The sequence below is a fragment of the Candidatus Babeliales bacterium genome, from assembly GCA_036260945.1.
Classification (GTDB): Bacteria; Babelota; Babeliae; order Babelales; family JACPOV01; genus JACPOV01.
Genome location: DATALT010000002.1, coordinates 806,035 through 863,705, shown reverse-complemented (window position 1 = coordinate 863,705; position 57,671 = coordinate 806,035). Strand labels below are relative to the sequence as shown.

At 39.3% G+C, this 57,671-nt stretch carries 58 protein-coding genes and 1 tRNA gene (2 of these 59 only partly in view); 32 read left to right on the top strand and 27 right to left on the bottom strand.

Annotation, left to right across the window (positions count from 1 at the left end):
- Nucleotides 1-367, top strand: partial view of a hypothetical protein gene (locus VHO47_04955; protein ID HEX2978441.1) — the final stretch only. It extends 479 nt beyond the left edge of the window; the window shows 367 of its 846 coding nt (coding positions 480-846); its start codon lies off the left edge, out of view; its stop codon occupies nt 365-367.
- A 229-nt stretch (nt 368-596) separates the two neighbouring features.
- Here VHO47_04955 and VHO47_04950 read toward each other — a convergent pair whose 3' ends face one another.
- Genes VHO47_04950 through atpD form a run of 3 tightly spaced genes read right to left on the bottom strand, consistent with a single transcriptional unit; the run spans nt 597 to nt 3,938 of the window.
- Nucleotides 597-2,204, bottom strand: coding sequence for an ATP-binding protein (locus VHO47_04950; protein ID HEX2978440.1), 1,608 nt, complete (start codon nt 2,202-2,204; stop codon nt 597-599).
- A gap of 48 nt (nt 2,205-2,252) precedes the next feature.
- Complete coding sequence (locus VHO47_04945) at nt 2,253-2,492, bottom strand: hypothetical protein (protein ID HEX2978439.1); 240 nt, start codon at nt 2,490-2,492, stop codon at nt 2,253-2,255.
- On the bottom strand, nt 2,493-3,938 hold the full coding sequence (gene atpD / locus VHO47_04940) for a F0F1 ATP synthase subunit beta (protein ID HEX2978438.1): 1,446 nt from the start codon (nt 3,936-3,938) through the stop codon (nt 2,493-2,495).
- Nucleotides 3,939-4,139: 201 nt separating this feature from the next.
- Between atpD and VHO47_04935 the strand changes: the two genes are divergently transcribed.
- From VHO47_04935 to VHO47_04925, 3 genes are all read left to right on the top strand, one after another.
- A complete protein-coding gene (locus VHO47_04935) occupies nt 4,140-6,239 on the top strand; it encodes a WD40 repeat domain-containing protein (GenBank protein HEX2978437.1) in 2,100 nt (699 codons plus the stop codon).
- A gap of 32 nt (nt 6,240-6,271) precedes the next feature.
- Nucleotides 6,272-8,320, top strand: a complete 2,049-nt coding sequence (locus VHO47_04930; GenBank protein ID HEX2978436.1) for a hypothetical protein — start codon at nt 6,272-6,274, stop codon at nt 8,318-8,320.
- Nucleotides 8,321-8,420: 100 nt separating this feature from the next.
- Nucleotides 8,421-9,017, top strand: a complete 597-nt coding sequence (locus tag VHO47_04925) for a non-canonical purine NTP pyrophosphatase (protein HEX2978435.1) — start codon at nt 8,421-8,423, stop codon at nt 9,015-9,017.
- On the opposite strand, the gene VHO47_04920 is transcribed toward VHO47_04925, so the two are convergent.
- Nucleotides 9,004-10,068 (bottom strand): carbohydrate kinase family protein, encoded by a 1,065-nt coding sequence (locus VHO47_04920; protein HEX2978434.1) that lies wholly within the window; start codon nt 10,066-10,068, stop codon nt 9,004-9,006. The genes VHO47_04925 and VHO47_04920 overlap by 14 nt on opposite strands.
- Before the next feature lie 6 nt (nt 10,069-10,074).
- On the bottom strand, nt 10,075-12,432 hold the full coding sequence (lon, locus tag VHO47_04915) for an endopeptidase La (protein ID HEX2978433.1): 2,358 nt from the start codon (nt 12,430-12,432) through the stop codon (nt 10,075-10,077).
- A gap of 201 nt (nt 12,433-12,633) precedes the next feature.
- On the opposite strand from lon, the gene VHO47_04910 reads away from it, so the two are divergent.
- From VHO47_04910 to VHO47_04900, 3 genes are read left to right on the top strand one after another with little or no spacing between them, the layout of a single operon-like run.
- The gene (locus VHO47_04910) at nt 12,634-13,332 is read left to right on the top strand and encodes an ATP-binding cassette domain-containing protein (GenBank protein HEX2978432.1); all 699 of its coding nucleotides are present in this window, start codon (nt 12,634-12,636) and stop codon (nt 13,330-13,332) included.
- Nucleotides 13,329-14,981: a lipid II flippase MurJ gene (locus VHO47_04905; GenBank protein ID HEX2978431.1), complete on the top strand. Its 1,653-nt coding sequence runs from the start codon at nt 13,329-13,331 to the stop codon at nt 14,979-14,981. Before VHO47_04910 ends, VHO47_04905 begins: the two co-directional genes overlap by 4 nt.
- A gap of 6 nt (nt 14,982-14,987) precedes the next feature.
- Nucleotides 14,988-15,419: a bis(5'-nucleosyl)-tetraphosphatase gene (locus VHO47_04900; protein ID HEX2978430.1), complete on the top strand. Its 432-nt coding sequence runs from the start codon at nt 14,988-14,990 to the stop codon at nt 15,417-15,419.
- Nucleotides 15,420-15,460: 41 nt separating this feature from the next.
- Here VHO47_04900 and VHO47_04895 read toward each other — a convergent pair whose 3' ends face one another.
- From VHO47_04895 to VHO47_04860, 8 genes are all read right to left on the bottom strand, one after another.
- Nucleotides 15,461-16,276 (bottom strand): hypothetical protein, encoded by an 816-nt coding sequence (locus VHO47_04895; GenBank protein HEX2978429.1) that lies wholly within the window; start codon nt 16,274-16,276, stop codon nt 15,461-15,463.
- A gap of 28 nt (nt 16,277-16,304) precedes the next feature.
- On the bottom strand, nt 16,305-17,120 hold the full coding sequence (locus VHO47_04890; GenBank protein HEX2978428.1) for a hypothetical protein: 816 nt from the start codon (nt 17,118-17,120) through the stop codon (nt 16,305-16,307).
- A 643-nt stretch (nt 17,121-17,763) separates the two neighbouring features.
- Nucleotides 17,764-17,840 (bottom strand) — tRNA-Met (locus VHO47_04885).
- Nucleotides 17,841-17,869: 29 nt separating this feature from the next.
- Nucleotides 17,870-18,352 (bottom strand): 4'-phosphopantetheinyl transferase superfamily protein, encoded by a 483-nt coding sequence (locus tag VHO47_04880; protein ID HEX2978427.1) that lies wholly within the window; start codon nt 18,350-18,352, stop codon nt 17,870-17,872.
- Nucleotides 18,349-19,884 carry a YifB family Mg chelatase-like AAA ATPase gene (locus VHO47_04875; protein ID HEX2978426.1) on the bottom strand — a complete coding sequence of 512 codons (1,536 nt, stop codon included), beginning with the start codon at nt 19,882-19,884 and terminating at the stop codon, nt 18,349-18,351. Before VHO47_04875 ends, VHO47_04880 begins: the two co-directional genes overlap by 4 nt.
- Nucleotides 19,885-20,012: 128 nt before the next feature.
- Nucleotides 20,013-20,471: a hypothetical protein gene (locus VHO47_04870; GenBank protein HEX2978425.1), complete on the bottom strand. Its 459-nt coding sequence runs from the start codon at nt 20,469-20,471 to the stop codon at nt 20,013-20,015.
- A 22-nt stretch (nt 20,472-20,493) separates the two neighbouring features.
- Entirely contained in the window at nt 20,494-21,429 is a 936-nt protein-coding gene (locus VHO47_04865; GenBank protein HEX2978424.1) for a hypothetical protein, read from the bottom strand.
- 131 nt (nt 21,430-21,560) lie between these two features.
- Nucleotides 21,561-22,430: a hypothetical protein gene (locus tag VHO47_04860; GenBank protein ID HEX2978423.1), complete on the bottom strand. Its 870-nt coding sequence runs from the start codon at nt 22,428-22,430 to the stop codon at nt 21,561-21,563.
- A 196-nt stretch (nt 22,431-22,626) separates the two neighbouring features.
- Between VHO47_04860 and VHO47_04855 the strand changes: the two genes are divergently transcribed.
- From VHO47_04855 to VHO47_04845, 3 genes are read left to right on the top strand one after another with little or no spacing between them, the layout of a single operon-like run.
- On the top strand, nt 22,627-25,305 hold the full coding sequence (locus VHO47_04855; protein ID HEX2978422.1) for a hypothetical protein: 2,679 nt from the start codon (nt 22,627-22,629) through the stop codon (nt 25,303-25,305).
- A gap of 27 nt (nt 25,306-25,332) precedes the next feature.
- Nucleotides 25,333-26,604, top strand: a complete 1,272-nt coding sequence (locus VHO47_04850; protein ID HEX2978421.1) for a hypothetical protein — start codon at nt 25,333-25,335, stop codon at nt 26,602-26,604.
- Between the two features lie 12 nt (nt 26,605-26,616).
- Nucleotides 26,617-27,048, top strand: a complete 432-nt coding sequence (locus tag VHO47_04845; GenBank protein HEX2978420.1) for a hypothetical protein — start codon at nt 26,617-26,619, stop codon at nt 27,046-27,048.
- Nucleotide 27,049: 1 nt separating this feature from the next.
- On the opposite strand, the gene VHO47_04840 is transcribed toward VHO47_04845, so the two are convergent.
- Nucleotides 27,050-28,072: a hypothetical protein gene (locus VHO47_04840; protein HEX2978419.1), complete on the bottom strand. Its 1,023-nt coding sequence runs from the start codon at nt 28,070-28,072 to the stop codon at nt 27,050-27,052.
- A gap of 142 nt (nt 28,073-28,214) precedes the next feature.
- On the opposite strand from VHO47_04840, the gene VHO47_04835 reads away from it, so the two are divergent.
- From VHO47_04835 to VHO47_04805, 7 genes are read left to right on the top strand one after another with little or no spacing between them, the layout of a single operon-like run.
- Nucleotides 28,215-29,435, top strand: coding sequence for a type II secretion system F family protein (locus tag VHO47_04835; GenBank protein ID HEX2978418.1), 1,221 nt, complete (start codon nt 28,215-28,217; stop codon nt 29,433-29,435).
- Between the two features lie 17 nt (nt 29,436-29,452).
- Entirely contained in the window at nt 29,453-29,872 is a 420-nt protein-coding gene (locus VHO47_04830) for a type II secretion system protein GspG (GenBank protein ID HEX2978417.1), read from the top strand.
- Nucleotides 29,859-30,419, top strand: a complete 561-nt coding sequence (locus tag VHO47_04825; protein ID HEX2978416.1) for a type II secretion system protein — start codon at nt 29,859-29,861, stop codon at nt 30,417-30,419. Before VHO47_04830 ends, VHO47_04825 begins: the two co-directional genes overlap by 14 nt.
- Nucleotides 30,397-30,834, top strand: coding sequence for a prepilin-type N-terminal cleavage/methylation domain-containing protein (locus tag VHO47_04820; GenBank protein HEX2978415.1), 438 nt, complete (start codon nt 30,397-30,399; stop codon nt 30,832-30,834). Before VHO47_04825 ends, VHO47_04820 begins: the two co-directional genes overlap by 23 nt.
- Nucleotides 30,831-31,625, top strand: coding sequence for a hypothetical protein (locus VHO47_04815; GenBank protein HEX2978414.1), 795 nt, complete (start codon nt 30,831-30,833; stop codon nt 31,623-31,625). Before VHO47_04820 ends, VHO47_04815 begins: the two co-directional genes overlap by 4 nt.
- Nucleotides 31,622-32,701, top strand: coding sequence for a hypothetical protein (locus VHO47_04810; GenBank protein ID HEX2978413.1), 1,080 nt, complete (start codon nt 31,622-31,624; stop codon nt 32,699-32,701). Before VHO47_04815 ends, VHO47_04810 begins: the two co-directional genes overlap by 4 nt.
- A gap of 15 nt (nt 32,702-32,716) precedes the next feature.
- The gene (locus tag VHO47_04805; protein HEX2978412.1) at nt 32,717-34,306 is read left to right on the top strand and encodes an MlaD family protein; all 1,590 of its coding nucleotides are present in this window, start codon (nt 32,717-32,719) and stop codon (nt 34,304-34,306) included.
- On the opposite strand, the gene VHO47_04800 is transcribed toward VHO47_04805, so the two are convergent.
- Nucleotides 34,268-35,179, bottom strand: coding sequence for a hypothetical protein (locus VHO47_04800; GenBank protein HEX2978411.1), 912 nt, complete (start codon nt 35,177-35,179; stop codon nt 34,268-34,270). The genes VHO47_04805 and VHO47_04800 overlap by 39 nt on opposite strands.
- A gap of 8 nt (nt 35,180-35,187) precedes the next feature.
- Nucleotides 35,188-35,583 carry a hypothetical protein gene (locus tag VHO47_04795; protein ID HEX2978410.1) on the bottom strand — a complete coding sequence of 132 codons (396 nt, stop codon included), beginning with the start codon at nt 35,581-35,583 and terminating at the stop codon, nt 35,188-35,190.
- A 126-nt stretch (nt 35,584-35,709) separates the two neighbouring features.
- Here VHO47_04795 and VHO47_04790 point away from each other — a divergent pair, with 126 nt between their 5' ends.
- The 3 genes from VHO47_04790 to VHO47_04780 all read left to right on the top strand — a co-directional run bounded on the left by VHO47_04790 (nt 35,710) and on the right by VHO47_04780 (nt 37,476).
- Nucleotides 35,710-36,285 carry a nitroreductase family protein gene (locus tag VHO47_04790; protein ID HEX2978409.1) on the top strand — a complete coding sequence of 192 codons (576 nt, stop codon included), beginning with the start codon at nt 35,710-35,712 and terminating at the stop codon, nt 36,283-36,285.
- The gene (locus tag VHO47_04785; GenBank protein ID HEX2978408.1) at nt 36,285-36,656 is read left to right on the top strand and encodes a hypothetical protein; all 372 of its coding nucleotides are present in this window, start codon (nt 36,285-36,287) and stop codon (nt 36,654-36,656) included. The genes VHO47_04790 and VHO47_04785 overlap by 1 nt, the downstream gene beginning before the upstream one ends.
- A gap of 115 nt (nt 36,657-36,771) precedes the next feature.
- A complete protein-coding gene (locus tag VHO47_04780; protein HEX2978407.1) occupies nt 36,772-37,476 on the top strand; it encodes a nitroreductase family protein in 705 nt (234 codons plus the stop codon).
- A gap of 5 nt (nt 37,477-37,481) precedes the next feature.
- On the opposite strand, the gene VHO47_04775 is transcribed toward VHO47_04780, so the two are convergent.
- Entirely contained in the window at nt 37,482-39,026 is a 1,545-nt protein-coding gene (locus VHO47_04775; GenBank protein ID HEX2978406.1) for a hypothetical protein, read from the bottom strand.
- An 86-nt stretch (nt 39,027-39,112) separates the two neighbouring features.
- Between VHO47_04775 and VHO47_04770 the strand changes: the two genes are divergently transcribed.
- Nucleotides 39,113-39,607 (top strand): prolyl-tRNA synthetase associated domain-containing protein, encoded by a 495-nt coding sequence (locus VHO47_04770; protein ID HEX2978405.1) that lies wholly within the window; start codon nt 39,113-39,115, stop codon nt 39,605-39,607.
- Here VHO47_04770 and ybeY read toward each other — a convergent pair.
- The 9 genes from ybeY to VHO47_04725 form a co-directional block, all read right to left on the bottom strand.
- Entirely contained in the window at nt 39,600-40,055 is a 456-nt protein-coding gene (gene ybeY, locus VHO47_04765; protein HEX2978404.1) for an rRNA maturation RNase YbeY, read from the bottom strand. The two genes, VHO47_04770 and ybeY, sit on opposite strands and share 8 nt — an antisense overlap.
- Nucleotides 40,056-40,061: 6 nt before the next feature.
- The gene (locus VHO47_04760; protein HEX2978403.1) at nt 40,062-40,448 is read right to left on the bottom strand and encodes a hypothetical protein; all 387 of its coding nucleotides are present in this window, start codon (nt 40,446-40,448) and stop codon (nt 40,062-40,064) included.
- Nucleotides 40,449-40,466: 18 nt separating this feature from the next.
- The gene (locus tag VHO47_04755; protein ID HEX2978402.1) at nt 40,467-42,959 is read right to left on the bottom strand and encodes a valine--tRNA ligase; all 2,493 of its coding nucleotides are present in this window, start codon (nt 42,957-42,959) and stop codon (nt 40,467-40,469) included.
- 179 nt (nt 42,960-43,138) lie between these two features.
- Nucleotides 43,139-43,432 carry a hypothetical protein gene (locus tag VHO47_04750; GenBank protein ID HEX2978401.1) on the bottom strand — a complete coding sequence of 98 codons (294 nt, stop codon included), beginning with the start codon at nt 43,430-43,432 and terminating at the stop codon, nt 43,139-43,141.
- Between the two features lie 68 nt (nt 43,433-43,500).
- Nucleotides 43,501-43,815, bottom strand: coding sequence for a hypothetical protein (locus VHO47_04745; GenBank protein ID HEX2978400.1), 315 nt, complete (start codon nt 43,813-43,815; stop codon nt 43,501-43,503).
- Between the two features lie 152 nt (nt 43,816-43,967).
- A complete protein-coding gene (locus tag VHO47_04740; protein HEX2978399.1) occupies nt 43,968-44,405 on the bottom strand; it encodes a hypothetical protein in 438 nt (145 codons plus the stop codon).
- A 92-nt stretch (nt 44,406-44,497) separates the two neighbouring features.
- Nucleotides 44,498-44,848, bottom strand: coding sequence for a hypothetical protein (locus tag VHO47_04735; protein HEX2978398.1), 351 nt, complete (start codon nt 44,846-44,848; stop codon nt 44,498-44,500).
- Nucleotides 44,849-44,930: 82 nt separating this feature from the next.
- Nucleotides 44,931-45,254, bottom strand: coding sequence for a hypothetical protein (locus VHO47_04730; GenBank protein HEX2978397.1), 324 nt, complete (start codon nt 45,252-45,254; stop codon nt 44,931-44,933).
- Nucleotides 45,255-45,831: 577 nt separating this feature from the next.
- The gene (locus tag VHO47_04725; GenBank protein HEX2978396.1) at nt 45,832-48,141 is read right to left on the bottom strand and encodes a tetratricopeptide repeat protein; all 2,310 of its coding nucleotides are present in this window, start codon (nt 48,139-48,141) and stop codon (nt 45,832-45,834) included.
- A 147-nt stretch (nt 48,142-48,288) separates the two neighbouring features.
- Between VHO47_04725 and VHO47_04720 the strand changes: the two genes are divergently transcribed.
- The 11 genes from VHO47_04720 to uvrB all read left to right on the top strand — a co-directional run bounded on the left by VHO47_04720 (nt 48,289) and on the right by uvrB (nt 57,460).
- Nucleotides 48,289-48,990 carry a hypothetical protein gene (locus VHO47_04720; GenBank protein HEX2978395.1) on the top strand — a complete coding sequence of 234 codons (702 nt, stop codon included), beginning with the start codon at nt 48,289-48,291 and terminating at the stop codon, nt 48,988-48,990.
- Nucleotides 48,991-48,994: 4 nt separating this feature from the next.
- Entirely contained in the window at nt 48,995-50,197 is a 1,203-nt protein-coding gene (tyrS, locus tag VHO47_04715) for a tyrosine--tRNA ligase (GenBank protein ID HEX2978394.1), read from the top strand.
- Between the two features lie 26 nt (nt 50,198-50,223).
- Complete coding sequence (locus VHO47_04710; protein ID HEX2978393.1) at nt 50,224-50,502, top strand: hypothetical protein; 279 nt, start codon at nt 50,224-50,226, stop codon at nt 50,500-50,502.
- Nucleotides 50,503-50,535: 33 nt separating this feature from the next.
- A complete protein-coding gene (locus VHO47_04705; protein ID HEX2978392.1) occupies nt 50,536-51,177 on the top strand; it encodes a hypothetical protein in 642 nt (213 codons plus the stop codon).
- Between the two features lie 125 nt (nt 51,178-51,302).
- On the top strand, nt 51,303-51,929 hold the full coding sequence (locus tag VHO47_04700) for an ankyrin repeat domain-containing protein (GenBank protein HEX2978391.1): 627 nt from the start codon (nt 51,303-51,305) through the stop codon (nt 51,927-51,929).
- Between the two features lie 28 nt (nt 51,930-51,957).
- Nucleotides 51,958-52,254, top strand: coding sequence for a hypothetical protein (locus VHO47_04695; protein ID HEX2978390.1), 297 nt, complete (start codon nt 51,958-51,960; stop codon nt 52,252-52,254).
- A gap of 123 nt (nt 52,255-52,377) precedes the next feature.
- A complete protein-coding gene (locus tag VHO47_04690) occupies nt 52,378-53,085 on the top strand; it encodes a hypothetical protein (GenBank protein HEX2978389.1) in 708 nt (235 codons plus the stop codon).
- A gap of 44 nt (nt 53,086-53,129) precedes the next feature.
- Complete coding sequence (locus VHO47_04685) at nt 53,130-53,804, top strand: hypothetical protein (protein HEX2978388.1); 675 nt, start codon at nt 53,130-53,132, stop codon at nt 53,802-53,804.
- A 157-nt stretch (nt 53,805-53,961) separates the two neighbouring features.
- Entirely contained in the window at nt 53,962-54,513 is a 552-nt protein-coding gene (locus VHO47_04680) for a hypothetical protein (protein ID HEX2978387.1), read from the top strand.
- 172 nt (nt 54,514-54,685) lie between these two features.
- Nucleotides 54,686-55,384, top strand: coding sequence for a hypothetical protein (locus VHO47_04675; protein ID HEX2978386.1), 699 nt, complete (start codon nt 54,686-54,688; stop codon nt 55,382-55,384).
- Between the two features lie 78 nt (nt 55,385-55,462).
- Nucleotides 55,463-57,460, top strand: coding sequence for an excinuclease ABC subunit UvrB (uvrB, locus tag VHO47_04670; protein HEX2978385.1), 1,998 nt, complete (start codon nt 55,463-55,465; stop codon nt 57,458-57,460).
- A gap of 16 nt (nt 57,461-57,476) precedes the next feature.
- Here uvrB and VHO47_04665 read toward each other — a convergent pair whose 3' ends face one another.
- Nucleotides 57,477-57,671, bottom strand: partial view of a hypothetical protein gene (locus VHO47_04665; GenBank protein ID HEX2978384.1) — the 3' portion only. The gene runs 51 nt beyond the window's last position; 195 of the gene's 246 nt are visible here — the last part of the coding sequence; its start codon lies off the right edge, out of view; its stop codon occupies nt 57,477-57,479.

Here is a 57,671-nt window from a genome sequence, read left to right as displayed (position 1 = left end):
GTATCGTGAATTGATGGCAGAACAAGGAACTGATATTGCAAAATCATTCGATGGCATTGTTTCGACACCTCTTTATAGCACTCTTCCAGCGCAAACAACAACTACTTCATATCATCAATTTAATAATAGTTGGTATTTGGCTCTGGGCAGAAATCCATCGGCTGAATTCACTGCAACGGTACGTGCAATGGCGAATACGGCCCAGCAAGGAGCGCCAGTTTATCTTTTTTCAAGTAGACCAGAAATAATTGATGGTTTGAAAAATAATCAGCAGGAAATAACGCCGATATTATTTGTCGATGCAAAAGCAATGGGCGATTTGATCGCAGACAAATTGCAGAATTTCAATCAAGATATGCTGGACTAAATTTTAAAAAAACCTTCCCGGACAAAAAAAGCTCACGAAAATTCCGTGGGCTTTTTTTATTTGAACGCTCTAATTCTGACCGCCACCCTTCGATACAATTTTTAACAAAAGTTAAAAATCACTCAGGGCGAGGGGGGTGAAATCTATACATAAACTGTAATCTCTGTGCGCTCGTGGTGAGTGTTTTGCAAACGTCAGTGAGCAAAATGTATCGAACCATGCGCATTATCTAAAACAATTCTTGAATCATCGTATCAATTTGTTTAGCACTTACTTGCGGCGCCATTGCGCGGTAAAACACTTCATCATATTCGCGAGTTTGCACAACGACCGGCATCGCGACCGCATGGCCAACAATCATAGCCTGCTTTTTGGTGTCGAGCGACGCTAAGATACCACGCAAATGATGCGCATTTGAAATGCCAGTAAGCACTGCTTGAATATCTTTATCGTCGTTAAGCTGCGCAATAATTTTGGTGCCAATTTGAGAAATAATTTCTGGATCGATGCCGGATGGCCGTTGATCAACAACTAAAAGCGAAACATAATATTTGCGCATTTCTCGCGCGATGGTTCCAAAAATAGTTTGGCGCGCTGCATGCGGATTTAAAAATTTGTGCGCTTCTTCAATCGTTATCATTAATTTTTTCGGTTCATCTTCAGCTCGCTGACTTGCTAAAAATTTTTCTGTTTTTTCAATATATTCACTATGAATGCGGCGCGTGATCATGTTTGCAAGCAACAGATAACAAAGGCTCGAAGTGAAATTACCAAATTCGATGATAACCGAAATCCCTTTGGTTAAATATTCAATAAGTTGATCAATTGATGAGCCTTCACGAAAATTGCCGCCTGCAGCATGCCTAAAAAACGGAAACCGTTCGATGCGTTTTAATTTTCTATAAAGAGCAGCGATTGATTCAGGATGTCCCCCAATTTCTGCAGCAAATTCTTTTAACCGATCACCTTGTGCTAAAAGAACACCGAGCCATTCATGTTTGTGTCGTGCGGCAATCAGGTGCGCCGCTTCAACGGCGGTGCTATGCAAATTGAGTTCTTCTTGGAGCGCTAAAATATCTTCAACATGCACTGCGCTATACGGTAAGCTAATTTCTACATCAGGTGTTGCGCCGCGTCTGCGCGTCGATTGTGGATCGAGAGAAAAAAGTGCGACTTTCGAAGGAAAAAGTGTTTTTAAACCCTTAACAAATGAATGTGATCCTTCTTTTCGTGCTTGTAAGCCATATTCACTGTGCATATCAAAAATTAAATTGACCGCTTGATCTTGTTTAACTAATCCAGCAAGCACGAGCCGCGTTAAAAATGTTTTTCCCGTTCCTGTTTTTCCAAAAATCCCATTACTGCGCTCTGTAAGCCGTTCGAGATTGATGCAAACGGGCGTTTCCATATCAAGAGGGCAGCCAATATTAAAATAGGGAGTTTTGGTATCGTTTTCATCGCCAAATATTAAAGCAATATCTTTTTTGTCTGCTTCAAAAATTGGCGCAAAATGTGGGGGGATTGTTTTTACCGGAATTACGCGCTGTTCTTTGGTCATCATGAGCATCGGTTTAACGGAAGCGGTCGCATAAATATCTTTTTTGGCAAGAATCTTTGCAAGCAATTTTTCTTTTTCGCTTGGGGGAAAAAGTAAAATATCAGGATGTGTGACGGCGAGTGAAAGATCGGTAATTAACGAAAAAAAAGTGTGATGATCGCCTGCGATGCACACAAATTTTCCAGCTTTAATCTCTTCAAGATGCGCTGCGTTCGTGATGCGCATCACGAATCCCTCAGTTAACGATCCCGAGATAATATAGCCCAATTTGTTTTTCATTCGCTCTTCCTGAGTGATTTTTAATTTACGAAAGATTGTATCGAAGGATTATTCATTTAATAATAAGAATGCGGCTGTTCTGGTGATTTCTAGAATGCCACCCGGTGTGCAAAAAGTTTCCTGCTTACCATTTTTTAAACATACGGTGAGTGGTTGATTTGGCGAGACTAGAACGATCATCGGTGCATGGCCTCGCTGAATGATAAAATTTCCGTTAGGAGTATTTACTTCAAGCCAAGAGATCGCAAGCTCTTTTTTTTCGCGTGGACTGATAATCGTGAAATCCATTTACGCCTCAAGCGCTAGTTGTTTTGCTTTTTTTTGCGCATCTTCCAGCGTGCCAACCATATAAAACGCTTGCTCAGGCAAATGATCGTAATGCCCATTGATGATGTGCTCAAAGTCATCGAGCGTTTTGCTCAGTGGAACGTACGCCCCTTGCATGCCAGTAAAAGATTCGGCGACAAAAAACGGCTGAGTTAAAAATTTCTGAATTTTTTTTGCGCGTTGAACGAGCAATTTATCGTCATCGGCAAGTTCATCCATGCCTAAAATTGCAATAATATCTTGCAAATCTTTATAGCGCTGCAAAATGGTTTGCACATTTCGCGCTATCGTATAATGCCGCGGGCCCACAATATGAGGATCCAGCGCTTTTGAGTTTGATTGAAGCGGATCGATAGCAGGATACAATCCGAGCTCAACTAATTTTCGTGAAAGTACGGTGCTAGCATCAAGATGCATAAAGGTAGTAGCCGGAGCCGGATCGGTAATATCGTCCGCCGGAACATAAACCGCTTGGATTGAAGTGATTGAACCGTTTACAGTGTTTGCAATTCGTTCTTGAAATGCGCCCATTTCAGAAGCGAGTGTTGGCTGATAACCAACTGCTGATGGTAATCTACCTAAAAGAGAAGAAACTTCAGATCCTGCTTGGACAAGTCGGAAAATATTATCAACAAAAAAGAGAACATCTTTATGCTCATTGTCGCGGAAATATTCGGCCATCGTAAGGCCCGATAATCCGACGCGAAAGCGTGCACCTGGCAGTTCGCCCATCTGGCCAAAAACAAGAGTGGTTTTATCAAGAACCCCGGACTGTTTCATCTCGAGCCAGAGTTCGTTTCCTTCTCGGGTTCGTTCCCCGATACCGGTGAAAACTGAAACCCCGCCATGCTCAACTGCTATATTGCGAATGAGTTCCATAACAATAATTGTTTTTCCAACACCCGCACCACCAAAAAGGCCAATTTTTGAACCTTTAAGATAAGGGCAAAGAAGATCGATTATTTTGATGCCAGTTTCTTGGATTTCGTTTGTAATTTTTTGTTCAGTTAATGGCGGTGGATCACGGTGAATGGCCCATTTTTCTGAAGGGGGCACAGGGCCTTTCCCATCAATCGGCTCACCCAGAACATTAAATACGCGGCCTAGATTGCTGGGCCCTACCGGTACTTCAATTGGGTTTCCCGTATCGATAACGGTGAGCCCGCGTTGAATATTTGCGATATTTTCAAGTGCTATACACCGAACAATACCATCCCCTAAGTGTTGAACGACTTCAACCGACGCAGTAGTTTGACCGCGGTTATTATCGGATGGCAGCTTAATCTTAAGTTCGTTTAAAATATGCGGGGTGTGCTCTTGGGGGAATTGAGCATCAATGATCGTATTAGTAACGCGTAAAACGGTACCCCGTTGTTGGGCTTTTGTTTCTAGTTTTTCGGTAGCCATGAAGCTCCTTGCTGCAACGCATGAAAACACTGTTTTTTATAATTATCAGGCTAGTTGAATGCAGATCAGTTGTAAAGATACAGGCAGGAAAACATTTATGACAAAATGGGGAGCTCTGTCTGCATAAAATAATGAATGTATTGAACGCGGAAACGCAAAAAATTTAAACTAGTTTTGAATTCAAAAAAAATGAGGGGGTTTATGAAAAGAATAGTAAGAATAAGTCTATTGGCGCACCTGTTTATTAATGGGGCATACGTAGACATTTACGCTGATGTTAAAATTAAATTAAAAAATGCTCGGAGCATTTATATTCCAAATGAAGTCTTTACCAAGCTAAGAATATATTCTCCTACTATTAATAACATTGCTCAAGAAATTGAGGAAACTGATATTAATCATCAAATTAACGAATTACCCTTGCCTGACGTCGATGAAAGCTTATTTAGGTTTGTACTTGATGCACTTAATGTCATAATATCTGAAGAAAAATTAGGCCCAAAGTTACTAAAATATCTAGAACTGAATGGTGAGCTTCAATTTAAAAAACTCATAGCAGTAATACAATATTTGGACATTCATGAAATAGCGGCTGAACTAAAGAATTTAATAAAGAGAGAAGAAATCTGTTTTCCCGCAATTAAAAGAAAAGAATCTATAGAAAGCGAGCCTTTAGAAAAAAAATTAAAAGCAGATGAATCGTTCAGCCTTATAATGCCAGCTTCTTATAATGATAGAAAACCAATTATTAATATTCTTAAAAATTCTGATGTACTTAAGAATAGCATTCTTGTGATGAACCCAAAGCTTAAAACTATTGAAGCGATCGATGCTGGAACAGAAATAAAAGTCGCGATTACGAAATCGCAATGGGACTCTCTTTTGGATCTAGCAAAAAAAAGTGACTTGTCAGATGAAAAAAATCTTTCGCAGGTAATCGTGGCTGAAAAAATTAGCGGCAAAGAGTTACTGGAGCTTATACATATATCAAATTATTTAGATATTCCTGCGTTAATGAGCTCGGTGCAAAACGTGTATCTTAACTCAATGTTTCCCTCTGTCGTTACGCAGCAAGATTTAAATCAGGCGCTCCAATCGATGGCAGTTTTTGACGATATTCCATTAGATATTTTGGAAATTTTTAAGAATAGGATAATCAGAGAGGATTTATTTAAAGAATTTCATTGGTCGGGTCCTATCGCAATTAAGACAAATGAAGCAGTACACGCTTTGGCTTTCTCTTCTAACGGCAACACACTTGCAATCAGTTTGCAACAAACAGCCACGAACACGTCGAGCGTAATGTTATTTGATTTTTCGACAAAGACTTCAAGACGAGAGGTGTGGGCTAGTCCGGCCCCAACCAATTTACTCTTTAGTGAGGATGGCGCGTTCCTGGTGGGGACTTCAAATGTGTCTAGTAGGGCTATTATGGTCAATTTAAAAAATAAAGAATTTCCGCTCAGATTTATTAAAAAATATTCAGGATGCGGAGCTTTTAGCAATACAGGAAGCTTGTTCGCGTATGTAAATACGGGAAATAAAATCACCATCTATAATCCAATAACGGATCAACTTCAGGTATTGGATAGGGTTATTCATGAAGTGGCTTCAAGCATAGCTTTTTCACCTGATGATCAGTTTCTGGCAGTTGGCCTTATAACTGGAGAGATATTAATAATTGATCCTAGAGTAAAAAGTGACATGAAAAAAATGGCAATCGCTGATAAAACTATTATTCGTGCCATTTCTTTTTTGAAAGAAAATCAAATTCTAGTGAAGTCTTTTCAGGAGGGTGTTTATATATTTGATTATCAAGAAGGAAAACAACTTAAAAAGGCTTCGCTAGGTTATCGAGAAAAGGAAGTCTTGTTTTGGCAAACGGGGGTTGTTTGGAATGATGCGGTCACAAAAATAGTTGGGGATTTTTATTCTGAGCTGCGAATTTGGGGACTGCCAGGGTTTAATGATCAACAAATTATCAAATTAGGCACGTGGGAATGGCCGTCATGGCGGGGGCAATCTTCTGCTACTTGGCTAGCATTCAGCAAAGACGGGAACCGCCTTGGCATGATTTATAAAACTGGCGTTCTTCTTTGGCAAAACATCGATGAGCAATTAAAAAATTTGTCATTTGAGCAGGCCTATTTGATCGCACTTTTGAAAAAGTATCAGATTGATGCTAAGAAAGAATTTATAGGAACGACTCAGTTACCAGAAAATGTAAAATCAATAATCGATTCGTTACCAAAAGATGTAAAAGAGACGGTTATTCTGAAAAGTTCTCATGTTAATAATTGATGAAAACGAAAACTACGAACTCTGGAGTTGAAATGTTAAAACGAATTATTGCAGCATCGTGTGTATTATTTTTGATTGGTAGCTGCCCGCCAGATCAAATTCTGGTGAGGCTTAAAGGGGATGTTCAGACAACGATCAACAAGAATACACTTCTTTTTCTAGCAACCAAATCTCAAACATTGCGTGAATTGATTGAAGAAATTCGTCAGCAAGGCGAGTTACAAGAAATTATTTTACCAGATATTCAAGAGCATGCGTTTCGCTATTTAGTAAGTATTGCGAATGAAAAAAATTTATTAGATGCAAATTTTAAAGATATCCTTGAGCATGCCCAGCATCAAATGGGAGCACAATTTGAAAGTGTGCTTGATATGCTCAATTATCTGGATATTCCACTACCTACACAATTTAAAGAACTCTATAAAAAAATACTTGCAAAACGTAAAGAAAACGAGCAAGAGGAAAGAAGCGTAAAGCGAGTAAGAAAAGAGGAAGTTAAACAAGAATTGCTCAGTGTAAAAATTCCCCAAGATACTCAAGCAATATTTTCGATCATTAATGCGTCCCCATTTTTAAAGGACCATGTCCTGATGATCCATAGCGTTTTGCCTGAAGAGTTACAGGTAGGGACAGAAATAATTGTCGGCAATATTACAAAGGTTGACTGGGAAATGCTCGTTTCGTTGGCTAATGAAATGAAAGCAGAAGGAAATGACATTGGCAATCAAGAAAAACTCAATGAGTTATTCAAAAAAAAGAGTCTTAGCTTTCATCAATTAGCAAAATATCTTCAGTTGGCCGATTATTTGAATATTGAATCATTAAGTAGTGCTGCAGAAAAAAATATAGGGGCTAAACTTCAGCAATTTTTAGAAGCAAATAAAGATAATCCAGTTGAGACACTAAAAGAAATTGATAGTGCTATTCCCACGACTATTCAGCCATCAATAGTGCGGAGAATGATAAGTGAAAATAAATTCCTTAGTTCTTTTGGATGGCGTTCTAAACAATATGAACTCAAAAAGATACTCCCCAATGAAAGCATAAGAAATTATTGTTTTGCCTTTTCAAATGGAAATGGCCTTCCAATAGCTTTCATTGCAGGATACGGTAATAGTGCGATTATTTATTTTGAAAGAGATAAACCGAAAATTACCAAGTTCGAGTTGGAGGTTAAAGCGTGCTCTTTTAACCCTGAAGGCACTAAGCTATTCATACTCTCCTCAAAGGGGTTAGATATCGTGGATGTTCTCGGGCGGAAAAATGAAGCGAATATAGCATTGGATACATTAGGTATTAATATAGACGTTCTTGAAAATCCAGGCACTTCATTTGCGTTTACCGAAGATGAACATGTAGTAATAATGCGCACTCCTGCGGGCTTTATACAAAAAATAAATTTTCAAAATGCAAAGAACCCTGAAATCAAAGAGTTGGCTTCAAATGCTGGGTATTATGCAAACATAGCATATGATATGACAACCAAATTAATTGCTTATTATTCACCCTACAAAATTATATTTACAGATCTCGAAGGCAACGTGCAGAAAAAATTGGATGCAGGATCTACAGGTATCGATCGACTTTGGTTCAATCGCGCAGGTAATCTTATCATAAAGATTGGCGATGAATTGCGTATATTCGATGGCGGGATTAAGGATATAACTGAAAAAAAATATAAAGTATTTCCGCTTCGTAAACAATCTCTTATTGGTTTCGATCCAGAGACGCAAAATATAATTCTCTTCAATAAGGATTCAGGTATTGGAATAATAAATATTGAGACTCGAGAATCTATTACTACTATTCATACCAAATCTATTTTTTTGGCGGCGGTCGCGCGCAACGATAGCAACGCTTTGATTGCACGGTTCAAGGAGGAAATCTCTGTAGGGGAAAATCCATATCGTTCGATAATCAATAGCTTATCGCTTACGCAACTTAGCACATTCCTTCTCGTGGCTCGACTTGCTACGGAACATAAAAAATTATTTGATACGTTTCCAGATTTGAATAGGTACTTTCAAGATTTACCTGAAGAGTTGAAAAAAGAAATGACTAACAAATTAAAAATTAAGTGATTAGCGCATAGATAGAATTTATGTGGATTGCTGTGTGCATTTCTAGAAGGTATATTTAGATTGAAAAACTTTTTAGAAAAAATTTCGCGGGTAAATCGTCATGGCTATTACACTCCTTATTGCAACGCGCAATCCGGGCAAATTTCATAAGATTTCACGCAGATTGAGTGATCATGTGCGCGTAGTTTCGCTAAATGAACTGGGCATCGAAGACGATGTTGAAGAAACTGGTGCTACGTATGAAGAAAACGCGGCATTAAAAGCATACCATTACGCAGAGCGCTTCAATATGCTGACTCTCGCAGACGATGGTGGATTACGCATCGATGCGTTGCAGGGTGCGCCAGGATTATATTCTGCCCGTTTTGCTGGCAAAGGTGCAACTGATGAACAAAAAATCGAAAAGATTTTGACTTTGATGGAGCACGTGCCAGATAATCAGCGTTCTGCAGCATTCAACGTAGTGTTAGCGTTGGCAAAACCAAATGGTGAAATCTCATATTATCACGGCGAACTCAACGGCGTTATTACGCGTAAACCGCGCGGAAAATTATTAAGGGGAATGCCATATCGCACTATTTTTTTTGTGCCTGAATATGGAAAAACGCTTGCTGAGATTGATGCGCTCAATATTAAAATTACTGATCATCGAGATAAAGCAATAGGAAAATTACGTGCCGAGTTTAATTTAGGCTGAATTTTTGAATAATTTGAGTAGCTGCATGTACTTTACGCTCTAATGCGTGCTGCGTCAGCAACCCCTCTTTTGCATCATGATGCAAAAGAACGCTTCCACTATTGATCATGCCGTTCATAAGCGCTAGCTCAACAGATTTACCTTGCATAATTGATGCGACAAAGCACGAACCAAATGAATCACCAGCGCCAACCGTGTTGATGACATCTATTTTCAGTGCAGGATGAAAAAGAATTTCATTTTGAGTCGCGACGTACACTCCGTCCGCGCCATTGGTCACAACAACAATTTTGGGGCCTTGGGCGATGACCGTGGCGCAATAATCCAGAAGGCTAAAGCAAGAAGTACCATGCAACAGCGGGGGTAAATTATTTGTTTTTTGACCAATCGGTGAGCCAGATTTTAAATATTCTTTTGAAATCGTTCCCATAAAAAGTTCAGCTTCTTGTGCATTTAAAATCAAAATATCTATAGCATTAAGTGATTCAAAAAGAACCTTTGCACCGGTTCCTGCTTTCAGTTGGCTGCCGCCTGGATTTGTCGCTATTTTTACGCCAAGTTCACGCGCCTTGAGCGCTATTGGCAACAAAAGATGGGCTGCCGCATCGCTTAATGAAGTTATATACACGAGGTCAAATTGTTTCAGTATTGAAAGTGGCAGATGCTCCCGCCGCAAATTGGTGTTTGCGCCGCGAAACGATAAAATAGTTCGTTTTCCTCCTGCCGAAGGAATGATAAACGATCTGCCCGTTTGCGATTCATCGGTGGTATGAACATAGCTTGTGTTTACATTTTCTTGTTCAAGTTTTTGAATAATTGCATGCGCTGCAAGATCGTTGCCAATCAGGCAATTAATAAATGTTTGAAACCCGAGGCGAGAAAAAGAAACGGCGGAGTTGGTAGCTCCTCCGCCGGTAGAGTAGAGTATTGTGTCAAGTTCTATTTTAGTATCAACTTCCAGAGCAAGATAGGAAGTCCCTTTTAAGTTGAGTGTTTCAAGCTGTTTGGGCACAATGTAGATATCTTGCGTGGCGCCACCAATAGTTAACACTTTCAATTAATGTTTTTCCTTCGTTTCTGGCATGAGTACATGGCTCAATACTTCATTTGCATGCGTTACCCAAATGACATTAATATCTTTTACAATATCTTCTTGGCCAACTAAATCGCACTTATTTTTCTGCGGTAAAATCACATGAGGAACGCGATTACGTTTTGCCGTCAGGATCTTTTCCTTAACGCCGCCAATAGGCATCACATCGCCATGAAGATTTAACTCTCCGGTCATAGCAAATTGTGCGTTAATTGGACGCAAGGTCAGCGCTGAGAGAATCGAAGTAAGCATCGCGATTCCTGCAGACGGGCCGTCTTTAGGTATTGCACCAGCCGGAACGTGGATATGCAGATCGTAATGCGTGAACATTTTGCTATTAATATTGAACTCTTTTGAGTGCGCGCGCGCATAACTCATTGCCGCTTGAGCAGATTCTTTCATCACGTTGCCAAGTTGCCCCGTTAAAATCAAGCGGCCTTTTCCTGGCATTGCAACCGCTTCGATGCGAATCATTTCTCCACCATAAGAAGTCCATGCAAGGCCGTTCGTTACCCCAACATGATTTTCTTTATTGACATCATCTTCAAGGAACCGGCGCGGCCCTAAATAGTTTTCAATATTTTCAGGAGCAAAACTAATGGTGCGATTTTCTTCTACATAGCATCGTGCCGCTTTTGAACACAGTTTTCTAATTAAACGCTCAAGTTGACGAACCCCAGATTCGCGCGTGTAGTTAAGCACGAGATCTTTAAGCACATCATCATGGAAATTCAAATTATGATCTTCCATGCCGGCATCTTTAATCGCTTTTCTAATAAGATGCAAGTTACTAATATGCAGTTTTTCATCGAGCGTGTAGCCAGAGAGTTGAATAATTTCCATCCTATCGCGCAACGGTTCTGAAATAGTATCGAGTGAGTTGGCTGTAGCAATAAAAATAACTTTAGATAAATCGAACGGGACGCCCAAATAGTTATCATAGAAGGTTTTGTTTTGTTGCGGATCGAGCACTTCAAGCAATGCAGCTGAAGGATCTCCACGGAAATCAGCACCAATTTTATCAAGTTCATCGATAACAATGACTGGGTTGAGAGATTTTACTTTGCGGAACCCTTGAATGATGCGGCCAGGCATTGCGCCAACATAGGTGCGGCGGTGGCCACGGATCTCTGCTTCATCTTTCACGCCGCCAAGAGAAACGCGGAAACATTCTCTGCCTAAACATTTAGCGATCGATTGCCCAAGTGATGTTTTACCAGTTCCTGGGGGACCAAAAAAGCAAAGGATCGGCGTGTGCGAATCTTGCTTAAGTTTGCGGATTGAAATGAAATCCAAAATTCGTTCTTTAATCTCTTTTAGGCCATGATGATCCTGATCAAGAATTTCTCGCGCGTGTTTTATATCAAGATTATCGGAAGTTTCAGAACCCCATGGCATTGAAAGCATCCAATCAAGATAGGTGCGCGTAACCGATGCTTCCATAGAATCTGCAGCAGTACGTTCAAGGCGGTTCAATTGACGATTAACTTCAACGCGTGCTTCGTCAGAAAGTGCTAGTGTTTCAATTTTTGCGCGCATTTCTTCCACATCTTCTACATCATCTTCGCCAAGCTCTTTTTTTATCGCCTTTAATTGCTCCCGCAAATAGAACTCTTTTTGGGATTTGTTCATCGATTCTCGTGCACGATTTTTAACCCGTTCTTGCACTTCTGCAACCTCAAGCTCGCGGCTCAAAAGCAGATAGATTACCTCAAGGAATTCTCGTAAGGTCGGTTTTTCAAGAAGGCCTTGAGCGTCGACGACCGATAAACTTAAATGAGAAAGAATAAAATCGGCAATTTTTTGCGGATCTTGCATTTTCGAAAGAATGGTATGAAAATCTGGGCTAAACGTTTGGCCTGCAGCGTCCATACGCTCGGTTAACTCTTTGATATTTTTAATTTGCGCGACAACCTCTGCGCTTTCAGGCATATCTTCATGATTTAAAACTTGAACGCGTGCCGATAAAATCGAATTATCGGTTATTATTTCGCTCGCGGTTGCTTTGTGTAAACCTTGAACTAAAACTTTTATACCGCCTTCAGGGATTTTGACCAATCGCATAATAGAAGCGACGGTACCAATCGAGAAAAGATCTTGCGTCCCTATCGCAGTTTCATGGTTATCAATTTGTTTTTTTGAAGCTAAAAGCATAACAAGCTTTGAACCTTCAACAGCTTCTTGTACACCTTTAATAATCCGTTCATCAAGCACCAACAATGGAACGATCATGTGCGGAAAAACGACGACGTCCATTGTGGGGATGACTGGGAGTATATCAGGAATGGTTTCTTTAATATTTTTAGATGACAATGTTTTCATTACACTCACTCCCCCTTATTTGTATTTTACCTAAAACACCGTATACTCATCAGCGCAAATACCGCTTGTAATATTGGTGTTGTCCGTATCCCTTTTATCTTCATTGTAGAGTATGAACACAATTGAAAACAATAATTGCGTGAGAGTTGCCCAAGGGCATTTAAACAAGCGGGTGTTTCTCAATAGAATGATTGTAGCAACATGCGTCTAAAAACCCTTATTTTTCAAGCCGTTAGTAAATCGTTTTCGGGACTGAACCCGTTCACGCTCAATCCGATAACTGCTCGTTTTGAAAAAAATAGGCGTTATGGTGTTGTCGGCCAATCGGGCGCCGGCAAATCTACGTTTATGCATCTTGCAGCAGGCCTTGAACAAGCAACAGCCGGTTATATTAGCTACGAATTTGATAATGGATCGCAGATGCCCGCTTCGTTTGGTGACGTTGGACGACAAAAAAATATTGGGATTGTTTTTCAATCTCCCCATTTGATTTATGAACTGTCAGCCTTAGAAAATATTGCCATTAAATCTATGATTGCAGGCTATTCTCAAACCGAGGCTACAAAAAAAGCTGCACATTTGCTGGAGCTGATGGGTTTGCAAGAATATGCGCATTCATTTCCTCAGGTACTTTCAGGAGGGCAGCAGCAAAGAGTTGCGCTGGCACGCGCCTTAATTACGGAACCTGATTTCCTTCTTGCAGACGAGCCAACAAGCGCACTTGATGCAAAAACGGGCGGGGAAATTATTAATTTATTGTTCGCCTATCAAAAAGATTTTCAATTGGGACTCATCTTAAGTACACACGATCACGCTATTTTATCAAAAATGGATACGATCATCGAAATTACAAGCTCGCGATTAGAAAATTTTCAGGAAGGAAAGGGTTTACCATCGTGAATAGACAAGCAATTCGTCAAAAAACGGTTCAAGTTGCAAGCTCAACCATGATTAGTCGCCTTTTAGGCATGATGCGCGAAGTACTCATGGCAAATCTCTTGGGTGTTGGTGTGATTGCAGACGCTTTTATCACCGCATTCAAAATTCCTAACTCTATGAGAAAAGTTTTTGCTGAAGGCGCGCTCAGTGCGGCGCTGGTGCCCACGTTTGTTTCGTTGGGTAAAAAAGATGATAAAAAAGCGGTCAGCAGTTTAATGACTTTGTCATTACTTATTTTTGAAGGAATCTTATTCGCGATATGCGTTCTGATTTTCTGGAAAGCGGAGGCGGTAATTCGTTTTATTGCACCGGGTTGGTATTGCATTCCACAACAAAGAGAATTTGCGATTTTTGGCATTCCAGTGCTTGATAAAACTATCGGCGCATGCGTCGCTTTTTTAGCACAAGGGCAAGCGGGTGCGCAAGTGGCCTATGCCGTTTCATTTTTGCGACTTTTAATAGGATTTATTCTTTTTTTATCAACAAGCGCGCTGCTTGCAAGTGCTTTGCAGTCGGTGAACGATTTTTTTGTGCCCGCATTTGCGCAGGTGCTCATTAACGTTATTTTTATTGCCGGCATTTTATTGTGCATGTATTTCAATTGGCCAGTAAAAATTCTTTGCGCATTCATTTTATTCAGTGGTTTAGTGCATATGCTTTGGCATCTGATCGCTTATTTTAGAGTAGGTTTTACCCTCGCACCCATCACGAAAAATACATGGGTCTCAATGAGGCAAATTCTCAATAAATTTTTCCCCTGTTTGCTTTCAATGAGCGTTATGGAATTATTACTCGTTGTTTCAACCAGCATTGCTTCCTTTTTGCCTGCAGGCTCGATTGCTCTCGTTTATTATGCAAATCGCTTTATGGGAATTCCGCTCGGTGTTTTTTCTCGAGCATTTTCGACTGTTTTATTTCCCTATTTTGCTCGCGTGGGCACCTACGCTCGTTCGCGCTTGAGCTTTTTTCTTTTTGAAGCGGCAAAGCTTATCTTTTGGGTGATGGTTCCGGTATCGCTTTTGTTTGCCTTCATTTCTGAAAAGCTTTTTTTAACCCTCTTTCTTTCAAAAAAATTCACGATGATTCATGTGCAGGAAGCGAGCACTATTTTAATCATTTTCGTGATAGGACTTTTTTTCTTTTCACTGAATCATATCTTGCTCAATTTATATTACGCATTGCACGAAACGCGCATTCCGCTTTATATTTCGGTAGCGGTTTTAGTGATCGATGTTTTATTAAGTTATTTTATTTTGATGCCTCTTTTTGGCGCAGCCGGCATTGCCCTAACCACGGTGCTTGTAAGCATGATGCAAACCGCGCTTTTTGCTCTGGGATTGAATTATTTTTTCGGTATCGCTCTCTATACGACTCGCTTTGGAGCGTTTGCTATTAAGAGTTTGATGCAATGCACTCTTTTTAGTTTGCTCTTTTTTATCTGCTATTCATTCTGCACGTTATTTATTGCACGTTTTATTCCTGAATGGTCTCATGTTCTTTTGGAGACGATGATTTTTTGGGCGTGGCTCTGTCCTTTGGCGGTTCTCTTTTTTGTACTATTATCCAAAACCCGTCGTTCGTTTGGCATTCACCTCTATTTTTTGGAGTAATCAACTATGAATCGCGAATTTTCTGCGGGCGTCGTCGTTTATTATGAACGTGTAGGTAAACGCACCTATTTATTACTTCATTATGCATCTGGCCACTGGGATTTTCCTAAAGGGCATATTGAAAATGGTGAAAATAAAGTTGAAGCAGCAATCCGAGAGCTCCAGGAAGAGACCGGCTTGTCAGCAAAGCTGGTTGATGGATTTGAAGAATCGTTTGAGTATTTCTTTAAAAATTCAAAAACTCACGAGTTAATTCTAAAAACTGTTTATTTTTTTATCGGAAAAGTGAGCACTAAAAAAGTAATGCTGTCGCACGAGCATGTTGGCTACGAATGGCTGCCGTATAAGGAAGCTATAGAAAAACTCACGTATCCAAATGCAAAAGAATTGCTTAAAAATATGGAACGGTTTTTAAATGATCGAGATGAAAAAAAATAGGGATATCGAGCGTGATATCCCTATTAATATAATTAGTACGATTATTTCTTTTCTTGTTTTTGCTCAGTAAAGAATATCATAGGTTTTTGTGAACTTGATTTTGCTCCACGGAATTTTATGTGAGCATCAGGGCCAACAATAATCTTGTTAATGCCTTTGCTCTCAAGAGCTGAGATTTCATAACTTTCAGAAACCGCGTCTAATCGGCTGTTGTTTGTCGGCAACAGAGAATAAAAAGTGAGTTTACCCTCTTGCTTATTAATGGTGGTAACTAATCGAGCTTCCGTATCTGGCTTAATAATCACTTTCATATTGTTGCCAACGGTATGGATTCCTTTTTGCCCGACGTGGTTAATTAATACTTGCTCATTTGCACCATGCAGCCAAAGGTTGGTTTTTCCAGATTTAGGTTCTTTAACGATAAAACATCCGTCCTGCATTTGGAGTTTTCCGTCTTGATCTCTCTCAAACTGCAATCCCTGAGGTGCAATAGTTACTTTTTTCGAGATTTTGAAAGTATTTTTAGGTTTCAATAAATGTGCCGCAATACTTATTTCGTCATCAAAGTGAACCCATTTATTATCTTCTTTTGGTTCAGGAACAGCTTTACTATTATTTTCCTCAGCAATAACTTTCGCTAATCCAAATGTTACCTGTTTTGGAACTTTTGTTTTTTTTGGAACAACGTTGGTTGCTGCTTGCGTATTAATAGGTTGCAGTTGAGTCGCGCTCTTATTTACGTCCGCTGTATTAAGACGTGCGCGCCCTTGGTACGTTTTAACGATTTTCTTAGAATCATTTTCCATACATAAGGTAGAAAATGAGAATGCGATGAAAGCTAAAAATAATATGTTCATAATAATCCCGTAGTTTCAAAACAAAGATTTAATTTTTCTTATGCTTTTTTGCAGATTCAATATTCTTCAATTTATTCACCGGAGTTGATTCAAAAATAGTCGGCGTGAAATATATAACCGATGATCGATTTATTTTTTTGGGCAATACAGCTATTTGTTCAGTGAGGTGATCAAACACGCGATCGCTGCCAACGTAAACAAATCTGCCATTTGCGAATGTCTTGAGAGCAACATCTTTTGGTTTTCCAGTAGAAAAAAGACTGCGCGCGGTTTGCTGTGTAGTTACAGGAGTAACACGAGCAAAAAGACTTGCTAACGGGTTATTGTTATTAATAGTGATTGATGTTTTTGGCGAATAAAGTGTTTCTTTTTTATCATCAAGTGTTTTTGTTACTCTTACTTGGGGAGATGTTTTGCTTGATTGTTTAGTTTCAAACTTGATAGCAGATTTTTCTTGCTGTAAAGCGCTTACTTTTTTGGGAGTACCATCTTTTTTCACGCGTAATCCAGGGATACTGTTATTGGGAATAACAAAAATCTGCTTATCTCCCTTTGTTTGTATGCCGCCAAAAACAAGAACAGGATCTATCGCTATAGGATTTTCATCTTCATCGCAAAATTGAACATTTTTGTCGTCAGGCATTAATGCCTTAAAACCATTAAGTTCTCTGACGCGCGCCGCTTGCACGTATTGAAATATCTTATCAACGATGCCAGGGTGACCATCTAGTTTTTTGACTATTGCCAATCCATCATTTGTAGATTTATTGTTGGTGTTCGGATTTTCCATAGAAAAAATAGATAAATGCATCATGAATGCACATATCAGTAATAAATAGTTCATAAAAATAACCCCATATAAATAATTAATATTAATCAAGAGAAGGACACTGCAATAATTGCGAATCTGGCATCAAAGGTTGTTCATTATTTGACCGATTAGAACCTATCTTCTTGTCTGCGCTCTTTAAATGATCTTGAGGGTTACCGATAGGAAGAGCAGAAAACTCAAATAATAATGATAATGAAAAAAACATAACCAACATTTGAAACTTAAGTTAAAAGGCTCGGGCCAACGTAAAATACCAATGTACGCATGCTTTATTCATAATAATTGAATTAAAAAACAATGTCAAACTGGCTACATTTTTACATAAATGACAAATATGAAATTAGTTTATTTCTATAAAGTCGGGCTATTAGAAAACTTTTTACACGCTAAAAAAGCGGCGCAAAGCTAAATAGATAACTATAGTTATAAAGAAAGAAGATTCCTTCAAAAAGAATAATAAGAAAAGACGGCACTTTTTTAGTCAAAAAGGTGCTGAAAAATCAGGTGAATAGCGATAGTAATAAAGAAAGTCGTAATCCTGGGATGAAATAAAAAAATATGAACACAAAAAATTGAGGAAGAGAAGACGATTCGTTAAGAAGAGGCCATGCCAATCGAAGTTTTTGAGCGCAAAATGCTCAGACAGACGTAAAATTGGTGGCGGGGGCTGGATTCGAACCAGCGACCTTTGGGTTATGAGCCCAACGAGCTACCAGGCTGCTCTACCCCGCGTCAAACTTGTTTTTCAATTTTCAAAACGCTTATTTGCAATATCTTATTGAAATGCGCTTTTGTACTGGTAATAGTACGCTTTTTTTGTTCTTTGTCAACAGGTAATCGGATTTACTCTCTAAGATTATACAAACTGTAGCGATTGCGCGCGTGTGCGTGATGCTTAAATGGGCAATTGGAGCTGTTTTAAGGTGTGGAAAAAATGTTGATATAAAGAAAGTCCAGTCGATTCGCATAGAAGGAGCGGTATCGGTTTCTTGGTAAATTTCACATTTTTTAGCAACGGTTAAGAGCAAAAATGGCTTTTGTGGTCTCAGGTTTGAAAGCGCTTTATAAAGTGCTTCTTTTGCTGCAAACCGGGCGGCAAATCGTTCAGCGCTTTTTGCAGGGATCGATGTGCAATAATCGATTTCGCGCTGACTGAAAAATTTGAGTAATTGCCGGTGTGTAAATTTGTCCCAATCTAAAAAACGTTCGATCTCTGCTGAATCGATACCAATGCCAAGGATCATGAACGCATTTTCTCCAGCGTTGCATCAAGCGATCTATAGAATATAGCTTCACGAATGTGAGGCATTTCAATTACGGCTGAGCTCTCAATATCTGCAATTGTTCGGGCAACTTTTAATATTTTATGATAGCCGCGCATACTTAGATGCAATTTTCCAAAAGCTTGCTTTATCAGATGTTCCGCTTCGGCGGTTAAGACGCAAAATTCATCAATCTGTTGCGAGGTCATGTTGCTATTAAATTCATGCTGATTTCCAAATCGTTTTACTTGAGCATCGAGTGCTTTTTGAACACCAGCAAAAAGTTCGGCAGAAGTAAGTGCAGGGGCATCGGTTTTCTTGAGCGTATCGTAATCGAGTGATGGCACATTGATTTGCAAGTCGATACGATCTAAAAGAGGGCCCGATAATTTCGCTAAATAATGTTCTATTGCGGTGCGCGAGCAGTGGCAATTTCGTTTTGCATCGCCAAGAAATCCACAAGGGCAGGGATTGAGCGCTGCAATGAGTAAAAATGACGCAGGAAATGTAACGCTTTGATTTGCGCGTGAAATGCAGACCGATTTATTTTCGAGTGGTTGGCGGAGCACTTCAAGCGTGGTGCGCTTAAATTCTGTAAGTTCATCCAAAAAGAGAATGCCGTTATGTGTTAAGCTTATTTCTCCCGGCTGCGGGAATGAGCCTCCACCTACAAGCCCCGCTTGCGAAATGGTGTGATGCGGATTGCGAAATGGACGAGCGGTAATTAACTGTTTTTGCAATTTACCGCTCACCGAATACACTTTGGTGGTTTCTAAAATTTCTTGAAACGATAATGGCGGCATAATTGAAGGGAGCCGTTTTGCAAGCATCGTTTTGCCAGATCCTGGCGGCCCGATAAATAAAATATTATGCCTGCCTGCAGCGCAAATCTGCAAAGCACGTTTTGCTTGATGTTGCCCTTTTACTTGGCCAAAATCTAAATCGCCCCAAATGGTATTTTTAGGAACATACGAACTTTGGGTTGGGGCAATTGATATTTCCGCGCGCAGAAATGAAATTATTTCGACAAGATTTGAAACACCAATCACTTCAATACCATTAATAAGTGCTGCTTCGTGCGCATTTTCTTTGGGAACAATTAATCTTTTTTTTCCTAATGTTTGAGCATCGAATGCAATAGGCAATGCTCCTTTTATGGAACGAATGGTTCCATCGAGCGAAAGTTCTCCAATAATAAGTGTTTCATGCAAAAATGCCGATTCAATTTTTATTAATTGTGCCGCTGCCAGAATTCCAATTGCGATCGGCAAATCAAAAAGCGTTCCCTCTTTTTTTAAATCGGCGGGCGCTAAATTTACGGTAATTTTTCGTTCGGGCAATCGAATGCCGCTATTTTTGATTGCAGTTGCAATGCGTTGCCGGCTTTCTTTAATAGCAGTATCGGGCAATCCTACAATAAAGAATTGGAGCATGCCATAGGAAAGATCGACTTCTACCTCAACCAGATGTGCTTCAATACCAATCGTTGTAGCTGAAAATATTTTTGCATGCATAATTTTTTGTATTCCCTAAGCAGCAGATGCAATAGAATTAGAATCCATAATAAACATGATTTATAATTTTAGCAAAAATAAAAAATCTATATCGGTTCAGCCTGAATTACTTTCCGGGTTTTTGCGATTTATAACAAGGCAGAAAGTTTTATTGTAAAATAAGAAAAAAGGACGATTGAACAGAATGCTGGAAATGAAAAAGTAATATTCGCTTTTGAACTAGAAACTTTTTTTGATGACGGGTCAAGAATCATTTCTAAATGTGCACCGACAAACGATGGGCAGCAATAATGCGAAAAATAATGGATGTTACTACTTTTCGGCCCTGCGTAACTGCTTGAAAAAAAGAACGGGAAACTAAAATAGGTTTTTTGCACGAACGCCTTTTCAAGAAGTTCGATAGAATCAATCGCAGGGATTTCTAAATTAAAAGCGGCGACTCTTTTTCGTATCGCAAGATAATGAAGAGAAAAGAGCAGTAATGCAATTGTGAGCCCGCTCGCATCACGTGAAGTTAATAAGCCATTTTGGAAGTAAAGAAATTGAAATGAGACGACGAGTGCAGTGAGAAAAAGATAATTTTTCATTGCGCTCTCATTTTATAGATTTTTATATTCCTGCGCTTGAAGACATAGGAACTGCAATCGGATTTTCAAACGCTGAATCAAATTCAAATTCATTGAACTCTTTTATCATCGTATAATTTTGTACCGCTTTTTCTACGCGATGTTGATAGTACCAATGGTGATACAGCGAATTATAGATGCTCCAGATTATTCCTGCTGCGCTTAATGCAGCGCACGGGATTGCAATAACGATTCTTCTTGTATCATACGAGCTATTACCGCAATTCTCAGTTTTTGATCCGTGGTAGCAGCCAGCGAGCCCCAAAAATGCGCTTAAAAGGCCAATGGTACGATAGCGAAACTGCCACTTATCAATACCTTCTTGGCTCGTTTCACTTTTTTGCTCATCGGTTATTTCATTTAATTTGATTCGCGCAGTATGCACCGCATTATTAAAGAAATATTCTTCTTGAAGCTTTTTACGAGCAATATCAAGCGCCTGATTTAGTTTGTGGATAACGTTTAAATTCCTCAAAGTAAGTGAAGAAATATTTGATTGAATTGCATCGATCAATTTAAGCAATTTATTATAGGCAGCCAATTCTGTTTGGTAGCGCTGAAACGCTTGCTGATATGCTGCAGTATCAATTTTTTGTGTAGAGCTTTCTTTATGGCTCATTTTGATATCTTTTGCATCGCGCCATAACAACGTGATCATATTATCCGATTTTTGGGTACTGGTAGTTTCTACAAACTTAAAATCGTCTTTGCTTGGCGCTACTGGAAGCTCAGGTAAATTAACGAGTATTGCAGAAATTCCCTTAGAAATTAACGAAGGGTGGAGCTGATTGATACCATCAACAACGTGTTCATGATTTTTGGTGGGCAAAGAGTTGTAGACATCCCGCAAATCAATTTCCTGTACATGCGCTGAAACTATCGAATGCATCACAATTGAAAAAAAGAGCTTTATTTTCATTTTTTCCTCATTAAAAGAAGAGATAAAGCTATTTTAGCAGGTTTTTAGAGAACAGGCGAATGGAGGGTTATGACACAAAAAAACAAAGGGCAGCGGTGAGCTGCCCTAGGGTCTTTATCCGTGAGACTTCGCTAAAACTGGAGATTTTCAAATTTCTTAATAAGTTCAATATTTTGATTCGCGTTTTCTGTTCGCCGTTCATAATGATGGATGTGGTTATTCGACGTCAAAATAGTGCCAATTGTTCCCAGCGTGCCAACCGCTACGCCTGCTCCGCTTAAAACTTTGACTTCTTGTCCGCCATAAACCACTCCAAGTACCCCAACGGCAGCAAGTGCTCCCCATGCTAATGCGCATTTGGTGTAGTAATGATACCAGCTTTCCAATCGTGGGGAGGTCGTTTCAAATTTTTGCTCAGCTCGTGCTTCACCTTCGCGAACTTGCGCGGTATAGGCAGCGTCTTTTAGAAATTGGACGAGTGATGATTTTTTTTGCGCTAGATTTAAATCGGGGCGAGTTTCATTTATCTTTTTAAGCAACTCAAGATCTTGTGTTTTTACATTTTTCAAAATATCCATAGCAAGATAATATCTTTCATGGTAAACGGCTGCTTTTTCTTGGAAAGCATCCATATCTTTTTTGTATCTTGCATAATCGTATTCTGTCGAAACCGATCCTTCAGTGGTACGTAAATTATCTTTGTGTGAACCGCCTGCGCCGTTAGAATTGAGCATTATTTCAGCGTTTTTCATGCGAGCTGTTGTTTTAACTTTTTTATAATTTTCCAGTTGAGGGCGCACCGGTGCTTCTGGAACAGTAACAAGTAATTTTACCAAACTATGAGCTAAGTTATTGTGATCGATTACTTCGATGTTTTCAACTACCGCTTTCTGATCGTGCGTTAGGCTGTTTTTTATGTATCTCAAATCTGCAACTTTCGCATTTAGAGAAAAAGTTGCGATCAATGCATAAGCATAAGATCGTGTTGCGTGAAAATTCATAATGATCCTCATAATAGAAATGCTGACGTGCTATTAACAGCGAAAGTATAATTTAACCTGGAAAACTTTTCAATTTTGCGGTGGGTTTGAAATCTAGAAAATATAAAAGGTTGAAAGCAGCCACAGTGGTACTTTTTTAAATTTTGCGTAAACTGGTGCGTAACCAAAAAAATGCATGCATAGAGGAGACGGGTGAATGATGCTTCTGTTTATTCTTATGATTTTAAACCAGGCCTTGAGTTTGCATGGTGCCGCTGATCCAATTGTTGATTTTTCCTACCGCAATCTTGCTTTCGTCATGGAAGATGGCAAGACATCTTCATTGAAAATCATTGGAGATACGCAAGTTCCGTTCGGTTATTCATCAACCGTGTATGTAAACGGGCAACAAGTTAAAGATAACCCGCTCCACGATAAAGAGGTAAGTTTCTTTGATTTATTGCTCGATCAGCCACTTATCGTTACTAAAGATGAACCCAGCACGCTTTATCATATTGTTTCAGCTCCATCGGGCCCAGTATTATCGATTAATAGCATCGAAGGAATATGCGATGCGGGAACGAACGAAAATGGCCCATTGCCAATCGATGGCATAATCGGGCTCAGCATTGGAGCTTCAGGAACGCAGGAAAATATAGATCACGATTATTTTTTTGCTGCTGTAAAAGGGCATGGCGGTCAGTTTGGAGAAATTGGCGGTGGTATTGCAGTGCTGCGGCTTGATCGCGAAATCGGTGTGACGATGGTTCGGAATGAAAAAACAAATAAAGAAGAACCACAGCCATACATAAAACGTTTTTATTTTAATCCATTGGATGCGCACAATGGCAAAAGTAATGGAAACTGTGCCTATCCGATCGACAATCGTGAAATTGGTGCAACTGGCCTTTCGATTAAGGGTGGCTTGGATCGCTTAATGCCAAATGCGATAGATTTGCACTGGGATCACCATCTGAGGCGCCTCTTTATTGCAGTTCAATCAACAACGAAGAGCAATGCCGCTTGTGATCAGGGCAGTTGTGCGTTGCTGGTGGGCAGATTAGTTGGCGATCGTTTATACATTGAGCCTTTTGTATCGCATGAATCTCTTGCGCAACTGGGCGATACGCCATTCAGCGCAATGGGTTCATCAAAAAAAATAAGTTTACACAAAGTTCGAACGCTCAGAACATCAACCGGATCACTTTATTTAGTTATGGTTGGCGGTAATGGTGGCCCAGAAGAAACCAATAAGAAGATGTTTGCATTTCCTATTGTGGATCGATTGTGGAACGCAGCTTTTTCAGAATGGAGCGAAAATCCAGAGCTTGGAACGTTGGCAAATAACCAAACGGTTATGAGTCCGGATCGGGGATTTGTATTTGTAAATAAATTTGCACAAACGATGCTCGATACCGAATCAATTACCATCGGCGCAGGAGCGCAACTTCCTGGCGCAATCGTGGATATGAAAACTGTGGGTGATTCGGTGTGGGTTGCCGTACGAGGAACGGACGAGAATGCGCATGGGCTTTTTGCGTCAGATCCCATTTTCGATCAGCAGGGCCGCATAGTTTCATGGACACCATGGAAGCGCTCTTTCCCAACAAAACAGCAACCAATTAAATTTACGTATAACGATGAGCATCGCGTTCTACAAATAATTGGGATTGATGATACAAAGGCGCTGCATCCTTACAAATCTTCATGGTTGCCTGCGGTAGATAATAGTCAATCCAGAGAACAACAAACAACGTTTACCTTAGCGCGTGAGTTTATGAATTCATTCTCTCCTGCCTTGGGTGGTGTACAAGCGGTCGCGTTCTTTGATAAAAACAGTCCCGGAATGGTTGTTAACGATAATCACGCCGGTTTAATTGCAGCAACCGGATACCAGAAAGTTTTTCTTGGGCTTACGGGCCGCAAGTGTGCGCCACTGCATCATGTTTTTGAAAATGATGTGCTGAATGATCTTGGGCCAATAACGTGCATAACATCGGTTGCAGTAGATGAAACAACATTGTTAGTTGTCGGCGGCATTAAAGGGCTTGCTGTTCTTTGCGATAAAGATGGCAAAGGAATTTCTGCGCAAGCAACGTTTGAAGATTTCTTACTTGAAAGTACTCACGAACGATATTCATGGAAAAAAATTGGCACAAATCGTGGTATAGAAAAGTTAATTTCAGGAGATGATTGCCTTTTTGTGATGACGCGTGCCGCACTTGAACGGCTTGAGCTTTATCCGGAAGCGATTATTAAAAATGAACTTTTATCGACGCGAATATTTTCAGCAAAAGAATATACAAAGGGCACTATTACCGATGCGATAATCGGGAAATGTGGCGCTATTGTGGCAACAACGCGTGGTTTATTTAATACGATTCCTGGTGTTTCTTTGCGCGTTGTTCAGAATGCACAAGATTGCAAATGGCAGTCGGTGGCATTACTCGAGGATAAAACGATAACAAGCCTTTGCGCGGTATGCGCTGCCGATTACACGCGTTCTGACGAAAAAAAACAAATTTATGTTCTTACCGGTTCGGTGCTTGAAGCTAATTCGTTTGTCTATCGTTTTTATTATATAAACGGTGAATTGAAAATTATTCCATATAAAGAGGGGCAGGATGTCCTTCTCAATTGCAAAGCGCATCGCCGTACTATTTTAGTTGAAGGATCGCATCTTTTGATGACGCAAGCTGCCGGCCGAGGAGTGGCGCCATTTTTTCAGGTTCATCAATTAATGATTCCTGGGATGCGCTTAGGATTACACAAGACGAATAATACTTTTGTACCAGCTTCAGGGCCGTATTGGACAGAGATCGATCATACTGTTTTTGATACGAGTACAGGGCGATTAATGCTGTGCGGAAACGGCGGTATCTATGTACGCGAATAGAGATTTTAGCGGGCGAGGAATGCATCGATGACGATAAAAAAACATAGTATAAAAATTATTCTTATTGGGTTTGCTGCGATGATGAGCGCCCAATCTTATGGAATGTTTCCGATAAATTTATTTAGACCATGGGATATTAACTTACGGCCGCCAAAATGGTGCAATACGCATGTGCAAATTACGGGATGGGGCGAATTTGGTTTGCGTGCGTATGGCTATAATGCAGAAGGCCAAAAGGTTCCTGTAACACAAATTTGGACACCAAATCAAGATGCGATTGCGATGCTTAAAGGGTTTGGCCCAGATTCTCCTGAAACCGATTTTTTTGTGGATGTTTTGGGCTCGCCGGTGGACGATGGAATTCGAGGAAATTTTAAGGTAACAGGAAATTATGAAGCGAGTACTTTTGGATGGTCGGCTCGTTATCATGCACCGCACAATTTTACGATAGGTTTTCATATTCCTTTTTACGCAACACATTTAAAAAATGTTGTTTTCACTGATCAGACAAATTTTGTTACCGCATCAGATATTACGGTGCGTGAAAACTTGACCAATCAGTTCGCATTCGTTCTAAGTCAGTTCGATCCAACGCTCAATATTGGAGGTTGGAAGCAAATTGGCATTGGGGATGCTGCAGTTGTTGTTGAATGGCTGCGCGAATTTTATCAAGGCAAACCCGTATTGAAAAGTGTGCAACTCAATGCACGCGCGGGGCTCACTATTCCGTTCGGTGCGCCAACAAATATCAATGATATTCTTTCAATGCCGTATGGATTTGATCGTTCTGTTGGCATTATTTTGGGAGGGGCCATCAACGTTGATTGGTGGAACTATATTCGTGCCGGCATCGATGCAGAGTTTATTCATCTTTTTGGAAATATTCGTGAACGTCGAATAAAAGTGAATTTTGACCAAACCGATTTTCTTTTGCTCGCAAAAACGCGCGCATTTAAAGAATACGGTTTTACACAGCGATTTGATGTGCATGCTGACGTGTATAATCTTTTGGGCGGCGGCTTTTGGTTTGGAGCAGCATATCAATATTGGCGCCACGATGATGATAGTTTGAGTTTGTGCACAAATGAGTTTAATCAAGATATTGCAAATAGTGCTCAAAGCTTGCAAGGGTGGACAATTAATGAGCTTATTTTCAAAGTTGGTTATGACTTTCAAGCGATTATTCCAGAGTGCAGAGGATTTAGGCCACAGGTTTCTGGTTTTTTTAAATTGCCACTTCCAGGAACACGCTCAATTGAGGAAGTAACTATAGGCGGAACATTTTCTTTGAGTTTCTAGAGGAGTTATTTTATGACGAGTCGCGCAGTTGTCTATCTCATAGCATTTTTAATAACGACTCAGAACAATTGCATGGAGACTGATTCCCAGAAAATTACGGTTTTAGATAATAGAGATGCTTCCAGAGAACCTGGATTTGAAAATTTATGTTTCAATTTTGACACAACTCTTCTATTGCGAGTAATTACCCGTGAGCAATTTCATTCTCCTGAGAATCTGAACACGTCTCCGTTTGATAAAAAAGGCAACGAACTAGATGAAAAAGAAGTATACATTGAGAAATTCAATAAGCTATCAGCCAAAGAGCGTTCTTTACGAATTAATAGAGGCGCAATTTTCAATGATACGCCAACTGGTTTAATGCATCCTGCTTTTTCACGATTATCACCTAAAGAACTCGACACGTATTTCAGGAAAATTGATTTTCCTGATTCGCACACCTAATTTATTTTTGCAGCGCAATTACTTCAGTAATAATTCCTTGAGAGCGTGCTGCAATTTTTGCGCGAGTTGTGCTCAGCGCATCAAGGAGCCGCTGCTTTTTGGTAATCAAATCATCTTCTTGTTCGCATACGTGGCAGACAATGCAATCGTCAAGCGCTACATCTTTTTCTATTGTAATCACCGTATCCATTAGAAGATCAGAGCCAGCTAATTCAAGGAAATGAATAAAGCGTTCAACGAGCGTATTAAGCAGATCGTCAAGATCATCTTCTATGATAATTTCATGTTCTTTTAATGAATTTAGATGCTCTGAAATTTTTCTAAATGAATCCCATGCATCGGTTTGATCCAATGGGCTCCAGATAATTTTTGAAAGTCCCGTATCAAGAAAATGTACAACCGTTGTACGCAGTTGTTCTTTATCAAGCTCCGCTTGCATAAATTCACTTTCTTTAACTTCCTTAACAATATCGGTTGCGAGTGTATCCAAGAAATTATTTGGTTCAGCTTTAAAATAGTCGAAATGGGCATTGAATGCAGTGAATAAAAGTCGCTTCACGAGTTTTTTAAGTTTGGCAAACATGGTAGTTGGTTGCTCGATCATCGAATCTTTTAGATATCCTGGCATTTCCGCAGTTATTGCAAGAATAGGGCCAGCGGTCATATAAGGGGCAGCTTTGAGCTTGTTGGTGAAAAGACGAAGAGAGGCGCTCGTTGAAGCAGCGCTTTGATGCGATTGTTTCGACCACATTAAAAATTGATTTACTGGTTTATCGAGATTGTGCGGCAAAAATTCTTTTGAATAAATAGGATTATTAAACGCATTTTGCAAAAAGTCACGAAAACCTGTTTTAGTAAAATTGATCGGTTGATAAAATGATTCTAAAAGTTTATCGTTATCGGTAGAGTATGCGTTATAATTGCTTTCGCTATAGGTAAAACCTTGATTATCCATAGCGGTTAAAGTATGAATGAAAATGGCGCTGAGCACTATCATTAAAAATCGTCGATTTTTTAATAGCATCGCGCTTCTCCTAGAAATAAAGTGTTAATAACTATAGAAAAAGATCGTATCATGAAAAAGAGCATACATGCAACAACCTCTGTGTCAATTAATCATGAACCCGATTGACTGTTTTGAAAACATGCTCTCAAGGAAGAGATAAATGGCATTATTTGCATATCAAGCGCTCGCAAAAAATGGTAAACGGGTGACAGGGACCGTTGATGCACCCACGGTGGATGCGGCTCGAGATTGGATTATTAAAAACGGTTTATATCCCATTGATATAAAATCGACAACCAATGAAACTGCTGGGCAATCGCTCTGGCAGCGCGTGCGTGGTCTTTTCTCTCGCGTTTCGTTTAAAGATAAAATTCTTTTTACCAAACAATTAGCAGTGCTTTTAAAATCTGGCGTACCGCTTTTGCAGGCATTTGAGCTCCTAGTGGACCAGTTTCAGGGAAGAATGCGCACGATCTTAGTTTCTGTGCGGGATGATTTAAAAGAAGGTAAATCACTGGCTGAAGGATTGGGCAAATATCCAAAAGTGTTTGATAATATTTATGTTCAGCTTGTGCGCGCGGGCGAAGCGAGCGGTAAGCTTGAAACTATTCTGGATCGATTAGTTGAATATATGGAGCGCCGTCAGGCTATTGTTAAAAAGGTTAAAGGCGCACTGACTTATCCGCTTATCCAGTTAGTGATGATGATCGCCATTGTTGGTGCATTGGTGACGTTTGTTTTACCAAATTTAGTTTCTGCCTTTGGCCAAGATCAAGCTCTTCCTGCAACAACTCGTTTTCTTCTTGCGATATCGACCGCCATTCGCTCTTATTATTTAGTTATTATTGGCGTAGTTATTGTACTGATTTTTGCGTATCGTTGGTTTAGATCAACAGCTTCTGGTGGGCGTATCATTGACGGGATAAAACTCAAATTGCCGATCATTGGTTATTTCACGCAAATGGGTGCAGTGGTGCAATTTAGCAGAACACTGGGAATGCTTTTAGAAAGCGGCGTTAATCTCTCCGATTCGCTTGATATTGTTGTTAAAGTAATCGATAATCGAGTGCTCAAGGATGCGTTAAGTGAAGCGCGCGATAAAATTATCAAACAAGGTAAGATTTCAGAATACTTAAAACAAACAAATATTTTTCCTCCTATTGCTACTTATTTGATTAATACAGGGGAACAAAGCGGTCAGCTTGATTTCATGCTGCTGACGATTGCTAAAAATTATGAAGATGATTTGGCAGAATATGCAAATACACTTTCAACACTTCTTGAACCGATTATGCTCGTAATTATGGCGATCTCTGTCGGATTTGTTGTTATGTCGGTTATCCAGCCAATTCTTGGCGTCACTCAAAAATTTAATATTTAATGGGAAAGGGCATTTTTATGACAATTGAAAATAGGCAAGCAGCTCCGGGATTTTCTCTTATAGAAATCATGGTTGCTTTTTTAATTCTTGGTTTAGTTATGGCGATTGCGGTGCCATCATATTTTGCCATCGTTAATTCTGCCCGTTCGCGCAGTACCGGTGCAAGTCTTCAAGTGGTAAAAAATGAAGTAAATTTATATCAAATGGAGCACGGTAAATTTCCCGCGCGCCTTCTCGATTTAGTTGAACGACCTAAGGGTGAAGAAGGAAAAGGCTGGAGAGCACGCATGGATAAATTGCCTAAAGATGCATGGGGCAATGAATTTTATTACAAAGTACTGCCATCTGGTAGCAAACATCCTTATGAGCTCTATTCATACGGCGTTTCAAATCCAGAGGATAGCACTCCTGAGGATCGCATAAGTGCCTGGGAATAAGAGCGGATTTTCGCTTATAGAACTCTTGGTAGTTTTATTTATTCTAGGGCTTATTGGATTGGTTGCGATTCCAACTTTACGATTTCGCAATGCTGAGTATGAACGTAAAGATTTTATCGCACAATTTGAAAGCCTGATTCGTTCTGCTTGGTTGCAAACATTGCAAACGCAGCAACTGCATCGTGTTAATTTTGATCTTAAAGCGCGCACTATACTTGTTGAACGTGTGGTGCGCGCTCCGGAAAAAAGTACGAAAGAAAATTATGAGCCGGTAACTATCCCGTATGTTTCTGCCCCTTTTAAAATTCCAGCCACCATCGAATTGCGGCAATTTTTTATTCAAGGAAGCGATATGCTTAATCAGCCGGGAATAAAAATCGAAACGATATGGTTTTATATTGTTCCTGAAGGGCTAGTGCAGGAAGTAATTATAAATGCGATCGATTTAAAAGATGTTGATGCGCAAGGTAAAGCTAAGCAGTTTAGTTTAAGTATTAATCCGTTCACGGCACAATTAAGTGAGTATGATGCATTTAGCAAATCATAATACACAAAGCAAGCGCACAGGATTTTCACTCATTGAAGTAATGCTTGCTCTTTTTATTGTAGGCTCGGTGCTCACCTCGATTTTTTTACTCCAACAAAGAATTACCGATAGTGTAACGAGCTACGCAACAAGCTGGCAAAGTATCATTTTGATGAAAAAAAGAATGGAGCAAGCGGTTTTCGATCGAGCCAAGGAAGGGCTTTATGGCCCAGCGAGTAAAAAATCTAAAGAGACGGTTGGAACTCCACCTGTCACTATTACGTACGAATTAAAAAAACCGCAAAAAAGCTCTCCTTTAGAAAAATTTCCCTCAATTATGATCGAATCGCTACGCGCGCAATGGGATGAATGGTACGGCAAGCGAGAAGAAAAAATGATTTCATTTCTCTATAAGCCGGAGCAAAAAAAATCATGAAAAACCCAGGCTTAACGCTTATTGAACTCGTAATAGGAATGCTTTTTTCTGGCATTCTAGTTACGGTGCTTTTCAGTAGTTTTTCACTTATTAATCGTGTTAATAATTTCGTTGATCGTATTATTAGCCGCGATGTACGCGTTGCCATCATTGACAATCAACTCCAAAAAGATTTGAACGGAGCATTTATTCCGGTGCAAGCAGTTCCAGTTCCAGAGAAAAAAAGTACTCCTGTGCCTGGCCAAAAAGATGCAACTGCTCAAAAAGAGCCGCTTAAAAAGGAAGAAAAAAAGAAACTTCTTGAAAATGTTTTTATAGGAAAAAATAAAGACAATAATCTTTCTGTATTGAGTTTCATTACCAACAATCCGTTGTCTATTTACGAAAAAGAAAAAGGAGTTGTTCCAAAGCCTCGCCTTGTGCGCGTAGTCTATCGATTGGCGGCAGATAAGGAGCATTCTGGAAGTTATATTTTAACGCGGCAGGAAGGATCTGATCTTTCGTTCGATGCGTATGAGGACAAAGCTGCCAAACAAATCAAAGGTTATCAAATTGGCTCATTTATCAAAAGCATGAAAGTTGAATACAGTGCGCCAAAAAAGCAGGATAATAAAGATCAGAAAAAAGAATATAGTACATTTCAAGAATGGCCAGAAAAAGAAAAAAAAACTGACGCCAAACCGGATCTGCCTCAATTTATTAAAATAGAGTTGGTACTTTGGGATGAAGCAATGGAAGAAGAAAAAAAATATTCGTTTATGTATGAAATTTTTGCACGAGAGCAATTGTGAAATCAAGTACGAATCAACAATCAGGATACATATTAGTTCTTACGGTCATGATTATCGCGATAGCATTAATGCTTGTTTCGCGCCTTTCATATCGCGGATCGGTGCAAGTGGCTTTTGATCATACGATGATCCAAAGGGAGCAAGCTAAAGCGTTAGCGCTTGGTGCAGCACAACTAGCAATAAGTCAACTTTCGCTGCTGGATACTCAAAGTGGTACTGCTGCGCAAAGAGAAGCGGCGGGCCAGGAAAAAAAAGATCCATTGCTTGAAGCGGTAAAAACAATTATTCCTCCGCTCAATCAATGGCAAATTCTTAATCTCACCAAAGATAAAGAAGGTATTGATGCAACGGTACAATTTTGCATCATGTGCGAAAATGGCAAATTTGATTTGCATGAATGGTTCGATTTTGAAGCGAAAAAATTTAAAAATGAAAACGCACCCCCTGGCCAACAAGATGGTAAAAAAAATGCGCAAGCATTATTTGCAGCTATAAAAAAGTTTACAAAAGACAAAGATCTGTTTGAGCCGTTTGAAAAATATATGAAGCAGCGGCAAAGCAAATTTAATGATGTGACGGAACTGCTTGAAATACCTGAATTTGCATCGGTGTTTAAGGATGCGATTTTTTATGAACCACCAAATCCGGAAGTTAAAGATCAAAAGAGGCCACTCTATTTAAGGGATCTTTTTACTATAGATAGTGGCCAGCCGCAATTATTGGCTTGGTTTCTTTCCGATGCTGCGCTTGCCGCGTTTAACGCTCCTCGTGTACAAGCAAATGAAAAAAAACGGGAAGAATTGCTTAAAGAATCGCTTACCAATTTCAAGCAAATTATGCCTCTTGAACAATTATGGGACAAATTTTTACAACCACTTTATGGTAAAGAATTTAAAAATCTGTCCAAAGAACTTGTTCCCCTTTTAAATCCTAAATTCGAGCCAAATGCGTTTTCTGTGCTGTGTTATGCCAAAATTGGGGCGATAACACAAAAAATTTATGCTATTATAGGAAAACGCAAAAAGGCCGAAGACAATCCTGTGCCTTTTGCAATCAACAAGCTCTACTGGATTTGACATAAAGGGTTAGCATTGCAGATTAAGGCAGAAACCATCGTTGGGATCTTTATCCTGACAGCCCTAGGTATTTTTTTTTATTTGAGTTTTTTTCTTGGCGTTTTTCGTTTTGATCGTCTTAAGTACCATCATTACATCGTCTATTTTAACGATGTATCAGGGATGGAAAAAAAAGCTGATGTAAAAATCGCTGGCGTTAAAGTCGGGTGGATTGAAAAAATAGAATTAGCCACGCATCCACATTTTCAAGCATGCGCCACAATTATGGTGCAAAAAGATTTTATTTTATATCGCGATGCGTACGCAGTTGTTCGCCAAGATGGGATTTTGGGTACTAAATATTTAGATATTTTTCCGGGAGATGCTGATCAAGCACGATTATTTCCCGGTGACGTACTCGGTGCTTCGGGCAGATCACCCGCTTCTGTCGATGATATTTTAGTGCGGATGCGCGATATTGCGACCGACGTTCAGCAAGTAACGCGTTCTTTAAGAGAAACTTTTGGAGGTGCGCACGGCTCAGATGAACTGCGCGGGATGTTTAAAAATTTCCAAGAGGCAGCAGAGCGTATTGCCTCTATTTCTCAGGTACTTGATAGAACGCTTATTGGCAACGAACAAAATCTTAATGGCATTTTAAGTGATCTTCGTGAATTTACTCACGGCTTGCGGGATAAATTTCCCGATTTGCAAAGCAGTATCGCCAATACATCGCAAACAATTGATCGAGATGTATCTCGTTTAGCAGATAGATTTGAAGCTGCCGCGCAAGCATTAGAAGATGCAGCGTTTCAAGCGCGCGATGGTTTTAAAAATGTAAGTTCCGTTGCCGGAAAGCTTGATGAAGGCAAGGGGCTTCTAGGCAAACTCATTAATGAAGATGAAACGTATCGCGATTTGAAAGTGACGATTCAGGGAATAAAAGGCTATTTTAATAAAATGGATGCGGTTAATGTGGTACTCGATTCGCACAGCGAGTTTATGTTCCGGCCAGCAGAACATGTTTATTTTGAGGATGCAAAAGGATATTTTGACGCACGTTTTCATGTAACTGAAGATAAATTTTATGTTTTTCAAATTGTTGGTTCACAAAAAGGAAAATTGAATCGGCAAATTGTTACCAAGCAATGGTTTGATGAAAATGGAAAGCTGTTATTGCCAAGTGAACTTTTGGCAGAAAAAGTGGCAATTCCGGAGCTTATTGGTGTTATTGAAACAACGAAACGCTCACTCGATATTTATAAATTCGGATTTCAGTTTGGTAAAATTTTTAAAGACATCGCATTTCGCTTAGGAATATTTGAAAACACGATTGGTATCGGCTTGGATATTGATATTCCGTTTGGTTGCCCTGATACATTCCGCTGGGTAACAACCTTTGAAGCGTTCGATTTTAGAGGACGTGATCGCCTTAATGATTCTCGCCCGCATCTTAAATGGCTCAATCGAGTTTTCTTTATGCGCAATATTTATTTAACATTTGGAGCTGATGATTTTGTAAGTCGTCAAAATGCAAATGCATTTTTTGGCGGCGGTGTCCGTTTCTGCGACGATGATATTAAATTTTTACTTGGCACTGTTGGATTTGGTGGACTGAATAGATAGCGATAACTGATGCAATGTAGAAGTCGGCCTTTCAAAAAATGATCTGCGCGTGGGCGTTTTTTTCTCGTTTTCTGTTTTTGGTTTATTTCTGCCGGCCGGTTGCTGTTGGATAAGTGTGCTGTTGTGTAATTTATATTCCGCCATCCATGCACCAAAAACATTTTTTAAATACATTACACGTTTTAATTTTTCGCGTGCATGTACGATTGATTTTTGATAGCCAGGAAAAAGCCCAATGAGGCGCAGTCGCTTAAGCGTATCTAAAAGCCAAATATAAGAATTCAAATCTTTGATTTCTTTATTTGTGTCATTAACAAAAGCGACAAAAGGAGAAATAAAATCGGCTATTTTTTCTGCAGATTGATATTTTTCTTGAATAGCGAGCACCAATTTTTCAGAAAGTTGCGCTTGCGTCATTGTTTCGATCTCATCAATGTTTTCATTTTTTTTCCAATGCGCCCATGAATCTTGATGCGATGTGCTTCTGTGTAAATAAAGCAGTCGAAGAGTAAGATAAGCATAGATCGCTGCAATCGATCCTAAAAATAGCTTGCCATAATTTTGCTGTATATAAAGTTTGGTAAATTCTCCAAGATCGACAAGCTGTCCTTTAGCATAATGATGCGTATTTTTTCCGTACTCGGCCCATTCTCTGAACTGTTGCTGAATTGAGATCTGATTAAGATTTGTGTTTGTATTTTCTATATGCACGGTGGGCTGCGGTGTCGTTACGTGTAAATTAAATGTTTGTGGTGGCGTCGGAAATTTTACTGAGGTGGTTGGCTTTTGCGATTCAGTAAGTTGTGAATTATCGGCTGCAAGATAATGCGCATTGATCAGAACACAACATGCAAAAAATAAAAAATGCATCATAGTTTTCCTTAAGGACGATAGGATAATAATTTTGGAGCATTATCTACTATAAATTTTGCTCCACTAAAAGTTCCGGCGGCAAGAAGGCCAATCATGGTAAAAAGAATTGATCTGTCTAAAAAATCTGGCGCTCTAGCAGCGGGGACTGTTGGGGCAGTAGAAAACTTGGGATCTTCTTGCGTCACAATTTCGGTATTAATGTTGTTGTTGACGACTTGAATTTTATGCGCGGGCGATGCGGGAAAAGCAATTTCCATAGTTATAGTTTGCGCACCTACGTTTTCAGCGATTCTTGGTGTGGGAGATTCCTGCGGCAGTGTAACGGTAATGCGTGGCTCGCCAATTACGTTATGAAAGAACGCGAGCTGCACGAGTAAAGAAATAATAATTTTTTTTTGCATCATTAATAACCTCTTTTTTTCACCACAATCATTATTAACCGTAACAAATTGTTTTTGAAGAAAAACAGAATCTAGCGATTCGGCAAAAACTGTGCCTATGATTGAAAAAAAAGAAAAAGAGGTGTTCAAATGGCGCGAAAATCAAGTTATTTAATTAATCCTATTATTCTTAACCGTTGGTCGCCACGTGCGATGTCTGGCCAACCAATGACCGATAAAGAGCTTATGCAGCTTTTTGAGGCTGCTCGATGGGCGCCCTCCTCTTATAATAATCAGCCATGGCGCTTTATTTATGCAAAAAAAAATACTGATTCGTGGGAAAAGTTTTTTAATCTTTTGGTGCCCGCAAACCAATCGTGGGCGAAAAATGCAGCCGCATTAGTAGTTATAGTTTCACGGGATAATTTCAGTTATAACAATAAGCCTTCCCGAACCCATACGTTTGATACGGGATCGGCATGGGAAAATCTTTCGCTGCAGGGATATCAAGATGGATTGGTAGTCCATGGAATGGAAGGCTTTGATTACGATCGTGCAAAAAAAGAACTTCTCATTCCTGAAGGTTATACTGTTGAAGCGATGTGCGCGATCGGTAAGCCTGGAAAAAAAGAGGACCTACCTAAGGAAATGCAGGCGCACGAAATTCCGTCAGACCGCAATCCCCTCGAGTCGATTGTATTTGAAGGAAGTTTCAAGGAAAAATAATGGAGTCGGCATCGCAGCAGTTAATTCGATTTGTTATTGTTTATCAACTCACTGTTAACTGCTTTGCCATAATCGCGCTTGAGGAATTTCGCTCTTATCGATCACTTTATTGGTTAGTGTTGGCAGAATTTCTTTCGATGGGTGTTGGGATTTTTGCAATCACTTTAGGGGCTCTGGTTATTGATTATTATCCAATGTTTTTTTTTGAAAAAATTAGACTCTGGTTTTTTTCTGGGATCGTTTGCGTTCTGACGCAATTATTTTTATGGTCACTAATATTAAAAAAAGAAAAAAATAGTTTATTACTTTTGTTTTTTTGCATTGCGGTTGTTTCTTGGATCTTGGTGGCAGCACTTTTTGGGATTTCTTGATCGGATCTTGTGCTCTAAAATCTTCTGTGGTAACCTACTTTCCGCGGGAAGTAATTAATCATACTAATCATAAAAACTCGGGTGAGTTTTTGATCAAAAAATTGAGAGATATTTTATGCATATGTTCAAAGTTATTGTTTCATATACGGTAGTAGTAGTGTGCGGCGCGATGGTTGTAGCAGCCCTCGCAGAAAAAAAAGATATGGAAAATCGGCGTGAATCGCTCCATGCACAAGCCATAAATTGCCGCAAAACAGATTTTCCGGTAGAACAAATTTTTATTGAGCGGTGGTCGCCTCGTGCACTTTCGGGAAAAGGGATCAGTGATGAAGAACTTATGACGCTTTTTGAAGCTGCACGATGGGCCGCATCTTCTTTTAATGCACAACCATGGCGCTTTGTGTATGCAAAACGCGGCACACCAGAATGGAATACGTTCTTTGACTGGTTGGTCGATTTCAATAAATCATGGGCAACCAATGCTTCCGCTCTGATTCTCGTGATGTCCTATAAGTATTTCCCTCATAATCACGAATTCAATCCGACGCACGGATTTGATACCGGAGCTGCTTGGCAAAACATTGCTCTTCAAGCATCAAAAATGGGTTTAGTAGCACACGGAATGGGCGGATTTGATTATGCGCGCGCGAGAAAAGATCTTTCGATTACCGATGATTTTGAAATTCATATGATGATTGCAATTGGAAAACCGGGTGATCTGTCGGTACTCCCTCCTGAGCTTCGATCGCGCGAAGAACCATCAATTAGGAATCCAATCAAATCGTTTGCATTTGAAGGGTGTTTGAAGATCGGTGAGTAAAATTTTCAAAGAGCTGTTTTAGCTTCGTGTGCTAGCAAGCTAAAAATATTTTTTAAAGGTGCCGCAGTCGATTCAAAATGCTGCGGCATTTGTTTTGGATCTATTTTTTTAGACATTATCGCAGCTAAAAGTAACGTTTGTGATAAATTCGTGCCGATCTTCATCTTATAAAGTTCATTAACTTGACTCAGATCTGTTATTACGAATGTGTCTGCCTTATGGTCAATTGATGCTAAGAGATTGCCATTTGGGTGATATACCATTTTTTTTACTAAATCCTTGTGAGCATCATGGACGAGTGGTGGAACGATTTGTTGTTTATCCACAATGACAAGTTCATTTTTTTCTGCGTACGTTTCTTGCTTCATTTCCATATGAGGGTGGTGGGCATGAAGTTTTTCGGTGCATTCACTTTTAAATGAGATCTGATTATTTGGTGGGATATGCATGAGCAATTTTTTTGCTGCATAACAAAGGTCTGGAATGTTTGAAATATCCGTACCAATCTTTGATAGAAGACTTGGTTTACCATCAACGAATTTTAAAATTTTAAATCCATCAAGATTTCCGTAGATAATTTTTTTGGCTGTGGGATCATACGCGGCGGCGCGAATATTAAAATCTTGGTCTGTAAAGGTTATGTCGGGCGAATCCTTGGAAGGGGCCCATACAAACAACGTTCCCTTTTGGTCTCCAGATATTAGTTGATCGGTTTCACTGGTGTATGAAACCGTGTTTACCGGTGCTTTGTGTCGGTTAAATTCAAAACGAGTCTGGCCCCCATTGAGGGTATCCCATAATCGAATAGTGCTATCGCATGAACTCGTCGCTAATTCAAATTCGCTTGAGGGATTAAATGCTAACATTGTAATGGTATCTTTGTGGCAGCACAGTGGTTTATAAAATGGTTCAAGCGTATCTGGGTTTAAGATATGAATTTCTTTATCTGCGGCGATGGCTAATCGTAAGCCCCTTTGACTAAAAGCGATGTCGCTTATCTTGCTAAAGGCAATACTTTTTTTGTCTACCGTTACCGAGGGTACTATTTTTGGCATTAAAATTTTTAATATGCTGTGTGCGATTTGCTTTTCTTGCGTAGCCGAAAAATTTTTAGCCGGAATGTCCCCAGTTTGGGAGAATTGCTCAAGTACTTTATCTGAAATAAAACGATTTGCAAAAATTTCTAAAATAATGTTTCCTAAATATTCTGCCCGAAGGTTGGTGCAGATATGCAATTGCTTACCAAGTTCCTCAGCTGATTGATTTGCCAAAAGCATTCGCATGAATTTTTCATCAGCACCAATATTGAGCAGAAATCTGGTAAATGGTTGAAAACTGATGCTTTTTAAATCTACGATTTGTTCTTTGCTTTTTTCAAAAAGCTTACAATGGGTGAGCAATCTTTTAAGTTGATCACCTTCAAATGTATGAGTTGTATCCGCAAAGTTAAGCGTTAGTTTTTCGAAATTCTCTTCTTTTTTTTCATGAAGCGCAGCATAGGCACATTGCGTTAAGCAACACCACCCAATCAAAAACATTATTGAACGCATTTTTTTCCTCCATACCACCCATTTTTTTTAATTATAGTAAACTATGCTTTGCCCGTTCAATAATCTTTATTACGATTGACCAAGCTATGCATGAAAAAGAACTCTTTGATATACTGCACCGAATGCAGATTAAAACAAATACCTATGAGCATGAACCGGCATTTGCCGTTCAAGACGCTGTGGAACTAAAAAGTTTAATTCCTGGATCGTTTGTCAAAAACCTTTTTCTTAAGGATAGGAATAAAAAGTACTGGTTAGTCGTCGCTCTTTTTGAGACAAAAATTCAGCTTAAAAAACTAGCGAAAAGATTAAATGCGCCCGAACTGAGATTTGCATCACCGGAAGAGTTAGAAAAAATACTCAAGGTTCAACCCGGATCGGTAACGCCGTTTGCATTAATGCATGATACGAATCATGAAGTGAATGTACTATTAGATAAACAGATTGAATTAGCGGAAAAGATTGGCATTCATCCGTTGCGCAATACGGCCACCACGCTTATCGGCCCAGAAGATTTAAAAAAATTTATTGCGTATTGCGGTAACCAAATGGCGACAATAAATTTTTCAGAGCTTATTTAGAGGATAAATACTTTAAAATGCGCGTTTCTTCTTTGTGCATTATCGCATAATCTTCATCTTTTTCATGATCGTAACCGCGCAAATGGCAAATGCCATGAACGAGCAACACTCTCATACGATCTTCCAAAGAAACATTTAATTCTTGAGCCGCTTTTTGAACATATTCGAGCGAAATAATCAAATCACCTAGATTTTTTTCATCATCGCAATGAGGAATAATGCGCTCACCAGGTTTAACATCTTGATAGTATGAAAACGAAAGAATATCTGTTGGCTTATCTTTATCTCGGTATTCTTTATTGTATCTATGAATAGTCTTATTCGTGGTAAGCCAAATACCCAAATCAAAATCGCTGTACTTCAAAAAACCAAGAATTTTTTGCGCATCTTTTTTTAAAAGATTTGTATCATAGTTGATTGAGCGCTGAGTGTTTTTAATGGTGATCATTGTTAATTACTTTTGTGAAGTGAGCATAATAAATCGTAAGCCGGAAACGATCCCAACTCCTAATATTGGCCATAGGCCGTATTGGTAAGGTTTCACTTTCTCATCGATTTGATTATTTATCAGGTTGATAGCATAAATTGATCCAGCTCTCATTACAGCATCAAGCTTAGGTTGGTTCACAACTTTGATATTATCTATCGAATTACCTATACGATAACCACACAATGCTGCGGCAGCAAATATGCCTCCCCAAAAAATTGGATGATCAAGGTTTTTTGCTGTTTCCAGTAGTGCGTGCGATTTAATTTTTTGAAAAGTATCGTGTGCATGTACTTGCTGTATTTCTAGAAAATTTAGAAAGAAAAAGGCAAAAAATAGTTTATAGAATTTCATACTCCGTCCCTATATTATTTATAACTGAATTATCATAGAGCGTTGTTCCCCATCTTGCATCAATTTCGATCCTGATTCGTGTAAACCAATCTGATAGTTAATTGTATGCGCGTGCGTAATCCCTTTGATCAATTGCTCTTCACGCTTTAAAAAGCCGAGATGTTCTTCTTGTTGGCTATAAACAGTGAGTGTTTGCAATTCAGTTTTGAGTGAAAGTTGATGTTCAGTTTTCAATTTGCGTACCGCGGTTATGAGCGAGAGCACGGTGCTAATAACATGAACACTTAAATCGAATTCGTATGATTTTTGAAAATCTCTGAATTTTGTTTGGTGAATCGATGACGCAAATGTATTCGGCGCTTGTGTTAGACCATTTCTAGAATAATAAAGCTCTTGGTAAATTGATTCACAAATGTGCGGTAAATAAGGGCTATAAAGTTGCAAAATGCGGAGGCCAACGTTATATAACGTACATTTAGTAGCGGCAACCAATTCAGCTTTGTAATTTTCTGGTTTGAATAATTGATCTTTAACCAATTCTAAGTAATTATCGCAGAAATCTTTCCAGAAAAATTGCTCAATCGCATCGAGCGCCAAATTAAATTCATGCTGATCGAGATGTTTTTTGTAAAGAGCAAAACATGCTGAGGCACGCGCGAGCAACCATTCATTAATTGCTCCCAAATGTGCGGGATGATTTTCTGGCTTAACTTCTTTTGTATGCTCTGCAACAAACAGAAACGCATTCCAAAGTTTGGTGATCAGTTTTTGGCCAATCTTGAGCTGCGTTTCGGAAAATGCCATATCGTATCCCAAGCTTCCCGAAGCGGTCCAATAGCGAATTACGTCCGCAGGATAATTTTTGAGCAATTGCTCAGGATCGGTTTTAGCATTCTCTTTTGATTTTGATAGTTTTTCTTTGCTATCGGATAGCACGTGGCCTGAAATTACAATATCGCGCCATGGAATCGTATCGTGGTGCATCCAAACTTTAATTATCGTATCAAATGCCCACGTACGAATAATATCGTGCGCTTGCGGACGCATGCTCATCGGAATAAAATTAAGAACTTCTTTATCGGAGAATGCACTTTGTGCGTTTTTATTGAATTCGGTATAGCAAATATAGGGCGTAAGCGACGAAGTGTTCCACGTATCCATCACGTCGGTATCCCCGACAATTTCTGAGCTGCCACATTTTTTGCAAACGCCGTTATAGTGCGTTTCTTGAGGATCTATGGGCAACTGGTCAACATCAGCAAGCAAAATCTCTTTGCATTGTGCGCAATGCCATACCGGAAACGGAATGCCAAAAAATCGCTGGCGAGATAAGCACCAATCCCAACTAACATTCTCAACCCAATTTACATAACGCTGTTTCATAAACGCGGGAAACCAATTAATATCATCCGCTAGTGCAATTAATTTCTTTTTATGTTCAATAATATTTAAAAACCATTGCGAGAGTGGCAAATATTCGATTTCTTGTTTGCAGCGCTCATGAACGTTTACTGCATGAGAAATAGGTTTTTGTTCTTTAAGTGCATTAGATTCTTTGAGAAGCTCAATAATTTTTGTCCGGGCTGCGTGCGCCTTAAGCCCAGCAAGCGGCCCGGTTGATTCAACCCAGCGGCCGTCTAGGCCAATCGACTGGCGGAAAGGCAAATTATATTTTTTGTACCATGCAATATCGGTCTTATCACCAAAGGTGCAGCACATCACAAGCCCCGTTCCTTTTTCCGGATTAACGAGTTCGTCTGCTATGAACGGTATTTTATTGCCGAAAATTGGAACAATAGATTCTTTGCCTTGGTATTTCGAATAACGTTTATCCTCGGGATGATACATTAATGCAACGCATGAACTTAAAAGTTCGGGGCGCGTCGTTGCAATAATAAGCTCTGTGCCATCATCTGTTGTAAACGCAACGTTATTGAATATAGATGGTTTTTCTGCATCATCAAGTTCCGCTTGAGCGACTGAGGTGCGGCAATTGGTGCAATATAGTGCCGGTTCAAAGCGGCGATACACGAAACCTTTTTTGTAGAGCAAGATAAATGATTCTTGGGAAATTTTGCGCACTTCTGGCGATATGGTGGAGTAACATGCATCCCAATCGACCGAAAGGCCCATGCGCTGCCAAAGCTCTTCAAACTGTTTTTCTACGCCAGCTGTTTCTTCAAGGCACACGTTGATAAATTCGGAACGTTTCATGCTGTGCGCAGAAATTGCTCGTTTTTTTTCTACATACCTTTCAGTAGGCAGGCCGTTATCATCAAAACCGAATGGATAAAATACGGAAAATCCGCTCATCCGTTTAAAGCGGGCGATAACATCTGTTTGGGTATAAGAAAAAATATGGCCGATATGCAAAGAGCCGGACACCGTTGGCGGTGGGGTATCGATCGAATAGAGTTTGCCCGGGTTATTTTCCGTTTTATACGTATTATGCTCTAGCCAAAGTTTGCGGGCTTTTTGCTCGCATAACTGATGATCGTATTTTTTTTCCATGAATGAACCGCTGGTAAGTATTTAAAAAACTATCTAATGTTCATAGTTTAAACGAATCATTAAGGACGGTCAAAAATACTATTTTTTTCAGCTTTCTCAACGCTCTGATGACGTTTATTCTTTCTAATTATCAGCCAGCATTGCTCACGGAGTAACGATGGAAAGATAAAGGTAATTTATCACCGATCTTTTCTGGGCAAAAGTATTCCCAAAAAAAGGATCGATCCGGTTGCAAGGCAAACGCTACTGGCGTAACCACAGATCTTTCCATATTTTTCATAATTATTTTGATAACAGTGATGTTTAGCTGTATCAAAACACGCTGCTGCCATAACAAGAGAACAAGAAGCAACTCCTATGCCAGCGGTGATTTGTTTATTCAAATCGCTTTCATCTGGTGGTTGGCTATATGCCCAGGATTGATTTATCAACAATCCAACAATAAGTAAACTAATCTTGTTTGATATTTTCATATATTTTTGATTTGATTGAGTTTTGAATAAATTCTATTGGACGGTACTAAAGATTAGTTATTGGTGATTTAATCCCGGTCTATTACTATTCCCGAGCCAACCACGTAGCTTGCAATAATAGCCGCTGAAGACGTTATGCCAGTGCCGTAGCTAATGAAGCGTAGGGTGTTGCCCGCACAATAATGATTATTTTGCGCCAGCTGTCTCCCTTTGTCCTCCAGTTTGGATGCTATATATAATCCGGAAATTCCCACACCAGCTAGAAGTGTCTGCAAAGCAAAGACGGCAGGAGTTTTATATTTGTCTATCTGCCCTGTTGGATTTCCATGGGCTATCGAACAGGTTGCTAAAAGTATGAGAGTTAATTGTCGCACTAATTTCATAATTGCCTTATTTGTTTAATTATTTCCTGTGTTTATAATAATCGTTTCTTGCGTGTTATGCAATTAACGAGAGCAATTTATGGTTATAAAAAAAATATGAGTCTGCCAGATTTGGTTAAAAAAGAGATATTTAGATTTCAAACAGATGTGTCTTATGCTTTGATACAATAATCATACAGTGATCGAGCAAGCACAGCGCTGCGCAATAAAGCAAACCCCGAAATAGTACTCCAGATATAAGGAGCGTAGTTGACTGATTGAGGTGGATTGCCTGCATTTCCAGGATTTTGCCTTCTAGTACGAAAAATAATATTGCTTGCTTTCGAAAAAAAATTTCCGATGTAAGACAGTTGATTGAATTCAATATTACGTGCAGTTTGTTTATTTTGTGCATCGATTAAATCGTACGCCATGCGTCCGCAATAGAGGCTGCAAGCGGCGGTAGCGCCGAGAGCTAATAATGCGCTTGTTGCTTGGCTTGGTGTTTCAATTGTAAGGCGCTCAAAATAACTTACTGGCAGGGTTTGCGTTGACACGGCACAAAGTGCGAGAAGCGAAAACTGTAATTTAAATCTTTTAAGAAATATCATATAACCTCCAAGTATTTACTAATATAAATTTACCATTATTGAAAAAATAATCAAATATGGCAAATATTATACTCCGCTATCTTTTAAGGCGATTAGCTTTCAGAAGGGGATTTTACATCATCTAAGCATGAGTTCATGAGATAATAGCCAGCGTAAACAATGAGCGCAGTGACGCCAAGGGCAATCCATGGATGATCGTACGATTCTTGGTAAATTTTTCTTCGATTTGCTTGAAGATCAATACGTTTGAGGTGTTCCCATAGAGCGGAGCCTGAAAAATAAGTGATGTATCCTGCCGTGCCCAATAGTGCTATTTTTGCGCCAAAAAAGGTAGCTTTTTTTACCGTCCATCCCTGGGATTTTTGAGCTGCCAGAATTTGCTGATTTGAATTAGCAAAAAGTAAAATTAAGATAATTAAAACTATTCCTTTAAGTAATTTCATCTAATCCTTTCAACCAAAATTAAAGAGCGAAAATACTTAAAGAATTATATAGAAAAAGAGGGGAATTAATATTGAAAAATTATTATGAATAAAGTGATTTTAAATGCGGCCAAGCATAGATTGCCAAACCTAAACCTATAGCAGCTGGGGCCATTGCTGCATTAATCAAAATTCCTTTTTTGCGTGTCTGTGCCGGCTGATAGGTTTCATCCTTATACCAATTATAGCTTTCCGCAAGAGAGGCAACTGTCCAAACCCCGCAAACAAATATGGCCGCTTGGCGCGTTTTAGTAAATTCTGAGAATTTTGAAACTAATGGTATATTCCAGCCTTCAGCGGGCAGCATTTGTGAACTTATAGCCAAAAAAAGAGCTGCGCATAGTAATTTTTTTATATTTTTTTTCATAGGTTTTCCAATTAATAAAGTAATACTCAGCCTTATTCTAATATTTCTATTATAAATTATCATGGTAGTGCAGATCTGTCAAGTTGGGCTAATTTTATACAGAAAACTGTTATATTAGGTTTATTTTTTTAGTCCCCAGAATGCGTTGGGGTAATCGTTGCGAATCAGGAGGAGCGCGCCGCCTTATTTAATAGTAAGCCTGAAAGACCGAGTAACACGATCGAGATTCCCAAGCACACGCGAGGTTCTGTAAAGAATTTTACAGTTGCACCCGCGAATAGTTAAGTCCGTCTTGTTGCTCTGCAGGAGAAATCGAATCTTTCCGGTAGATCTTGAGGGAGACGCATTATGAGCTATCATATTAAATAGCAGAGTTCCCCTACAAAAGCGGGTGAATACTGCGCCCGTAAATAATAGTGGCTTTGGAACATTATCCAATGGAAAAGAAAATAAATTTTGTGGATTATTCAAAAATAATGTCCAAAGAAGCAACGAAAAAAGTTTCATAAAAAATCCTCCGCAAGATGAAAATCATTATTTGATTCTACTTGCGGAGGTAATTTTATCGAGAGCCTATTTAGGAAGCTGCAGTTTGGCTAGGTGGTTGCAATCTTCTATCCAATTCAGTTAAAATCGCACGCGCAGAATTTTTCAAATCGTCAGGCACATCGGGTTTTTGCACGTAAGATGCAAGAATGTCTCTCGCCTCGTGCTGTTTTCCTAAATCGTGCAAACATGCTGCGATGCGAAGCTCGAGGTTTGCCATTTGAAAGTTGAGGCGCTTTGCCATTTGGAATGAGTCAAGCGCGCTTTGTAAATCTTTTGTGCGAACATAGCATTCAGCCATATTGTACCAAGATCTTCCATCGTTTAAGTTTCGATTTACTAAGAAACGATAAATTTGTATCGCTTCAGGATATTGTTGATTCATGGTGTATGCATAGGCCAAATTGAAGGTGTGATCGTAGGAGGTTGGGTCAAATTCGAGTAATTTTTGATAGGCAAGAATGGCCTCTTGGTATTTTTGCATTGCCATTGCCATGGTTGCAAGTACGGTGAATCCGGCTACATTATCAAGATCTCCTTTGGTGCAAGCGTCTTTAAATGATTGGAGTGCGAGGTCATACTTTCCTTGGTCCATATACATTTTTCCGTAATTGAAATAGGCCTTTCCATAATATGAACGAAGCTGTAATGCAATTTGTAGCATCTTTTCAGCATTTTCATAATCTTTTTTTGCGATAAAGAATGAAGCGAGATTATTGTATCCCTCAGGATAATTGCGGTGAATATTGAGGGCTTGCTTCATCGTCTCAATTGCCAGGTCGATTTTATTAGTCGCAGAATAAGCAACCGCCAAATTATTCCAAGGATCTGGATAATTGCGATCCATATCGATCGCTTTTTTATAAAGAGGAATAGATTCGGCCATGCGCCCTTGTTCAGAAATTGCTACGCCTAAATTATTATAAGCGCGCGCTTTCATGGGAGCATTTTTGATAATGTTTGTCCAAAAATCTTCGCCGGATCTCCAAACTTTATTTCTTTCGGTTGTCATGTATCCCAATGGAAGGCAGAGAAGCAAAGCAAAAAGATAATTGATTGCAGGATGAGCAAACTTCGGTGATTTTTTTTCAAGCGCATCTAAAAGGATTTGATTTAGTTTAACGAGTGCGCATGCGAGTAAAAAAAGCACCCCAAAAGATGCAAGATAGGTTTTATAATCCACGAGCAATTCCGAAGAGGGTATTATTGATGAGCGAGGGGCGATAGCGATCGCAAACCATAAAGCTGCAAATCCAATAATCGATGTTCTATCTCGATAAAGCAAACGACCAATAGCGAATGCACAACCCGAAAGCAGAAGAAAAAATAGAATGCAATCGGGTGCAAAAAAACTTGAGACTAATTTCCAATCGTATTCAACACTGATATCAAACGGCCAAACGAACATAACAATATAGTGAGTGATAACTTTAAATTGCGAAATAAAAAAATGGAGGGGTTTAATAGGATCTGATTGGTTTTGTGTAAGTATATTCCCGATATTATTACGCGCTTGCATTTGCAAGCCTATGGCATTCGTAAAAAAACTTGGCTTGAGATAATAAAGATACATTCCCCAAACAACCGTCATAAGCGATACGTGAATCCAAAGTCTTGATTTAAGCGATTGCCAATTGCCCTGTGCGATAAAAAACCAATCGCAAAGAAGTGTCAATAAGGGAGAAACAATAGCAATTTCCTTTGTGCCGGATGATAAAAGGCCGAGCGTTAAGAGGAACATAAAAAGAAATGCTTTTGCCAAAAATCTTTTTGCTTGAGTAAGTGACAAGAAGATAAGGCAAATCGCAACGGTAAATAGTGTCGCAAGCCCTTCAAGTTGTCCTTGAATAACATACGAAACTGTTTGCGTTTGCACGGGATGCAACACGAATAGAGCTGCAGTGCAAAAAGCGATCCCAAGCCTGTTTTCGGTAAAAAAGTTGCGACGCGTAATTAAAGAAAGAGCATAAAATATAAAAAAGAAAACAACGACACCGGTGAAGGTGTGTGCAGCAACATTAAAAAGTCTATAGCTAAATGGATCAAATTTTCCAATTTTATAATGAATTGAATTGATCCATCCGCTAATCCATCGAGCATACGCAAGAAAGAAATCGGAAAATCCATGATGCCGAATATTGTAATAACGCTGTATGTTAATAATATCATCAAATTGGAAATCGTAATGGAGAGACGGGTAATAAAAGAGAAAAGGTAAGACGGTAATTGCTAAAAGAGAGAGAGCAAATTGAAGTCGCGTTATCGCTGAAGGCTTAAAAAATTCCTCGTGCGCCGGTTGAGGCTTTGCCTGCTGTTGAACTGTTTTTTTTGTTTGCTTCATTTAAAACTCCTTTAATTTACCTTGAACGAGTTCGTAGTTTATCCAAAGCAATAATTTTGGCAAAGTTCTTAAAATGGGTCAATTTGACCGATTTACCCATTTTTCCTAAACTGGAGAAAAATAGTCTTTATAAATCGAGTGAATACTATGATTTCATTAAAAACTGCTGAAACAATTATCGCGTTTGTTTCGTTTGCGTTTGCTTATATTGTGAGCACGACAACTTCCGGTTATGCTCAAGCGTGGGCGGCTCATAAAATGGGGGATGATACACCTGCGCAAGTTGGCTATTATTCTTGGGATCCTTTTGTACATGTCGATCCCCTTGGCGCTCTTTTTTTTATGTATGCAGGCATTGGCTGGGTTCGCTTCATTCCTCTTAATCCGCTCAATCTGCCAACCATGTGGCGCCGTGCAGTCGTCTACTTATCTCGCTGCGTTGCCTACTTTTTTGTGGCACTGTCAGCGCTCATTCTTCTTTTGCGCATCTGCGGCACAGAACTTGTTACCACTGCAATGAAGATGGCTCATTCTGGTTATCTCTCTCTTAATGCTCTTGCTGGTTGCGTGAGCGCCGATTCTTCTTGGATGCTCGCGTTAACACTTTTATTGGTGGTAATGATCTATTTAAGTATTATCATGGGCGTCTTGAGCTTGATATTAGATGGCTTTAGATTTGTTGCAGTCACTTTTTTTCCTGACAATGATCTATTTAAAGAGGGCGAACTTATGAGTATTATTATTCCTCTCTTTTTTATTATATTCTTTACCTATTCATTGCGCATGGTTGCTTTGAACGGAATTTCATATCTTGGTTTTTTTATATCATCATTTTTAGGAGCTTCGTAATTATATGAAGCAAGCGACGATCGATAATCAATTTGAACTTCTTGCAATGGGCACCGTGCAAATTGTTTCACCTGAAGATCTTAAAAAAAAATTAATGCGTGGTGTTCCGCTGAAAATTAAATTGGGGTGCGACCCCACAGCTCCCGATCTTCATTTAGGGCACGCAGTCGTGCTTTCAAAAATGAAACAGTTTCAGGAATTTGGGCATCAAGTTATTTTTTTGATTGGCGATTTTACTGCGCGCATAGGCGATCCGACAGGTAAATCAAAAACACGGCCACCACTTTCTGATGAAGAGATTGCGCATAACACTGCAACCTATTTTGCGCAAGTTGGAAAGATATTGGATCCTGATAAAACGATCATTCGTTTTAATTCTGAATGGCTTGCAGAGCTTTCTATTAAAGATTTTGTAAAATTATGTGCAAAATCGACCCTTGCTCGTTTAATAGAGCGTGAAGATTTTTCAAATCGTTTAAAAAGCCATGAACCGATTGGTTTTCATGAACTGCTTTATCCGCTCATGCAAGGATATGATTCTGTCGCATTGGAAGCGGATGTAGAGCTTGGCGGAACCGATCAAACATTCAATTTGCTCATGGGCCGTTTTTTGCAAGAACATTATCGCCAAGAGCCACAGGTAATTATAACAACGCCGTTGCTTGAAGGACTTGATGGCGTGCAGAAAATGTCTAAATCGCTGGGCAATTATATTGGTCTCACCGAGCCTGCAGATAAAGCGTACGGAAAATTAATGTCGATTTCAGATAAGTTAATGTGGCGCTACATGGAGCTTCTTCTTCATACGCCTGCTGCAACAATTAGCATGTGGCAAGAACGCGTTGCGGGCGGCTCAACTCATCCAATGGAACTAAAAAAACAAATGGCTCACGATGTTGTTTCACGTTTTTGGTCTCCAGAGGAAGCGAAGAAAGCACAAGAACAATTCGAAGCGCTTTTTCAGCAAAAAGATTATTCGCAAGCAACACCAGTTTCGTTGGCACCACATTTAGCAAATCCTCTTTGGATTGTTGATTTGCTCAAAGCGTTGGATGCAGTAAGTTCATCGTCCGATGCAAGAAGATTGATTGAAGCAGGGGCAGTAAAAATTAACGATGAAGCAATCACAGATTTTAAAGCTCAGATTTCTTGGAAGTCTGGGATGAACATTAAAGTTGGAAAGCATCGTATTTTCAAAATCCAATAATCAAATACTCATTGTAGGGGCGGCACATGTCTTATTTATTAAAATTGCGGACCGTTGGTCTCGTTTTTATTATTTGCTCAGCTTTTCAGTTTATTTCGGCTCATGATGAGGGTCCAATCAAAGCCGAAACGAATAATTTGTTGATTGGAATTAGAGCCGTTCCGAAAAAAATGGTCGAATTTCTTGCAACACTTCAGAAATATTACGAAGTGAAAGCTGAAACAACGAATGAAGAGGCTCCCACCATCATAGAAAAACCATTAATTAAGTCTATGGGTGTAAAACTTGCTCCATCAAATAATTAACATAAATATTATTTTTGCATTTAGGAATTTACCGTGATAAAACAAAAAGCTTTGATTTTTCTATTTTTGGCATGTGCGCATTCAATGTATCCCATTGAAACCATGCACGATGCAATCAAGCAAGGCCAGATAGATAAAATTCAAGCTGTTTTACAAATGAAGTATCACTTTGATCCAGTTAATCAAACTTTTTCGTGCGATAGAATTGTTGCAGAAAAAGACACGATCATTTCAATGCTTCGTGATTTAAAAACGAGTAATGAAGCGATAGTAGATGCCATAGATGATAAAGAGAATGGTGTTTCAAATGGATTGAGTTCTATTGGGGCGGGTATCGCATTGCCATTCATGGCTGCTATCGGACTTATCCTGCCGATAGGATTTACTTGTGCCACCGAAAACATATCCAATGACTTAAGAAATATACGCTACGCATGTTATGGCATCATTGTTCTAGCTACGGCTGGCGGTGGCTTTGGGATGGTGCGCGGTGCTCAATTGATAAAAAATGCTGGCCCAGCCGATGATCTGAGGGATGCGCAAAAAGAAATCGACGAAAAATCAAAATTATTTTTCAAACAGCTCAATACTTACTGCGATGAGCATCGCATTAAATTGTCCCGAGAAGTACAAACAGAACTTTGGTCGTTTGAGGATTTTCTAAAAAAAGATTAATACATCTGCGTATTGCAAGGGGCCTTAAAGGCCCCTTTTTTACTTATAAAACAAATTTTTATCGTCATTAAAAATTTGTTATGATTGCACCCGTCCTGTAAAAGAAGAATTAGAAGGAGTTGGTAATGAAGAAAGTTATTCTTTGGAGCTTGATAAGTATTTCTGCATGTGCATCGCAGATCGATTATTGGCGAACGGTTCCTTGCGAGCAGTTGAAAAAGCATCTAGAGCATGAGCTTGAAAAGCCATATGATACAAGTCGTGATTTTCCGGTACTTACTTTTGTGCAATGCCCAGAATTACTTCAAATCATACTTCAAAAAATTATTGATAAAAATAATCCAATTCATCAGGGAGTCTTAAAACGAGCTTTGCGGCATGCAATAATGATAGATCAGATAGAGAGCGCCCGCTTGCTATTAGAATTTGGCGTCAGTGCCGTTTCTCGGAGTGGCGATCCAATGAACTATGTTCGCTCAGAGGAGATGGTGGATCTTCTTGTAGAATTTGGGGGCCATGTTAATCGCACTGAGGATTATTCAACACCGCTCTATTGGGCACTTGATGGCAGATTTTTAAGTGCGGTAAAAGGACTTTTACATCACGGTGCCGATAAAAGCGCCGTATCTCGAAAATTTAAAACTATTTCGCTCAACCAATGGCTTGATCAGGAAGAGGGTAAAGCCCAAGCTTTTCGAGATGACGAATATTTGAATTTTATTTTACACGTACGTGTAATAGCCTCTTTATGAGATTTCTCTTAAAAAAAGGAAATGCCATATGATAAAAAAAATGCTTTTAATTACTATTTTTTCCGGTGCGCACCTAGCACTTAGCGTTAATCCAGATAAGCCTGCATCAAATGATCCAGATATTGAGGTGCTCGAAATGGTCGCTCAAGGCAGTTTAATCATTAAAAAATCGTATGAACCAGACGCGTTGCATGTTAACGCCAACCTTGAAGCGACGCTCTGGAGGCTGGGAAAGGTTTTTGCATGCATAAAGGCTGGCCGAGCGGACGTACCTACTTTTTATAAAATGGGTGCCCCGCTATTATTAAATCGGGCGATCAGGTAAACGAAAATAGACACTGAGGCGATCCTGTAAAATGCAAAAGAGCTATAAAATATGCCGCTTCTGTGTTATTTCAGATTGACAATAATTGCATATCTGCTAGAGTAAAAATGAATGGAGGTTATCATGAAAAAATTCATGACGTTTATTATTTGTGCATTTATTTTTACAAATTCTTGGTGTGATTCTCTTAAAGAATATAAAGAAGCTATTAGTAGAGCAAAAATCGATTTGTTTAAGGAATTGCTACAGGCAAAGCATAAAGCTTTTCTTATAGAGAAAGAATGGCAATTTGCAGAACAGACATTTCAGGGTTATTTTCCTCAATCGATAAATGATCAAACTATTTTGCAATACTGTAGTGATTTTCAAACATTGGATTCTTATATTCAAAGCTGTTGCGATAAGGCAGATCAAAGAATTAAAGAGTTGGAAAAACCGCAATCCACAACGCAAAAAATTAAAGAATACATTATGCCCCTAACTTACATGGGTCTAGGTTCGTTATTTTATTATTTTGGTTATAAAGATTTACAAAATTATTTCCAAGCATCAATTGGCAATTTAAAGCATCCACTGCTTTATGCGGCTTCAGGGACGATTCTTTTAAAGTACGGTTCTTGGCTTTATGGTGAACGGAAAAAAAACATAGTTGTTGAACTCAAAGCAATTCAGAACGGCAGAAATAATCTTGAAGAGATGAAAAGTATTTTAAAGTCTGTAGAGACTTCATTTGCTGATCATATTAACTCAATGAAAAGTAACTATAAAGCTACATTGCCCGTTAGCGCGGCGAAAGCTTTAAAAGCACTAGTTTCTGCGGGGCTTGCATAAGAAATAAACGAGGAATTTAAGAAAATTGAATGGATGGTTATATCATGAATAAAAAAATAATAATTGCTCTCCTTGCTGCGTTTGTTGGTTCAGGCCAATATTGCATTGCTATGCAAATTGCGCGTAGTTTTAAAACTAACATCACAACGAAAGCGCCTCGCTACAAAGGACAGTGGCACATAGCTGCAGGAAATGATCAAAAATTTGAAAACGTCTTGCATAAAAATTATGCGTTTGATGGTAACAAAATAAATATTCATACATTAGGGATAATTACGCCCGATAAGCAAATTGATCAGAAACAGTTCAAAAAAATTGAGAGCGATCTTAATAGTTTCGCTCATTCAGCACTTTTAATGTCGCGTCCTTCAGTTTCATATCCGTATGATTTTTTCAGAGGAGCTTTGAAAACATCTGTGTTTCTTGGTGCTGCAGCTTTTTGCAGTACGATGGCTGGATTGAATGGGCTTTTTCCTGAAACTGAAACATTGCTTTTGCTAACGACGATTGGTGGCATTGGCGGTGCCATGGGAAGAAATTTATTGCCAGTATTACGCTGGAAGCCATGCTATCTCTCGGCGCAGAAAGCATCTCAGTCCTTAAGCAATGCGGTTTTACAGCATAGTAAAGACGTTGAAAGATTAAAGCTCGCAAATGAGCACGTAGTGCATAACAGTGGTTTATCGGCATCGGTGCTCTCAGCTCCGAAATTAGACTAGCTGAAATTATCTTGAGCGAGCGCTTTTGATTAAGTTGCTCTTAAAGGGTAGAATGAAAAATAGAGAAAAATCGCGCAATCAAAAATTCATGAGATGACTAAAAATTTAATGAATCGAGATGAGATTCAGCAAGTAAATAAAATTTTTTAGGAATAAAATGAAAAAAATATTTTTATTAATTTCGATTTTTACGATGCTGCCGCTGATAGCGGAGCAATCGCAAGAATCAATGTGGAAAAAAATTGCCCCAACAGTTGTTGCATCACTTAAAAAGGCGATTATGAATCCGTTTGCAGGATTTAACGTTCCTTTCAGCAAAAATAATCAGCTCAGTTTTTCAAAAATAAGTGAATTTATCAGACAGCGCAATCCGTTTATTGCTGGGCTCGCAAAATATGCACCGATAGTTAAAGCTGAAACCGATAGCGTGCGTGGCAAGCGCTTAGCAATGGCAGTGCACAAAGCGGGGCTTAATCATAAATTGTATAATACTATCCAAGAAGACGATGTTTATAAGTTTGAACAAAAACTTGAAGATGGCGCTGATCTCAGTAAGGCAAGTGATTATCTGATGACCGAGAAAATAGAATGCTCAACATTACTTAATCGCTATTTGTTTAAAAAATCGCACTGTGACGTTCTCGATCAAATGGATAAAATACTTATTCGGTTTGTCAATGAAGACTTAAAAAAAGATGAATACAGATAGCAGTAGTTTCTTCACGAAAAATTATAGGCAAGCATACGCTTGCCTATTTTATTTTAGTATCGAGCAAATGAAGCAAATAATGTAAAAATATTTCTCTAATTCTTCCAATTAGTGCATATTTTAATCAGCTATGTGGGACAAAAATTTTCTATCCTATTAAACGAGGATTTATATGAAAAAAAATTTACTTCTCAAATTACTTTTCTTTAATATTCTTTGCATGCAATCGATCTGGGCAGTTCCTTTCTTTTCCAGTACGCCATTAGATGGATTAAAAAATAGTGTAGCTGATTATAATGTGGATCAATTTAGAGAAATTCTTAAAGCTTCTTATCACTTCCATCGGGTCAATAAATCGATGAGTTTTGACGTCGAGACGGCGTTGCTTAGGAAATGCGAACACAAGTCCTTGGATACCGCACGGCTTTATCAAATGGTTCACGATTTTCAGGAATTAAAAAAAGCGATACAAGAAACTAAAGACAAAACCAGAACTGAATACGTTTTAAAAGGAGGTGCTTCTGCTGTAACTGGAATAGCTTTCGGTGCATTTGCTCTTTTTGCAGCATGGAAAACACATCAAAAATGGGAAGCAATTTTGGAAAAAAACCAAGAAACGGTACATGCAGGTATCGTTGCTGGGACTGCTACAATATCAGTACCTGCGCTTTATTATGCTTATACAACTGGCCAATTGAGCAAAGCATGGAATTATGAAGAAAATCGCACTAAACTTGCCACGATTGAACAAGATATCCAACAAATTGCAAAGATTATTCAGGATCGAGCGCAAAGTTTTGCCGATGATGATACGAAAAAAGTATTAAAAAACTTTGTCGAAGAAATGAACATTTCTGGGGCTCAAAGATAATAACTGCCATTTTTTATATTATTCGGCTTGTGGGTGGTGCGATTTTTCAAAATGCGCTAAATATGCTATTATAGAGGTATGAAGAGCCCATTTAAACTACACTCACCATTCAAACCTGCTGGATCTCAGCCGGAAGCAATTAAGCAATTAATTGCCGCTCGGCCAGGCCCAAAAAGTGACGTTCCCGCTCGTTCAACCCTTATTGGGGTGACCGGATCGGGTAAAACGTTTACTATTGCAAACGTTATTGCAAACCAGAATAAGCCGGTGCTCGTGCTTGCGCCAAATAAAACGTTGGCGGCACAGCTTTATGAGGAGTTTTCGGTCTTCTTTCCAGAAAATAAAGTTTGTTATTTTGTCAGTTATTACGATTACTACCAACCAGAATCGTATTTACCTGCGCAAGATATTTATATCGCCAAAGAGACGAAGGTGAATAGTGAAATCGAACGTTTGCGCGTCGAAGCGGCAGCTTCGCTCGTGAATCGTAACGATACGATCGTTATTGCGTCGGTTTCGTGCATTTATTCTCTTGGTAATCCTTCAGATTATCGAGATTTAGGATTTGCCATTAAAATTGGGCAAACGATGAAGCGGCAAGATCTGATTCATCAATTGTTGTTTATTCAATATAGACGCAATGAGATGGATAAAAGTGCTGGTACTTTCCAAGTTTATGGCGATACGATCGAAGTTAATTTACCGTATCAAAAAGAAAAATTACGCATTGAGCTTTGGGGAGATACCATTGAATCGATGGTATGGGTTGATAAGCACAACAATAATGTGCTTATGAAGCTTGATAACACAATTATTTTCCCCGCTAAGCATTTCGTTACCACTCAAGAGAAAAAAGACGCGGCAGTTCTCAGTATTCAAGCGGAGCTTGATGAATGGGCGCCAAAAATGAAAAATCCCGTCTATCAAGAGCGAATTAAGCAGCGCGTATCTCATGATATCGAAATGATAGAAGAGCTTGGCTACTGCTCCGGCATTGAAAACTATTCGAGCCATTTTGATGGACGCCTTCGTGGTGAAAAGCCCTATTGCCTTTTAGATTTCTTTCCAAAAGATTTTTTACTCATCGTTGATGAATCGCACGTTGCGATCCCGCAATTGCGCGGCATGTATGCTGGCGACAAATCGAGAAAGCAAGCGCTCATCGATTTTGGTTTCCGTTTACCATCAGCATCCGATAACCGTCCGTTAAAATTTGAAGAAATTGAAAGCTATTTTAACGATACGATTTTTGTATCTGCGACGCCGGGTGATTATGAACTCTCGCATTCAAGCACGGTTGTAGAGCAACTTATTCGCCCAACTGGCTTACTTGATCCGGTAGTTGAAATTCATCCACGCCAAGATCAGATGAAGCATTTAATTGAGAATATTAAAAAAACAAAAGAAAATGGATTCCGGTCGCTCGTGATGGTGATGACCAAGAAGTTGGCAGAACAGCTGGCGACCTATCTTGAAGAACAGCAAATAAAAGTTTGTTATCTACACAGTGAACTCAAAACGCCTCAGCGAAGCGAACTTCTGCAAAAACTTCGCTTAGGAATTTTTGATTGTTTAGTTGGCGTTAACTTATTGCGTGAAGGTATCGATTTGCCGGAAGTTGCGCTTGTCGCGATCATGGATGCCGATATTGAAAGCTTCTTGCGGGATAAACGCTCATTGATTCAGATTATGGGGCGCGCTGCGCGAAATACTGAATCAAAAGTGGTTCTTTATGCAGATAAAATTACCGAATCTATGAAAAAAGCGCTCGATGAAGCGAAGCGGCGCCGTTCGTTACAAGAAGCTTATAATAAAGAACACAATATTACGCCAAAAACGGTAAAGCGGGATGTGGTAAAAAGCATCACCAATATTCAAGCAGCGATTGCGGCAGCTTCTAAAGGCAAAAAGAAAAAAGAGGTTTCACCAATGACTGAGAAAGATATTCTCACGCGCATGGTTGAACTTGAAACGCTCATGCAAGCAGCTGCCGATTCTTTTGATTTTGAAAAAGCAATCGATCTTCGCGAAGAATATCTACAGCTGCGCGCGAAATTAGAATCTAACAACCAGTAAAAAAATTATTGTTAATTTATGACGATGCTTTTCTTTCTGCTTCTTCAATCAACAGTGGAGCCTTTTGCCTAATTTCTGGTACTGTGGGCAATTTGTTTAGTTTTTGTGTGATCTGCATCTTTTGTTCTTGAGGTAATTTTGCAAGGCGTCCGAGCCATTCATCAAGGCTATTTACTTGGGATTGGTTTCCCGATGTACTCATTGCTTTAAT

What these genes read in the sequence shown, in the direction of transcription:
- VHO47_04950 (HEX2978440.1), bottom strand. Translation starts at nt 2,204, where the DNA reads ATGAAAAACAAATTGGGCTATATTATCTCGGGATCGTTAACTGAGGGA.
- VHO47_04945 (HEX2978439.1), bottom strand. Translation starts at nt 2,492, where the DNA reads ATGGATTTCACGATTATCAGTCCACGCGAAAAAAAAGAGCTTGCGATC.
- atpD (HEX2978438.1), bottom strand. Translation starts at nt 3,938, where the DNA reads ATGGCTACCGAAAAACTAGAAACAAAAGCCCAACAACGGGGTACCGTT.
- VHO47_04935 (HEX2978437.1), top strand. Translation starts at nt 4,140, where the DNA reads ATGAAAAGAATAGTAAGAATAAGTCTATTGGCGCACCTGTTTATTAAT.
- VHO47_04930 (HEX2978436.1), top strand. Translation starts at nt 6,272, where the DNA reads ATGTTAAAACGAATTATTGCAGCATCGTGTGTATTATTTTTGATTGGT.
- VHO47_04925 (HEX2978435.1), top strand. Translation starts at nt 8,421, where the DNA reads ATGGCTATTACACTCCTTATTGCAACGCGCAATCCGGGCAAATTTCAT.
- lon (HEX2978433.1), bottom strand. Translation starts at nt 12,432, where the DNA reads ATGAAAACATTGTCATCTAAAAATATTAAAGAAACCATTCCTGATATA.
- VHO47_04910 (HEX2978432.1), top strand. Translation starts at nt 12,634, where the DNA reads ATGCGTCTAAAAACCCTTATTTTTCAAGCCGTTAGTAAATCGTTTTCG.
- VHO47_04900 (HEX2978430.1), top strand. Translation starts at nt 14,988, where the DNA reads ATGAATCGCGAATTTTCTGCGGGCGTCGTCGTTTATTATGAACGTGTA.
- VHO47_04895 (HEX2978429.1), bottom strand. Translation starts at nt 16,276, where the DNA reads ATGAACATATTATTTTTAGCTTTCATCGCATTCTCATTTTCTACCTTA.
- VHO47_04890 (HEX2978428.1), bottom strand. Translation starts at nt 17,120, where the DNA reads ATGAACTATTTATTACTGATATGTGCATTCATGATGCATTTATCTATT.
- VHO47_04880 (HEX2978427.1), bottom strand. Translation starts at nt 18,352, where the DNA reads ATGATCCTTGGCATTGGTATCGATTCAGCAGAGATCGAACGTTTTTTA.
- VHO47_04875 (HEX2978426.1), bottom strand. Translation starts at nt 19,884, where the DNA reads ATGCATGCAAAAATATTTTCAGCTACAACGATTGGTATTGAAGCACAT.
- VHO47_04870 (HEX2978425.1), bottom strand. Translation starts at nt 20,471, where the DNA reads ATGAAAAATTATCTTTTTCTCACTGCACTCGTCGTCTCATTTCAATTT.
- VHO47_04865 (HEX2978424.1), bottom strand. Translation starts at nt 21,429, where the DNA reads ATGAAAATAAAGCTCTTTTTTTCAATTGTGATGCATTCGATAGTTTCA.
- VHO47_04860 (HEX2978423.1), bottom strand. Translation starts at nt 22,430, where the DNA reads ATGAATTTTCACGCAACACGATCTTATGCTTATGCATTGATCGCAACT.
- VHO47_04855 (HEX2978422.1), top strand. Translation starts at nt 22,627, where the DNA reads ATGATGCTTCTGTTTATTCTTATGATTTTAAACCAGGCCTTGAGTTTG.
- VHO47_04850 (HEX2978421.1), top strand. Translation starts at nt 25,333, where the DNA reads ATGACGATAAAAAAACATAGTATAAAAATTATTCTTATTGGGTTTGCT.
- VHO47_04845 (HEX2978420.1), top strand. Translation starts at nt 26,617, where the DNA reads ATGACGAGTCGCGCAGTTGTCTATCTCATAGCATTTTTAATAACGACT.
- VHO47_04840 (HEX2978419.1), bottom strand. Translation starts at nt 28,072, where the DNA reads ATGCTATTAAAAAATCGACGATTTTTAATGATAGTGCTCAGCGCCATT.
- VHO47_04835 (HEX2978418.1), top strand. Translation starts at nt 28,215, where the DNA reads ATGGCATTATTTGCATATCAAGCGCTCGCAAAAAATGGTAAACGGGTG.
- VHO47_04830 (HEX2978417.1), top strand. Translation starts at nt 29,453, where the DNA reads ATGACAATTGAAAATAGGCAAGCAGCTCCGGGATTTTCTCTTATAGAA.
- VHO47_04820 (HEX2978415.1), top strand. Translation starts at nt 30,397, where the DNA reads ATGATGCATTTAGCAAATCATAATACACAAAGCAAGCGCACAGGATTT.
- VHO47_04815 (HEX2978414.1), top strand. Translation starts at nt 30,831, where the DNA reads ATGAAAAACCCAGGCTTAACGCTTATTGAACTCGTAATAGGAATGCTT.
- VHO47_04800 (HEX2978411.1), bottom strand. Translation starts at nt 35,179, where the DNA reads ATGATGCATTTTTTATTTTTTGCATGTTGTGTTCTGATCAATGCGCAT.
- VHO47_04795 (HEX2978410.1), bottom strand. Translation starts at nt 35,583, where the DNA reads ATGATGCAAAAAAAAATTATTATTTCTTTACTCGTGCAGCTCGCGTTC.
- VHO47_04790 (HEX2978409.1), top strand. Translation starts at nt 35,710, where the DNA reads ATGGCGCGAAAATCAAGTTATTTAATTAATCCTATTATTCTTAACCGT.
- VHO47_04785 (HEX2978408.1), top strand. Translation starts at nt 36,285, where the DNA reads ATGGAGTCGGCATCGCAGCAGTTAATTCGATTTGTTATTGTTTATCAA.
- VHO47_04780 (HEX2978407.1), top strand. Translation starts at nt 36,772, where the DNA reads ATGCATATGTTCAAAGTTATTGTTTCATATACGGTAGTAGTAGTGTGC.
- VHO47_04775 (HEX2978406.1), bottom strand. Translation starts at nt 39,026, where the DNA reads ATGCGTTCAATAATGTTTTTGATTGGGTGGTGTTGCTTAACGCAATGT.
- VHO47_04770 (HEX2978405.1), top strand. Translation starts at nt 39,113, where the DNA reads ATGCATGAAAAAGAACTCTTTGATATACTGCACCGAATGCAGATTAAA.
- ybeY (HEX2978404.1), bottom strand. Translation starts at nt 40,055, where the DNA reads ATGATCACCATTAAAAACACTCAGCGCTCAATCAACTATGATACAAAT.
- VHO47_04760 (HEX2978403.1), bottom strand. Translation starts at nt 40,448, where the DNA reads ATGAAATTCTATAAACTATTTTTTGCCTTTTTCTTTCTAAATTTTCTA.
- VHO47_04755 (HEX2978402.1), bottom strand. Translation starts at nt 42,959, where the DNA reads ATGGAAAAAAAATACGATCATCAGTTATGCGAGCAAAAAGCCCGCAAA.
- VHO47_04750 (HEX2978401.1), bottom strand. Translation starts at nt 43,432, where the DNA reads ATGAAAATATCAAACAAGATTAGTTTACTTATTGTTGGATTGTTGATA.
- VHO47_04745 (HEX2978400.1), bottom strand. Translation starts at nt 43,815, where the DNA reads ATGAAATTAGTGCGACAATTAACTCTCATACTTTTAGCAACCTGTTCG.
- VHO47_04740 (HEX2978399.1), bottom strand. Translation starts at nt 44,405, where the DNA reads ATGATATTTCTTAAAAGATTTAAATTACAGTTTTCGCTTCTCGCACTT.
- VHO47_04735 (HEX2978398.1), bottom strand. Translation starts at nt 44,848, where the DNA reads ATGAAATTACTTAAAGGAATAGTTTTAATTATCTTAATTTTACTTTTT.
- VHO47_04730 (HEX2978397.1), bottom strand. Translation starts at nt 45,254, where the DNA reads ATGAAAAAAAATATAAAAAAATTACTATGCGCAGCTCTTTTTTTGGCT.
- VHO47_04725 (HEX2978396.1), bottom strand. Translation starts at nt 48,141, where the DNA reads ATGAAGCAAACAAAAAAAACAGTTCAACAGCAGGCAAAGCCTCAACCG.
- VHO47_04720 (HEX2978395.1), top strand. Translation starts at nt 48,289, where the DNA reads ATGATTTCATTAAAAACTGCTGAAACAATTATCGCGTTTGTTTCGTTT.
- tyrS (HEX2978394.1), top strand. Translation starts at nt 48,995, where the DNA reads ATGAAGCAAGCGACGATCGATAATCAATTTGAACTTCTTGCAATGGGC.
- VHO47_04710 (HEX2978393.1), top strand. Translation starts at nt 50,224, where the DNA reads ATGTCTTATTTATTAAAATTGCGGACCGTTGGTCTCGTTTTTATTATT.
- VHO47_04700 (HEX2978391.1), top strand. Translation starts at nt 51,303, where the DNA reads ATGAAGAAAGTTATTCTTTGGAGCTTGATAAGTATTTCTGCATGTGCA.
- VHO47_04695 (HEX2978390.1), top strand. Translation starts at nt 51,958, where the DNA reads ATGATAAAAAAAATGCTTTTAATTACTATTTTTTCCGGTGCGCACCTA.
- VHO47_04690 (HEX2978389.1), top strand. Translation starts at nt 52,378, where the DNA reads ATGAAAAAATTCATGACGTTTATTATTTGTGCATTTATTTTTACAAAT.
- VHO47_04685 (HEX2978388.1), top strand. Translation starts at nt 53,130, where the DNA reads ATGAATAAAAAAATAATAATTGCTCTCCTTGCTGCGTTTGTTGGTTCA.
- VHO47_04680 (HEX2978387.1), top strand. Translation starts at nt 53,962, where the DNA reads ATGAAAAAAATATTTTTATTAATTTCGATTTTTACGATGCTGCCGCTG.
- VHO47_04675 (HEX2978386.1), top strand. Translation starts at nt 54,686, where the DNA reads ATGAAAAAAAATTTACTTCTCAAATTACTTTTCTTTAATATTCTTTGC.
- uvrB (HEX2978385.1), top strand. Translation starts at nt 55,463, where the DNA reads ATGAAGAGCCCATTTAAACTACACTCACCATTCAAACCTGCTGGATCT.